The organism is Nicoletella semolina (assembly GCF_004345745.1).
Classification (GTDB): domain Bacteria; phylum Pseudomonadota; class Gammaproteobacteria; order Enterobacterales; family Pasteurellaceae; genus Nicoletella; species Nicoletella semolina.
The window spans coordinates 1-57,671 of sequence record NZ_SLXJ01000007.1; the positions used below are offsets into that span (position 1 = coordinate 1).

The following is a 57,671-nucleotide window of genomic DNA, read 5'->3' on the forward strand; positions in this document are numbered from 1 at the left end:
GGTACGGGTTATCGAGTGAATGAAGGTTTTTCTGCGAGGGCAGGTTTTGCGTTAAGCGGAGGCGATGTGAGTGGAGGAGCGGGGATAAACTACGAATGGTAGGGTGTTGCGTTTTTCACTTTTTAATCTGACCGCAAAAAGTTAGACAGCTATTTGAAGGATTGAGTACGGTATTGCAACTCAATCCTTTTAATTTTGGCGTATTTTAGGCGTTGGGCGGTCATCGGTTTTCGTCCTTAATAAACAACGCTTCTTCCTCTCATTAATCAAGAGAAGTGGTGTTGTGTTATTTATTGATGACTTCAAATATTAAGAGATAAAGATGAAAGCTCGTCTCTATCATTTTCATCATTTTTGTTTTACACTAAACTTGTTTTTTCTATCTATTCTAGGTAATAATCTAAATTCTAATTTGATGTAAATTATTTAAATAGACAGCTATTGTCGTGAGTATGAAGAGTAAACTTATCCAATTGCTGATACATTCTTATTTTAGAATAATGTCTTACAGGAAGTTTAGTATATTTATCTAGAGCGGTCTTATTTTCTATATAGAGTAATTTTGAATGAAAACAACTTCCGATATTCGCCAATCTTTTTTAGATTTTTTTGCTAGTAAGGGACATACTATTGTGCCTAGTAGTTCCCTTGTTCCTGATAATGATCCAACTTTACTTTTTACCAACGCAGGAATGAATCAGTTTAAAGACTGCTTTTTAGGATTAGATAAACGCAGTTATGTTAGAGCAACTAGTTCACAACGCTGTGTGCGAGCAGGGGGTAAACATAATGATTTAGAGAATGTCGGCTACACCGCTCGCCACCACACTTTTTTTGAGATGTTAGGTAATTTTAGTTTTGGAGACTATTTCAAAAATGAGGCTATTGCATTTGGCTGGGAATTTTTAACTTCGCCAAAATGGTTAGGGATACCAAAAGAGCGTTTGTATGTCACTGTTTATGAAACCGATGATGAGGCTTATAATATTTGGCACTCGCAAGTTGGAGTACCTACAGATCATATTATTCGTATTGGCGATAACAAAGGTGCACCTTATGCGTCAGATAATTTTTGGGCAATGGGTGATACAGGACCTTGTGGACCTTGTACTGAGATTTTCTACGATCACGGCGAGCAATATTGGGGCGGATTGCCTGGGACGCCTGAAGAAGATGGTGATCGTTTTATTGAGATTTGGAATATTGTATTTATGCAATTTAACCGCCTTGCTGACGGTACGCTCAATAGACTGCCGAAACCTTCTGTAGATACGGGTATGGGGCTAGAGCGAATTAGTGCGGTGATGCAACACGTTAATTCTAACTATGAAACCGATATTTTCCAAACATTGATTAAAGAAATTGCGTTATTACTTGATGTTAAAGATCTAAACAATAAATCGCTGCGAGTAGTGGCTGATCATATCCGTTCTTGTGCTTATTTGATTGCTGATGGCGTGATTCCGTCAAATGAAGGGCGTGGTTATGTATTGCGTCGTATTATTCGTCGAGCAGTACGCCACGGTAATATTTTAGGGGCTAAAGAAGCATTTTTCTATAAACTCGTGCCAACATTGGCTATGGTGATGGGCGAGGCGGGCAACATTTTAACTGAAAAACAACACCAAATTCAAAAAAGCCTTAAGACTGAAGAAGAACAATTTGCTCGCACTTTAGAAAGAGGCTTAGCTTTGCTTGAAGATGAATTAGCTAAATTAGAAGACCAACAACTTTCAGGCGAGGTGGCGTTTAAATTATATGATACTTATGGTTTCCCGCTGGATTTAACTGCAGATGTATGTCGTGAGCGTGATATTTGTATTGATGAAGATGGCTTTGAGCGAGAAATGGCGGTTCAACGTGAACGAGCGAAAGCGAGCAGTAATTTTGGCGTAGATTATAGTAACGTGATCAAAGTAGATGGAAAAACTGACTTCAAGGGATACGACTGTATGCAAGTGCCTGCCACTGTAGTGGGACTGTTTAGTCAGGGGCAACCTGTACAAACGATTAAATCAGGCGAAAATGCGGTTGTGATTTTGGATAAAACGCCATTTTACGGCGAGTCAGGCGGTCAAATAGGGGATAGCGGTCAGATTTCATCGGATCTTTGCAATTTCTGTGTTGAAGATACCCAAAAATATGCTCAAGTCTTCGGACACATTGGGGTGCTTAACTCAGGGGAATTATCGGTTGGTGATGTAATAAGTGCAAGGGTGAATGTTGCTCGTCGTGAAGCGATTATGGCTAACCACAGTGCAACGCATTTACTTCATTCGGCACTTCGTCAAGTGCTAGGTGTACACGTTGCACAGAAAGGTTCTCTTGTCTCTGAAAATGTATTGCGTTTTGATTTTTCTCAATCAGAAGCCATTACTAAAGCACAATTGGAAGAGATTGAGCGAATTGTCAATCGTAAAGTGCGTGAAAACTTACCTGTTGTCATTGAACAAATGGACATTGAGAGTGCGAAAGCAAAAGGGGCAATGGCATTATTTGGTGAGAAATATGGCGATATTGTGCGTGTCGTTGATATGACTGATTTTTCGATTGAGCTTTGTGGTGGTACACACGTTAAAAATACAGGTGAAATTGGCTTATTTAAAATTGTGTCAGAAGGGGCTGTTGCTGCAGGAATTCGTCGTATTGAGGCAGTAACTGCAGAAAATGCAATTAACTGGTTGCATCAACAGCAGCAAGTGATTGGAAAAAGTGCAGAACTATTAAAAGCAGACAGTGCCAGTTTGGTTGAAAAAATTCAGCAATTACAGGATAAAGCTAAGCGTTCGGATAAGGAACTTTCGCAATTAAAAGAGAAATTGGCTGCTCAAGTGGGCGGAGAATTAGTGAAGCAAGCGAAGCAAGTCAATGGCGTTAATGTGATTGTTGAAAAATTAGATAATGTTGATCCAAAAGCATTACGTTCATTAGTTGATGATCTAAAAAATCAATTAGGGACAGCTGTGATTGCATTTGCAACGGCAAGCGGTGATAAGGTGAATTTGATCGTGGGTGTAACAAAAGATGTAACCACAAAAGTTAATGCAGGAGAGTTAGTCGGGTTAATGGCTCAATCAGTGGGTGGAAAAGGTGGCGGTCGTCCTGATATGGCAATGGCTGGCGGCAACCAAGTTGAAAACATTGGTCAGGCTTTAGAGCAAGCTCGACATTGGCTTCAATCACGATTGTAATAATCTATCAGGTTTAACCTTTATAAAGGAGAGCATTATGCTGATACTCACTCGTAAAAGTGGAGAACGTTTACTAATTGGTGAGAATGTTGAGATTACCGTGTTAAGCGTAAGAGGGAACCAAGTAAAATTGGGGGTGAATGCACCAAAAGATATTGCTGTTTATCGTGAGGAAATCCGTCCCCAAATTCAGCATTCGGCAAGTGCTTCTTCTGAAAATGTTAGTCTTGAAGAAGATTAATGGTCTTTCGATTTTAGGATTTTTATCTAAGGATTATTGATGAAAGTGATTATTCCTGTTGCAGGGTTAGGTACTCGTATGTTGCCTGCAACTAAAGCTATTCCCAAAGAAATGCTGACCATTGCTGATAAGCCATTGATTCAATATATCGTGAATGAATGCGTAGCGGCAAATATTAAAGAAATTGTATTGGTTACGCATTCTTCAAAAAATGCGATCGAAAATCATTTTGATACTTCTTTTGAACTTGAAACGATGCTAGAAAAACGGGTAAAGCGTCAATTGCTTGACGAGGTTCGTTCAATTGTTCCAAAAGATGTAACGATTATGCACGTTCGACAAGGGCAAGCCAAAGGATTAGGGCATGCGGTGCTTTGTGGAAGAGCATTGGTGGGTGATGAACCTTTTGCCGTTGTGTTACCTGATGTGTTATTAGCGGATTTTTCGGCAGATCAGCGTACAGAGAACCTATCGGCTATGGTTAAACGTTTCAATGAAACAGGCAGAAGCCAAATTATGGTTGCACCAGTTGCCAAAGAAGAGGTGAGTAACTATGGCATAGCAGATTGTGCAGGCGTAGATATTTGTGCAGGGAATACTGCTAAGATTGTGCGAATGGTGGAAAAGCCGAATGTTGAGAATGCTCCGAGTAATCTTGCTGTTGTTGGACGTTATGTCTTTTCTTCAGATATTTGGGATCTGCTTGCCAGAACGCCTGTTGGGGTTGGCGATGAAATTCAATTGACTGATGCAATTGATATGTTGATTGAACAGCAAGATGTGGAAGCGTTTCACTTGACAGGAAAATCGTTTGATTGTGGCGATAAACTAGGCTACATGCAGGCATTTGTTGAGTATAGTTTGCACCACGGTAAAGTAGGGGCTGAATTTAAACACTATGTGCAACATTTGGCAAAGTCGTTACCATAATCCCCTTTAACTTGACCATAAAATGCGAAAGAAAATATTACAAGCGGTCTATTTGGGACTTTTTTCTGCAGGGCTAATTTTGTATGTTGCCCCATTAGTTCATTCTTCTTTTAATAGGAAGGACAATTCGGATATTGTTAGCTATCATCAGGCAGTACAAAAAGCCTCTCCTGCGGTGGTGAATGTTTATAATCAGGCATTTGATATCAATGATGCTGAGATGATGGTTAGCTTACAAGTGAACAATCTCGGCTCTGGCGTGATTATGACAAATGATGGTTATATTCTAACCAATGAACACGTTGTGCAAAATGCCGATCAAATTATTGTTGCACTACAATCAGGGAAATTATATCAAGCCTTGCTCGTTGGTTCAGATAACTTAACAGATTTGGCAGTATTAAAAATCCAAGCACAAAATTTGCCTACCATTCCTCAAAATACACGGCGTATGGCACAGGTTGGTGATGTGGTATTAGCGATTGGTAATCCGCTGAATTTAGGGCAAAGTATTACGCAAGGGATTATTAGTGCTACAGGGCGTAATGCTTTATCTGAAACAGGAAGACAAGATTTTATTCAAACAGATGCTTCTATCAATAAAGGAAATTCTGGCGGAGCATTAGTGAATTCAGTCGGTGAATTAATCGGTATTAATACATTAAGTTTAGGCAAAAATAGTGATGAATTTGCTGAAGGACTAAATTTTGCTATCCCAATTGCATTAGCAAATAAAATAATGAATAAACTTATCAAAGATGGGCGTGTTATTCGTGGCTATCTTGGCGTAAACAGTTCTCTATTTTATTCTGCAAGAGAATTAGGCGTTGGGGATAAAGGCGTTTTAATTACAGGGGTCAGTGAAAATGGTCCAGCAGATAAAGCTGGCATTAGACAAGGTGATCTCATTCTTAAAATTAATAATATTGAAGCAGAGAGTCCGAGTAAAATGATGGCGTTAATTGCAGATTTACCACCAAATACCTTAATTAATGTAGAGATTTTACGTCAAGATCAACTACTTAAATTAAATGTTGTGATTGGTGAATTCCCAACATTGTAAGCATTAGCAATTAGATCAGAATAGAGAAAGAGAGAAATAACCGTGCAAACTCAAAATATTGTTGCGACAAAAAATCAGAATATGGTTATTACCGTTGATGGACCCAGTGGTGCAGGAAAAGGAACACTTTGTAGTGCATTGGCTGAAAAATTAGGCTTTGAACTGCTTGATTCTGGTGCTATCTATCGTATTTTGGCACTGGCTGCAATCAAATCGGATATTTCCTTAGATGATGAAATTCAGCTTGCAGAATTAGCTCGTTCACTTGATGTTAAATTTACCTTAAAAGCGGGCGAGGTGAACGTTATTTTAAGTGGCGAAGATGTGGGGAGGCAAGTTCGTACTGCACAAGCGGGTCAAAATGCCTCAAAGATTGCAATATTTCCTAAAGTAAGAGAGGCATTACTACAACGCCAGCGTGATTTCAGCACATCTCGAGGGTTGGTTGCAGATGGGCGTGATATGGGGACAGTTGTGTTTCCAAATGCAAAAATAAAATTCTTTTTAGATGCAAGTCCTGAAGAAAGAACGAAAAGAAGAGTAAAACAGTTGCAAGAAAAGGGATTTAATGCTAATTTTGACGAGATTTTATCCGAGATAAAAGAGCGTGATTTACGAGATAGAAATCGTGCTATTGCACCACTTGTTCCTGCAGAAGATGCGATTATTTTAGATTCTACGCATTTAACGATTGATGACGTGATTACACGGGCCTTGGATTATATCAATCAATGTGTTAAGAGCACAATTTAGAAAAATATGTAGTTCCAAGAGAGCTAACTCGGAAATGATAGATTTATTTGCTTAGTAAAGGATGACTGAGTTTTTATTAGTAACCCCATTTAGATGGATATAGATGGACGTTTTTTATTTTTAAGAAGATTAATTATGACTGAATCTTTTGCTCAATTATTTGAAGAATCACTAAAAGGTCAAGAAACCCGTTTAGGTTCTATTGTTAAAGGTACTGTAGTTGCAATTCAAAAAGGCTATGTGCTTGTTGATGCTGGTTTAAAATCAGAATCTGCAATCCCTGCAGAAGAATTTTTCAATGCTCAAGGCGAGCTTGAAGTTCAGGTTGGAGATGTCGTTGATGTTGCACTTGATGCAGTAGAAGATGGTTTCGGTGAGACTAAACTTTCTCGTGAAAAAGCTAAACGCAATGAATCTTGGGCTGTATTAGAAAAAGCCTTTGAAGAACAAGAAACAGTTGTTGGTTTAGTAAACGGTAAAGTAAAAGGTGGCTTCACTGTTGAGTTAAATGGTGTTCGTGCATTCTTACCTGGTTCATTGGTGGATACTCGTCCTGTGCGTGATTCATTAAACCTTGAAGGTCAAACTCTTGAATTAAGAGTGATTAAATTAGACCAAAAACGTAATAATGTCGTTGTATCACGTCGTGCAGTGATTGAATCAAGCAGCAATCAAGATCGTGAAGAAGTGTTAGCGAACTTAGTTGAAGGCTCAGAAGTAAAAGGTACGGTGAAAAACTTAACTGATTACGGTGCATTCGTTGATTTAGGTGGTGTAGATGGTTTGCTTCACATCACTGATATGGCTTGGAAACGTGTTAAACACCCAAGTGAAGTTGTCAATGTTGGTGATGAAGTAACAGTTAAAGTATTGAAATTTGACAAAGAGAAAACTCGTGTATCTTTAGGCTTAAAACAGTTAGGTCAAGATCCTTGGGTTGCAATTGCACAAAACCACCCTGTAAACAGCAAATTAACGGGTAAAGTAACTAATTTAACTGACTACGGTTGCTTTATTGAGATTTTAGATGGAGTAGAAGGTTTAGTTCACGTTTCAGAAATGGATTGGACAAACAAAAATATTCACCCATCTAAAGTAGTGAATGTCGGTGATGTTGTTGAAGTAATGGTGCTTGAAGTTGATGAGGAGCGTCGTCGTATTTCTTTAGGTTTGAAACAATGTAAGCCAAACCCTTGGGAGCATTTCTCTGAAACTCATAACAAAAATGATAAAGTGAAAGGTAAAATTAAATCAATCACTGACTTCGGTATCTTTATCGGTCTTGAGGGCGGAATTGATGGTTTAGTTCACTTATCAGATATTTCTTGGAATGTATCAGGCGAAGAAGCAGTTCGTAACTATAAGAAAGGCGATGAGGTTGAAGCTGTTGTATTACAAGTTGATGCAGTCAAAGAGCGTATTTCTTTAGGTATCAAACAATTAGATTCTGATCCTTTTACAAATTTTGTTGATGCGACTAAAAAAGGTGCTATCGTTACAGGTAAAGTGGTTGAAGTTGATGCAAAAGGCGTAAAAGTTGAATTGTCTGATGGTGTTGAAGGTTATATTCGTGCCGCAGAAGCAACTCGTGATCGTATTGAAAACATTACTTCAGTGATTAGTGTTGGTGATGAGCTTGAAGCAAAATACACTGGTGTTGATCGTAAAGCTCGTGTGGTGAATCTTTCTGTGCGTGCTAAAGATGAAGCTGAAGAATCAGTTGCACTAGCACAAGTGAACAAGCAGGAAGAAGTTATTCCAAATGCGTTTGCTGAAGCATTCAGAGCAGCTAAAGGTGAATAATTAACCTTTAAGCGTTAATCAAGCGGATATGTACAACATGTCCGCTTCAGTTCATTGAAAGAGGATAAAATATGACTAAATCTGAACTTATCGAAAACTTAGTCGCTAAAAATCCTGCTATTCCAGTTTTTATTGTTGATAATAGTGTTAAAGAAATTTTAGAACAAATTACTCAAGCACTCGTTGCTGGGCAGCGTGTAGAGATTCGAGGGTTTGGTAGTTTCTCCTTGCATTATCGCCATTCTAGAATAGGACGTAATCCTAAAACAGGTGAAAACGTAAAATTAGGTTCAAAATATGTCCCTCATTTTCGAGCTGGAAAAGAGCTAAAAGAGCGTGTAAATATAATTAATGGCTAATGAATGTTCCAGTCATTGGATGATGGAGAAAATATGATTAAATATATATTTGGATTTATTATTATCGTTGCCATTATTATTGTAACAATTACGATTGGTGCAAATAATGATCAAATTATTAGTTTTAATTACCTTGTCGCAAAAAGTGAATTACGCTTATCCACATTTGTTGCGATATTATTCGGATTAGGACTAATTCTTGGCTGGTTGATTACAGGCTTTTTCTATTTAAAATTGAAACTAAAAAATATTACCTTACAACGTAGAGTTAGAATACAAGCACAGCAGATTAGTGAATTGAGCTTATCGAAGGCAGAATAATGCTTGAATTACTGTTCCTATTATTACCTATTGCCACGTTATATGGTTGGTATATGGGGCAACGTAATGCTAAAAAATCACAAGAACAAGTCAGTAATAAATTCTCTCGAGATTATATGACTGGCTTGAATTTTTTACTTTCTAATCAGCAAGAAAAAGCAGTTGATGTTTTCTTGTCAATGTTGCAGAAACAAGAGAGTGAAAATCAAATCAGTCTTCAGTCGCAATTTGAGGCAGAGCTAACATTAGGTAATTTGTTTCGGTCTCGTGGTGAGGTTGATAGAGCGTTACGCATTCATCAAAACCTTGAAAATAATCCTGATTATTCTTTTGAACAAAAATTATTAGCTAAACAGCAATTGGCTAAAGATTTTCTATCAGCAGGTTTTTATGACCGAGCTGAAAATTATTTCATTAGTTTAGTTGATGAACCTGAATTTGCTGTTAATGCTTTAACTCACTTAACTCTTATTTATCAGAAAATGAGAGAGTGGCAGAAAGCAATTAATACATCAGAAAAATTGTTAAAATTAGGCATTGATAACCATATTCCTCTATCTCATTATTATTGTGAATATGCACAATTATGTAAACATAATGAAAAACATTTTACCCTCTTATTAGAGAAATCTTTAAAATATTCACCTAATTCTCCAAGAGCGTTAATGTTGTTCGGTGAATATTACCTGAAACAATTAAATTATCAGCAAGCAATTTATTATTTTGAGACAATTATTGAGAGAGACCCTGACTATATTGGTGAGGTTCTTCAAAAAATTGAATATTGTTATCAACAGTTGAACCAAATAGATAATTTTGAATTGTTTTTAATTAGAGCTGCACAAGTTAAAAATAATAGCCGTATTGATATTGCATTAGCCGATCGAATTGCTCAAAAAGATGGCATTGAAGCTGCACAATTTAAGTTATATAAGCAAGTTAAACAGCACCCGAATCTATTTACGTTTCACCATTTTATTTACTATCAAATGAATTCCGCAAAAGAAGGACAAGGAAAAGAAAATTTAGCCTTGCTTCATCAAATGGTGGGTGATCGTATTCAAAAAGGATTTCAATATCGTTGTTTAAATTGTGGATATCAAAGTTATAAATTAATTTGGTATTGTCCTTCTTGTCGAGAGTGGGAGAGTATTAAACCGATTAGTAGTATTAATGATGTTATATAAACAAGGGAGTTGTGTTATGAATAATAAGGTGATTGTTGCGTTAGATTACGAAACAGAAAAAGAAGCGTTGAATTTTGTCGATCAAATTGATCCTTCACTTTGCCGTTTAAAAGTAGGGAAGGAGATGTTTACCACTTTAGGAACACATTTTGTGAAACAGCTTCATTCTCGTCAATTTGATATTTTTTTAGATTTAAAATATCACGATATTCCCAATACCGTTGCAAGAGCCGTACGTTCTGCGGCAGAACTTGGTGTTTGGATGGTCGATTTACACGCAAGCGGTGGATTGCGTATGATGGAAACGGCAAAACAAATTCTTGAGCCGTATGGGAAAGAAGCACCACTATTAATTGGTGTGACTGTATTAACCAGTATGGAAGATTTAGATTTATTGCAAATAGGCATTAATGCTTCGCCAATGGAGCAAGTTATCCGATTAGCACATTTATGCCAACGTGCAGGTTTAGATGGTGTAGTTTGTTCACCACACGAAGTGGAAACATTACGTACGCACTGTGGCGAAAGTTTTAAATTAATCACACCAGGTATTCGCCCTGAAGGAAGTGAGATGGGCGATCAACGCCGTGTTATGACACCTAAACAAGCGATTGAAACAGGTGCTGATTATCTTGTGATTGGCAGACCGATCACGCAATCACCTAACCCATTTGCAACACTCACCTCAATCAATCAGTCGATTGAAGAGTTGGCAAAAAATAATCAAAAATGAATATAAGCGGTGAGTTTTAATAGGAATTTTACAATGTCATTAGTATATTCTACGGAAACAGGACGTATATTACCGAACAAAACAGAGCCAACTCGCCTAAAAGGTGATGGAATAGTGAGGATTCAACGTCAAACCAGTGGTAGAAAAGGCAAAGGTGTCTCAATTATCACAGGATTAGATCTTGATGATAAAGCATTAATGTCAATTGCTTCGGAACTCAAACGCCGAATGGGGTGTGGCGGATCAGTTAAGGAAGGTGTTGTTGAAATTCAAGGTGATAATCGTGAGTTATTAAAACAAATTTTGGAACAAAAAGGTTTTAAAGTTAAATTAGCAGGCGGTTAATTAATAACAATGCTTAAATTTTCAATTCAGCATTGTTATTATGCTTTTTTATTTTATTGTTTAAAAGTCTAAGGATATTTAATGACTTCATTGAGCGTAGTTATTTTAGCGGCAGGTAAAGGCACACGAATGTATTCGGATTTACCTAAGGTATTACACCCAATTGCAGGCAAACCGATGGTAAAACACGTTCTTGATACCGTAAAACAGCTTAATCCACAACAAATACATTTAATTTATGGACACGGTGGCGAGTTGATGCAACAGGCATTAGCCAACGAAGTCGTAAATTGGGTATTACAGACCGAGCAGCTTGGAACGGGACACGCAATGCAGCAGGCTATGCCATGTTTTGCTGATGATGAGAATATTTTAGTGCTATATGGCGACGCACCGCTTATTTCTCCTGCAATGTTGGAAAAACTGATTTCTGCCAAACCAAATGAGGGGATTGCATTACTGACAGTTTGTCTTGAAAACCCAACAGGCTATGGTCGAATTTTGCGTGAAAATGGTTCAGTCATCGGTATTGTGGAACAAAAAGATGCTTCAGCAGAGCAACTTAACATCCAAGAAGTGAACACTGGTGTGATGGTTGCAAGCGGCTCTAGTTTCAAAAAATGGCTATCGCAACTGACTAATCACAATGCTCAAAAAGAATATTACCTCACTGATATTATTGCGATGGCAAATCAAGACGGTTTTTCGGTTGAGGCAGTACAAGCCCAAGATTTAATGGAAGTAGAAGGAGCAAATAATCGTTTACAACTTGCCGCACTTGAACGCTATTATCAAAAACAGCAAGCTGAAAAGCTAATGCTAGCAGGTGTATCTATTATTGATCCACAACGCTTTGATTTACGAGGAAATCTCTCACACGGTAAAGACGTAGAAATCGACGTAAATGTTATTTTAGAAGGCAAAATTGTGTTAGGAAATCGAGTTAAAATCGGTGCAGGGGCAATCTTAAAAAATTGTGAAATTGGCGATGATGTTGAAATTAAACCTTATTCGGTGATTGAAGACAGTGTAATCGGAAAACAAGCAAAAATTGGACCGTTTTCACGTCTTCGCCCTGGTACAACATTGGCAGAAGAAACGCATATCGGTAACTTTGTTGAAATCAAAAATGCACAAATTGCACAAGGCTCCAAAGTCAATCATTTAACGTATATTGGTGACAGCGAAATTGGGCAGCGTTGTAATATTGGTGCAGGCGTAATTACTTGCAACTATGATGGTGCGAATAAATTTAAAACCGTAATTGGTGACAATGTTTTTATCGGATCAGATTGTCAATTGGTCGCACCAGTCAAAATTGCAAGTGGATCGACGATTGGTGCGGGTACAACAGTAACAAAAGATATTGCAGAGCAAGAGCTAGTGATTTCTCGAGTACCACAACGCCATATCCAAGGCTGGCAACGCCCAACGAAGAAAAAGTAGCTTTTTCTCATTTGTCAATTGAGAATAAGCGGTCAGATTCTGCAACATTTTTGCAAAATCTGACCGCTTGACTGTTACCATTCATTTTTCCTATACGCTTTATCCATCGCCATAATCACTTCTCGCACGACCTTTTTCTGATCAGAAGGTAAGTTTAAAAAGAGCTTGATAACGGTTTGATCTTGATAACTTGCTGCCTCTTCCCAAATATACTTACTTGGCATTTTTTCTTTTTCTATTCGATCTATCTTGTTAGCCAATTCTTCTGAGACCAAATCGGTTACAGGCACATTTAGCCATTCAGACAATGTTTTTAATCTTGCCAATGTAGGTAATGTTTCCCCTCGCAACCAACTAGCAAAAGCGTGTAATCCAATCGGTTTGCCGTAATGTCGCAAATTAAATTCACGTTCTAGCACAGAAGCCATAGGTTTATAGCCCTTTTCAGTTAAAAGGGCTTTTAGTTTTTCTGCAAAAAGTTTTTTCTCGTTCATATTATCAAGTTAATTTTTAACTTAATTTTCAACGAAAGATTGATAAAAACTTACGCAATGTTTATCATAATTACGCTTTTACTTACGTTGATAATTAACTTAAAAATTACGTTATATATGACAACCCAAATCAAATCCAAACAACGTGTTGCCGATCACGGCGAAGTCTTTACTCGCCAAGAAGAAGTCAATGCGATGTTGGACTTGGTTAAAAATGAAACGTTGCGGATTGAGTCCCGATTTTTAGAGCCTGCTTGTGGCAATGGAAATTTTTTGATTGAAATTTTACGCCGCAAACTTGAAGTCGTTGAGAGGCAATATGCCAAATCTCAGCGTGAATATGAGTTTTATCTTGTAGTGGCAATTGGTGCGATTTATGGCATCGAGTTGCAGCAAGACAACGTACAAGCCTGCCGTGAGCGACTTTGCAAATTTGTGGAACAATCTTACCGCTTGTTATTTCCTGAAACGGTAAATGATGAAGTTATTGAGGTAATCCGTTTTATTTTGAGCCTGAATATCGTGCAGGGGAATGCGTTGAAAATGTGCTATGTGGACGATAACAATCAAGATCTTCCCCACAAAATGCTGCATTTTTCTGAATGGAGTACGGTCTCTTTTCCTCGTAAATGGTGCTTAAAACGCCACGATTTTGAATATCAGCATTTGGTGTTTGATGGTGCTGAACCTTATCAATCCTTCCAAGAGTATTTTGCCTGTTATTTTTTAGAGATCCAAAATGCAAAACCTATCGATTAATTACAACCCCGATGTGCTTTCTTGCTTGGCGAATTTATCGAATGACGAAGTGTTTACCTCGCCTGAACTGGCTAACCGAATGTTGGATTTATTACCGCAAGCACTGTTTTCTTCCAAAGAAACCACGTTTTTAGATCCCGCTACTAAATCAGGCGTGTTTTTGCGTGAAATAGCCAAGCGGTTAATTAAAGGGTTGGAAATGCAAATTCCTGATTTACAGGCACGTCTCAATCATATTTTTACCAAGCAACTTTTTGGCATTGGTATCACAGAATTAACCGCACTTTTGGCTCGCCGTAGTCTTTATTGCAGTCGCACTGCTAACCACGTTCATTCCATTTGTACCGAATTTAGCGATGAGCAAGGCAATGTGCGATATTCGCCAATTAAGCATACTTGGGTTGATGGGCGATGTAAGCATTGTAGTATAAATCAAAAAGGAAATGAGAGAGCAGAACATTTAGAAAGTCACGCTTATTCTTTTATTCATCAAGAATTAAATGAAATTAGTGAAAATTTACCTATGAAATTTGATGTTATTATTGGAAACCCACCTTATCAGTTAAATGTTGGAAATGAAGGCGGAAATAGTTCAAAAGCAAAAGCGATCTACCATTTATTCATTGAACAAGCGATTAACTTAAATCCTAGCTATTTAGTAATGATCACACCAAGTCGATGGATGACAAGAAGTGTTGAAGGCATTTCGCCAGAATGGATTGATACAATGCTAGTATCAAAGAATTTTAAAACAATTCACGATTTTGAAAGCTCTCAAGAATGTTTTCCTAATTTATCCCAACCGATTGAAGGTGGTGTGAACTATTTTTTATGGGAAAAAGATTATAGTGGGAAGTGTGGCTATTACTATCATTTAAGTAATGATGAAATTTTACATCGTTTCGATTATTTAGATGCAAGTTCCTCAGGGATTGTTATTCGTGATCCTAGAGTATTTAGCTTAATTAATAAAATAGTCGCTCAGCACGGTAATTATTTTTTAGAAGAGAAAAATAATTTTTCCAGTTTGGTTAGTCCTAAAGATTTCTTTACTAACAAACAGTATTTGACATCAAAATGGTCAGGTTATTCTAAAAAGCAAACTTTACAATCCGATGTTAAATACTATTTAAATAGAAATTTAGAAGAGTGTGGTTTTGGTTGGGTTAAAGCAGAACAAATTCCGAAAAATCTTTTATCTAAGAATTTGCATAAAGTTTATATTCCTGCTGCCAACGGTTCAAAGGATCTAGTATTAGGAAAACCTTTCTATGGAGAATCAAATAGTGTATGTTCACAAACTTATTTAGTTATTGGTTATAACCCTGAAATTCATTCTTTAACTAAAGAAGAATGTGAAAATATTATTTCTTACATACAAACTAAATTTTTCCGTTATTTGGTCAGTATTAAGAAAAAAACGCAAAATGGACCTAGAGGAGTTTATCAATTTGTGCCGTTACAAGACTTCTCAAAATCTTGGACAGACAAAGAACTCTACGAAAAATATAGTTTAACCGAAGATGAAATTCAGTATATCGAATCAATGATCCGCCCAATGGGAGCTGCCGAATGAGTGAATTTATTTCTGCATTACGCACGCCAAAAATTTATGTTTACACAGATAGCCGTTTTCCAAATTGCGTCAAAGTGGGCTACACCACCCGCAATGTGGAAGAGCGAGTAAAAGAGCAATACCCTGTAAAATTGCCGAACCAAAGCTACCAAATTTTGTTAAATGAACCTGCCATTCGTGATGATGGTTCACATTTTCGGGATAGCGATATTCACGCCATTTTGCAAAAACGTGGCGTGGAACGACTCGATGGCGAATGGTTTAAATGCGATTTAAACGAGATTAAATCCGCCTACTTGGAAGCGAAGACAGGACAAGCGGTCGAAAAAGCTCGAATTTTTGCATTTGGTATGCGCCCAGAACAGCAAGCTGCGGTAGAGAAAACCGCCGCGTATTTTCGATCTTTTGTGCAAGATGACAAAAACCGTGAAAAAACACCGCACTTTTTATGGAATGCGAAAATGCGTTTTGGTAAGACATTTGCGGCTTATCAACTTGCCAAAGAGATGGGGTGGAAAAAGATCTTAGTTTTAACCTTTAAACCCGCAGTGCAAAATGCGTGGCAGGAAGATTTGCAAAATCACTTTGATTTTCAGGGCTGGAAATTTGTTACCGAAGCGAATGCGTGGCAAAGTGCGGTGGATTTTCCGCAAGTTTGTTTTGGTTCATTCCAAGATTATCTAGGCAAAAACAAAGCTGGTGGTGTGAAGCTCAAAAATGAATGGGTGCATACGATAAACTGGGATTGCATTATTTTTGATGAATATCACTATGGTGCGTGGCGAGAAAAGTCCAAAGGTTTATTTGAAGCGGACGAAGCCAAATTCCAAAGTCAGTTGCAAGCTGAAGCTGCCGAGATGGAAATGGATTTGCCTGATTATTTCGATGAAGATACCCTGCCAATTACCAGCAATCACTTTTTGTATTTGTCTGGCACACCATTCCGTGCGTTAAATTCAGGTGAGTTTATCGAAGAGCAAGTTTACAACTGGACCTATTCAGACGAGCAAAAAGCGAAAAAAATGTGGCAAGGGGAAGATAACCCTTACTTGAGTTTGCCGAGAATGGTAATGCTGACCTATCAGTTGCCTGATGATATTCAAGAAGTGGCATTGAAAGGCGAGTTTAACGAGTTCGATTTAGGGCAATTTTTTGAAGCCAGTGGTACGGGCGATAAAGCAAAATTCAAATATGAAAATGAAGTACAAAAATGGCTAGATTTAATTCGTGGGGCATTACGTTCAACCACGATTGATAATTTGAAATTGGGTGCTGAGAAGCCTCCGATGCCATTTGCTGATGCTCGCTTATTGGGGAGTTTGTTGCATACTCTGTGGTTTTTACCAACCGTTGCGTCTTGCTATGCGATGCGAAATTTATTAGCACAAAAGCAAAATCAGTTTTATCACGATTATAAAGTGGTTGTGGCTGCGGGCAATGAGGCAGGAATGGGTGCTGATGCGATTATCCCTGTGAAAAAAGCGATGGGCGATCCGTTAAAGAATAAAACCATTACGCTTTCTTGCGGAAAATTAACCACTGGCGTGTCAGTTGCCCCTTGGACAGGCATTTTTATGCTGCGAAATCTCAATAGCCCAGAAACCTATTTCCAAGCCGCTTTCCGTGTGCAGACTCCTTGGGTGTTACGAGGGCATAATCCGAATGTTCCAAACAATGAATGTATTATTAAAGAGGATTGCTATGTGTTCGATTTTGCCCCTGATCGTGCCTTAAAGCAGCTGGCGGACTATTGCATTCGCTTAAATACGGAAGATAAAAACCCTGAACAGAAAGTGGCGGAATTTATCCAATTCTTACCCGTGCTAGCCTATGACGGCAGCACAATGCGATCGATTGATGCTGCAGGTATTTTGGATATGGCAATGAGCGGTACAACCGCTACATTACTTGCCCGCCGTTGGGAAAGTGCATTGTTAGTCAATGTAGATAATGAGACGTTGAAAAATCTACGCCAAAATGAAAAAGCAATGCAAGCCCTAATGAGCATTGAAGGTTTTCGTTCATTAAATCAAGATTTGGAAACCATCATCAATAAATCGGAAAGCGTGAAGAAAACCAAAAAAGAAGCAGGTGAATGTAATTTGACGAAAGAAGAAAAAAAGCAACTGACGGAAGATGAGAAAAAAGAGAAAAGCTTGCGTAAGCAGGTGCAGGAAAAGTTGATTAAATTTGCTACTCGTATTCCTGTATTTATGTATTTGAGTGATTACCGTGAATACACGCTACGAGATCTGATTACACAACTTGAACCTGAATTATTCCACAAAGTAACAGGGCTAACCCAACAGGATTTTAGCTTGTTGGTCAGTCTAAATTTATTCAATAGCGGAATGATGAATGATGCCGTATATAAATTTAAACGCTATGAAGATTCGAGCTTGAGATACGCAGGCATAATGAAATACGAAGAAGAGCAGATTGGATTATATGACACGACAATAAGTATAAAAGAATATACAGCTGTCTAGATATCTTCATCTACATATAACGAATGGTTTTTACCACAGCAGTGCTATTTAGATGAGATTGCAAAAAAATCACGAAATCTTACCGCTAGCAGTAAAATCCGCTAGATCATTACTGCAATTTTAGGTAGAATGCGGTCGCTTTTTGTGCTCGAATTATTTATCTAATATTTCAGCATAAAAGGCGTTTATTTATTCAAAATCACACACATACCATATACTGACTATCGGGGTGCTGAAAATTGTAATAAAAACAGTTTTTGGTCGATAGATTAGGGTATGTGGAGGCAAAACCCTTCGCTCTATAAATTAAAGAGCGAACAACACAAAAGGAAATTTTTTATGGCACAAGTATCTATGCGTGATATGCTAAATGCAGGCGTTCACTTCGGACACCAAACTCGTTACTGGAATCCAAAAATGAAACCATTCATCTTTGGTGCTCGTAATGGTGTTCATATCATCAACTTAGAGAAAACATTACCACTTTTCAATGAAGCATTAGCAGAATTAACCCGCATTGCAAGTAATAACGGTAAAATCCTTTTCGTTGGTACTAAACGTGCGGCATCTGATGCAGTGAAAGCAGCAGCAGTAGAGAGCCAACAGTTCTACGTTAATCACCGTTGGTTAGGTGGTATGCTGACTAACTGGAAGACAGTTCGTCAATCTATCAAGCGTTTGAAAGAGTTAGATGCACAAACCCAAGATGGGACTTTTGATAAAATCACTAAAAAAGAAGCATTAATGCGTACTCGTGAGCTTGAAAAATTAGAATTAAGCTTAGGGGGCATTAAAGATATGGCTGGTCTTCCTGATGCAATTTTTGTGATCGGTGCAGACTATGAACATATCGCAATCAAAGAAGCAAATAATTTAGGTATTCCTGTCTTTGCTATTGTGGATACTAACGCAACACCAGATGGCGTAGATTATATTATCCCAGGTAACGATGACGCAGCTCGTGCAATTCAGCTTTACTTAGACGCAGCAGTCGCAGCAGTAAAAGAAGGGCGTGGTCAGGAAGCGACTCCAGCAGAGTTTGTAGCTGAAGAAACTGCAGAGTAATTGTCTTAAGGCAAGCCCTTAAAACACATTTATAAATTGTGAAGCAGGGGCAAATAGTTTTCCCCTGCTTTTTTGTCTAATTAAGAGGAATTGAAAATGGCTGAAATCACAGCATCTTTAGTAAAAGAACTCCGTGAACGTACTGGTGCAGGTATGATGGAGTGTAAAAAAGCGTTAGTTGAAGCAAATGGCGATATCGAATTAGCGATTGATAATATGCGTAAATCAGGGCAAGCAAAAGCAGCGAAAAAAGCGGGAAATATCGCAGCAGAAGGTGTTATCTTAGCTCGTGTTGCAAATGGCTTTGGTGTATTGGTTGAAATGAACTGCCAAACAGACTTCGTTGCGAAAGATTCTGGCTTCTTAGAGTTAGCAAACGAGGTTGCTGATTATGCTGCTGCCAATAAAGGCATTGCGATTGAAGCATTGGCTGCACAATTTGAAGAAAAACGTGTTGCACTCGTCGCTAAGATTGGTGAAAATATGAACATTCGTCGTGTTCAATATTTAGATGGCAATGTAATTGCTCAATATTTACACGGTGCAAAAATTGGTGTATTAGTTGCAGGTGAAGGTTCAGCAGAAGAGTTGAAGAAGATTGCAATGCACGTTGCAGCATCTAAACCAGAATTTGTAAAACCAGAAGATGTGCCAGCAGAAGTCGTTGCGAAAGAACGTGAAATCCAAATTGCAATTGCAATGGAGTCAGGTAAACCACAAGAAATCGCTGAGAAAATGGTTGAAGGTCGTATGAAAAAATTCACAGGTGAAGTGTCATTGACTGGTCAGCCGTTTGTAATGGATCCATCTGTTTCTGTTGCAGATTATTTAAAATCGGTTGGTTCTTCTGTTTCTAACTTTATCCGCTTAGAAGTTGGTGAAGGCATTGAAAAAGTTGAAGAAGACTTTGCAGCGGAAGTAGCGAAAATTACGGGTGGAAACGCTTAATAAAAATAAGCGATTTATATAAAATATATAAAAAGGCGAGAATTTCTCGCCTTTGTTTTTTACATTAAATATAGAACATTCACTCTTCTATATAAATAGAATCTAAAAAATTCAAAAATAGACCATCTCTAATTCTACTCTTTAGATAATCTCACAGAATAAAATGGGGTATAACCAAATGGATTTTGTACAAAGCCTTGTACTCGTTTACTTAGCGGCACATAGTTAATTGCGTGTGCGAGCGGTATGATTGGAGTGTGTTGTTGGAAAATTTCCAGTGCTTGTTGATATTGTTTTGCTCGTTGCTTAGGATCTTTCTCTTGCACAGCAGAACTCAATAATTGTTCGAAATCCTCATTTGTCCAACGTGAATAATTCGTTCCTGGTATATTGTTTTTACTCAATAGTGGGAATAAGAAATTATCAGGATCACCGTTTCGGCTCGTCCAGCCATAGGTCCCAGCAGAAAACTCTCCCTCACGAGTACGCTTGTTAAAATCAGCCCATTCGTGCGTAACTAGTTTTGCTTTTACACCAATCTTTGCCCAATCGGCTTGAATAATTTCAGCTGTTCGGCGAGGATTTGGGTTAGAGGGTCTTACAACAGGTTGAACCCAAATTTCTGTTTCAAATCCATCAGGATAGCCTGCTTCTGCTAGTAGTGCTTTGGCTTTCTCAAGATTAAATTCGTATTGAGGCAACGTTGGGTGGTACCCTAATACCGCAGCAGGAAATGGATTATTGGCGATAGTGCCTGACGTTTGATACACTGCATTGACAATGGTTTTTTTATCGGTTGCGTGGTGTAACGCTTGGCGTACTTTTGGATTATTCAATATCGCTTTTTTTGTGTTCAGACCGAGATAAGCAAGGTTTAATCCTTCTCTTTCGAGTAGGTTAATTGCTGGATCTTGTTTCATTTTGGCGATATCTGCAATATTAGGGAAGTCAATGATATCGCATTCACCCGCTTTCAATTTTGCATAACGAGTGCTAGCATCGGGTGTGATACTGAAAATTAAACGTTCAATTTCGGCTTTACCTTTCCAGTAATGAGAGTTGGCAATATAGCGTACTGCGTGATCGGTTTGGTAAGTTTGAAAGATAAAAGGTCCTGTACCAATAGGCTGTTGATCTAGAAGCTCTGGCGTGCCTTTTGCTAACAATTGATCTGCATATTCTTTAGAATAAATGGATAGAAAATCCATCGCAACAAGACTAATAAAAGGACTATTAGGCTGATTGAGCGTAATTTTGACGGTGTAGTCATCAATTTTTTGAATAGATTTAAATATTTTAGGTAGATTTAACCAGTTAAAATAGAAATAGGTTGCACCAGACACATCGTGATAAGGGTGATTTTTGTCTGCTTGGCGTTGGAATGAAAATACAACATCATCTGCATTCAATGAACGAGTTGGGGTGAATTGTTTATTTTTATGGAATTGGACATTTTTTCTTAAATAAAATGTATAGGTTAAACCATCTTCACTGACTTCCCATCGTTCAGCAAGGCTCGGTTCAACTTCAATTTTACCTGCTTTAAATTCCAAAAGTCGGTTATAAATCTGCTGTGAGCTGGCATTAAAATCGTTTGCATCATTAGTAATTGCTGGACTCAATCTTGCTGGTGGAGTTGCGATGCAGTTTACTAATGTGTGTGCAGGTGCTGAAAGAACAGTATGAGTTGCCCCTAAAAGAGCTAAAGAAATAGTTAAAGTGGAAAGACGCATAAAACCTCACAAAATTAAAAATTATGCTGAGTTTACAAAGTAAATTTCTTGTTTATAAATAACTAAAAGCTCTAAATTATAATCAAAAGGTAGAAATTATCTGTAAGTTATAACATAATTAATCCATTTGTTTAGTCCTATAGCTTATTAGATTAATGACATATTGTATTGAATCGGACTTACTCAATTTTGATAGAGAGCATATTTGGCACCCTTATTCTGCTATACCTTCACACCAGCCAATTTATGCGGTAGAGCGGGCAGAAGGCGTAGTTATTTATCTTAAAAATGGGAAGGCATTAATTGATGGAATGTCCTCTTGGTGGGCTGCACTACACGGTTATAATCATCCACGTCTTAATCAGGCTGTGCAAAAGCAACTTGGTTATATGAGTCATATTATGTTTGGCGGTTTTACGCATCAGCCTGCAGTTGAATTGGCTAGCAAGTTAGTTGAGCTATTACCGAGTTCCTTGTGTAAAATTTTCTTCGCAGATAGTGGTTCTGTATCTGTTGAGGTTGCGATGAAAATGGCAGTGCAATATCAGCAGAGTATAGGGTATAGAAAACGAAGTAAATTTGCTACGATTCGATCAGGCTATCACGGAGACACTTGGCATGCTATGTCAGTGTGTGACCCTGAAACTGGTATGCATAGTTTATTTAGACATAGTTTACCTTGTCAGTATTTTTTACCTCAACCTAGTATAAAATTTGGAGAACCGTGGGAAGAAAAAGCAATTGAACCATTGGCTAATTTACTTTCCCAAAAACACGATGAAATTGCGGCATTAATTTTAGAGCCGATTGTGCAAGGTGCGGGGGGAATGTATTTCTATTCACCAACTTATTTAATTAGAGCAAAGCAGCTTTGTGAACGGTATAACATCTTGTTGATATTTGATGAGATTGCAACTGGTTTTGGTCGAACGGGAAAGATGTTTGCTTTTGAGTATGCAGGTGTTGTACCAGATATTATTTGCTTAGGAAAAGCATTAACTGGTGGCTATCTTACCTTGGCTGCTACGGTTACAACAGCAGAGGTGGCGAAGGGAATTTGTGCTGGCGAGGCGAAATGTTTTATGCATGGACCTACTTTTATGGCTAATCCGTTAGCCTGTGCTGTGGCGAGTGCATCTATTGAGTTGTTATTGGAGAATCCGTGGCAAAAGTGTGTGCAAAAAATAGAGCAACAATTATTGAGAGAATTACAACCAGCCAAAGCATTCCCTATTGTTAAAGAAGTAAGAGTATTGGGGGCAATTGGTGTGGTTGAGATGAACGTACCTGTTGAATTGAAGACGATCGTACCTAGATTTGTTGAAAAAGGTATTTGGGTTAGACCTTTTGGACGGTTAATCTATATTATGCCACCATTTATTATTACTCAAGATCAACTTACTCATCTCACAAATGGATTAATTGAGGTAATTAAGGAAGAATATGATCAGTAATCCACATTTAGATGATTTGCTTGTTGAGCAGACTAAGCTCAAACAGCAAGGGCAATTGCGTGCTATTCCTTCACTAAAACACCAAGGGCGATATGTGGTGCATTTAGGGAAAAATATGCTTAATTTATCCTCTAATGACTATTTAGGCTTGGCAAATTATAAGCCGTTCAGAGAGCAATTTTTGCAAAAATATGGCGAAAACTTACCGCTATTTACTTCGTCTTCATCACGATTGCTAACAGGATCATTCCCTGTTTGTGAAGACTTGGAAAGTCTTATTGCACAACGTTTTCAGCGAGAGTCGTGTTTGCTGGTTAATAGCGGTTATCATGCCAATATTGGTATTATTCCAGCACTTGCGGATAAGTATACGTTAGTTTTAGCAGATAAATTGGTGCATGCGAGTATTATTGATGGTATTCGTTTGAGTGGTTGTCGGTTTATGCGTTATCGCCATAATGACTATGAAAACTTATACCAATTGTTGGAAAAATATGCAGATAAGTTTAATAAGATAATCATAGTAACGGAAAGCGTGTTTAGTATGGACGGTGATACTGCGGACTTGGTTCAATTGGTTAAATTCAAGCAAGATTTTAAGCATATTTTACTTTATGTTGATGAAGCACACGCTGTAGGCTGTTATGGTGAGAATGGTTTGGGGCTTTCTGAACAATGTGATTGTATTCAGGATATTGATATTTTGGTCGGTACTTTTGGTAAAGCTCTAGCTTCAATGGGAGCTTATATCGTTTGTGATCAGATAATTAAAACGCATTTAGTAAATTTTATGCGTCCTCTTATTTATTCAACGGCACTTCCTCCTATCAATGTGGCTTGGAGCTATTTTTTATTTGAAAAATTACCAGCATTAAAGATAAGAAGACGTCATCTTCAGCAATTAAGTCGATATGTACATCAAAGGTTAGGTATTTTAAACGATAATAGCCAAAGCCATATTGTTCCCTATGTTATAGGTGATAACGATGCCACTGTGATTAAAGCTCGTTCTTTACAAGAAAGAGGGTTTTATTGTTTGCCTATTCGTCCTCCTACTGTGCCGAAAAATACATCAAGGATTCGTATTTCTCTTACTGCCGATATAAAACAGAGTGAACTTGATGATTTTCTGAACTGTCTGTTATCTGAATAATCAATTGAGATAATCAGAGACAACAAGAGAGAATGCTAATATGAATATACAATTTTTTTCTAATAATCAGCCTAACTTAATTGTATTTTTTGCTGGTTGGAGCGTATCGCCTAGTATTGTTACTCACTTAAAACTACCCAGTAATTATGATTTATTAATTTGTTATAACTATGCTGAGATGAATTTAGATTTTGATTTTTCAGTGTATGATGCAGTTCATCTTGTGGCTTGGTCAATGGGGGTTTGGGTCGCTGAAAGGGTGATGCAATCAATACCAATTAAAACAGCAACGGCAGTAAATGGAACAGGCTTTCCTATTGATGATAGATTTGGGATTCCTTGTGATATCTTTACGGGTACATTGGCAAATCTGGATAATATTACACGCTCCAAGTTTGAGTTTCGTATGTGTGGCAGTAAAGAGAATTTCAACCAGTATCAACGCTTAGTCAATCCTCGTACTTTAGCAGATATACGACAAGAACTTGCGATACTTTATGAAAGGATTAAATCAGATAGACGCACTGATCTAATAAATTGGTCTAATGCGATAATTAGTCGGCAAGATCGAATTTTCAATCCTTGTAATCAGCTGAACTATTGGAAACAGCGGAGTTCTGTTCAGTTGACTGATGGAGAACACTACCTATTTCCTCAATTTACCTCTTGGAAGCAATTATGGCAGTAGCAGATAAATCTCTTATTGCTAGGCGGTTTAATCGAGCATTTGTTAGTTATGATCAGCAAGCTCAAGTTCAACGAATAATGAATGATAAGTTAATTGATTTGTTAAGTCCGTTAGGGCAATTACGGTTTCAGCATATTTTAGAGGTTGGGTGCGGTACGGGATTGCTTACTCGACGTTTGCTTGCACATATTGAAGCTGAACGTTGGACAATTAATGATTTATGTAATATGGAAAAGTGGATTGCTAACCTATTTCCGATGGCTAATTATTGCTTTTGTTGTGGCGACGCTGAGGAAATTCGCTTTTCTGAAAAATTTGATTTAATTGCGTCTGGGGCAACGGTTCAATGGTTTGAACAGCCTGAGCGTTTTTTGAAAAAATGTGTAAAGTGCCTCACTGATAATGGTTTAATTTTGCTAAGTAGTTTTGCACCATCAACGTTGTATGAAATAAAATCAATAACGAATATAGGGCTTAACTATCCTATGTTAGAAGATTGGCGTAAGTGGTTAGATAGAGATTTTGATATTCTTCATTTAGATCAACAGCATATATGTATAAATTTTCAATCGCCTATTGCCGTGTTGAAACATTTGAAACAAACAGGTGTAACTGGGGTGCGGCAAGAATATTGGGGTAAGCATCAACTACAGCAATTTATCCAACAATATCAACAAAAATATACTACTCGCTATGGGGAAGTACATCTCACATACTCACCGATTTTCATTTTGGCAAGAAAAAGGACAATCTATGAAGGGTAAGGCAATTTTTGTGACTGGGATTGATACGGGAATAGGGAAATCAGTTGCGACGGGTATTTATGCAAAGGAGTTAATGAATCAAGGATATTCGGTTATTACGCAGAAAATGGTGGAAACAGGTGCGAAAAAATTTTCAGAGGATATTATTTTGCACCGAAAATTACAGGGGATTCCACTCACTGCAGAAGATTATGAGGGGATTACTTGTCCATTTGTGTATTCCTATCCTTGTTCCCCCCATTTAGCGGCTAGACTGGAAAATAGAAAAATTGACATTGATGTAGTTATAAGGAATACAGATATCCTTAGAAAAAAATATGACTATGTGTTAATTGAGGGAGCTGGTGGTCTTGCTGTCCCTTATAGTGAAGAATTGACTATCTTAGATTATATCCAGCAGCAAAATTTGCCTGTAATTTTAGTTACGTCAGGCAAATTAGGTAGTATTAACCACACGTTGTTAAGTTTATTTGCTTGCCAATATCATCAATTAAGGGTGCATTCCGTGGTGTATAATTTATATCCGAAAACTGATCCCATTATTTGTAATGAAACACAGTATTATTTATCTAATTATCTTTCTAAAGTATTTCCGAATGCGAATTTTGAAGTATTGAAATGTTACGATATTTAATCTTTGGGAGATATTTACTTATTAGGAGTACGTTGTTCATATATTAAAAAATAGGATCTTGTTTAATTTGTTGATAATGATGAGGAATTAATGAGCAGTCAAATAAATTATGAAGGCGTAGAGCAGATGCCGATTAAGCGTTTTACCGAGGACGCTTATTTGAATTATTCAATGTATGTGATTATGGATAGGGCGTTGCCGTTTATTGGTGATGGTCTAAAACCTGTGCAACGCCGTATTATTTATGCAATGTCAGAGCTTGGCTTGAATGCAACGGCAAAATATAAAAAATCTGCACGCACAGTGGGTGATGTGTTGGGGAAATTCCACCCACACGGCGACAGTGCGTGTTATGAAGCGATGGTGTTGATGGCTCAACCTTTCTCTTATCGCTATCCATTGATTGATGGGCAAGGAAACTGGGGAGCGCCCGATGATCCGAAGTCTTTTGCAGCAATGCGTTACACAGAATCAAAGTTGTCGAAAATTGCAGAAATGCTGTTGGGCGAATTGGGGCAAGGTACTGTTGATTACCAACCTAATTTTGATGGCTCGTTAGAAGAACCCAAATATTTACCTGCTCGTTTACCTCATATTTTACTCAACGGAACAACAGGGATTGCTGTTGGTATGGCAACGGATATTCCACCTCATAATATCAATGAGTTAGCTAATGCTTGTGTAAAATTATTGGACGAACCGACCGCTTGCTTGGCTGATTTATTAACCATCATTCAAGCGCCTGATTATCCTACTGAAGCTGAAATTATTACCCCAAAATCAGAGATCGCTAAAATTTATCAGCAAGGACGGGGTTCAATCAAAATGCGGGCAATTTGGCAGAAAGAGGAAGGGGATATTGTCATTACGGCGTTGCCACATCAGGCTTCTCCCTCCAAGATTATTGAGCAAATAGCTAGCCAAATGCGAAATAAAAAGCTACCAATGGTGGAGGATATTCGTGATGAATCTGACCATGAAAATCCAATTCGAATTGTGCTTGTGCCTCGTTCTAATCGAATTGATGTCGAAGCGTTAATGGATCATCTTTTTGCTACAACGGATCTAGAGAAAAGTTATCGTATCAATATGAATATGATTGGGCTAGATGGTAAGCCTGCGGTAAAAAACCTCCAAGCTATTCTAACGGAATGGCTTCAATTTCGCCGAAACACTGTAACGAAACGTTTAAATTATCGCCTAGATAAGATTTTAAGTCGGCTACACATTCTTGATGGTTTAATGACGGCGTTTTTAAACCTTGATGAGGTAATTGAAATTATTCGCAATGAAGATGAACCTAAAGGGGTCTTAATGGCTCGTTTTCATTTGAGTGATGTGCAAGCAGAAGCGATTTTAAACCTACGTTTGCGTCATTTAGCAAAATTGCAAGAACACGAACTGCAAGCAGAGCAGCAAAAATTAGCGGAAGAACGTTTGATATTAGAGGGAATATTAGGCTCAGAACAGCGTTTAAGCCAATTAATTAAACGAGAAATTCAAGCCGATGCCAAAGCGTTTGCCAGCCCTCGTCGTTCGCCGCTTGTAGAAAGAGCAGAAGCGAAAGCCATTTCAGACAATGAACTCACGCCAGCAGAAGCTATTACCGTGATTTTGTCTGAAAAAGGTTGGGTACGTTGTGCCAAAGGACACGAGATTGATGTGCAGGGCTTAAGTTATAAAGCAGGCGATCGTTATCTTGCTCACGCTTATGGCAGGAGTAATCAGCCTGTTGTATTTATTGATAGCACAGGGCGTAGTTATGCGTTAGACGCACAATCATTGCCTTCTGCACGTTCGCAAGGGGAGCCTATTACAGGTAAACTTACCTTGCCAGAGGGAGCAACTGTTGAGAGCGTACTGATTGCTGATGAGCAAGTGCCAGTATTGATGGCATCAAACTCTGGCTATGGTTTTATTTGTCAATTTGGCGATCTTGTTTCTCGTAATAAGGCAGGGAAAGCGGTTATTTCTTTGCCTGATAATGCAAAAATATTATCACCGCAGTTATTTGAGCAATCCACTGAAAATTTATTGGTCGCAATGAGTAATGTGGGGAGAATGCTGGTTTTCCCAGTTGCGGATTTACCTGTATTATCAAAAGGGAAAGGCAACAAGATTATCAATATCAGCAAAAATAGCGAAGAATTTTTAGCCAGATTATTGGTGATTCGCCCAACCAGTTCGTTAATTTTCCTATCAGGTAAACGAAAAATTACGCTGAAACCGAGCGATATTGAACATTATCGTGGTGAGAGAGCCAGAAAAGGCTCGCCACTCGTGCGAGGTTTAAATGTGAATACAGAAATTGAAATTGTGGATTAAAAATTTTAAGACTGTAGGGAAATGAATTCAATTAGAGGTGAATCTATATATTCACCTCTAAGGCATAAAATTATAATACTTTCACAATTGCATCGCACAAAGCGTTAATATTCGCTTCCGTAATCCCTGCTACATTGATTCGACCAGAACGAACTGCATAAATAGCAAATTCATCACGCAGACGATCAACTTGCTCTGGCGTTAAGCCACTAAAGGAGAACATACCATTTTGCTCAATGATGAAATCAAAATTTTGCGTCGCTCCTTTTTGTTTCAATAATTCAACAAATTTTGCTCTCATTTGTTTAATTCGGTTACGCATTTCAGCCAGTTCAGCAATCCAGTTTGCTTTTAATTCGTTATCAGCCAATACCGTTGCGACTGCACTTGCTCCGTGTGATGATGGATTAGAGTAGAGGACTCGGATAATGGATTTGACTTGGCTAAAGGCATTATTGGCAACATTTTCATTTTCTGCCACTAGTGTAAATGCTCCCACTCGTTCGTTATACAGCCCAAAATTTTTCGAGAATGAGCTGGCAACGAGTAGTTCTGTGTGGTTTTTAGCAAAAGTGCGTAACCCAAAAGCATCTTCTTCTAAACCATTAGCAAAACCTTGATAAGCAAAGTCGAAAAGTGGTAGCCAGCCTTTTTCTGCGGACATTTTCGCTAAAGTTTCCCATTGTTCTGGCGTTGGATCTATCCCTGTCGGATTATGGCAGCAACCGTGAAGCAACACAACATCGCCTTTTTCTGCGTGAGCTAAATCAGCGATTAAGTTATTCCAATCTAACGATTTAGTTTCTTTATTATAGTAACGATATTCTTTAATCGTAATACCTACAGCATTAAAAATCGCATTATGGTTAGGCCACGTTGGGGTTGAAATCCAGACATTTTGAGCAGTTGTGTGGCGTTTGATGAATTCAGCCGCTATGCGTAACGCTCCTGTTCCCCCTAAACTTTGGGCGGTTTTAGCACGCTTTTGTGTAATCACCTGTGCATTCTCACCAAAAAGCAGTGCTTGTGTATGTATGTTAAATTCAGAAATACCATCAATCGTTAAATAGTTTTTAGTATTTTCTTTTGCCAGTAAGCGTTTTTCGGCTTCTTTTACTGCTTGTACAATAGGGGTTTGTCCATTCGCATCTTTATAAACGCCAATCCCTAAATTGATTTTTTCAGGACGGAGTTCGGCTTTGAAGGCTTCGCCCAATCCTAGAATAGGATCGGCTGGGGCGGCTTGGATATGATTAAATAATGACATAGATTCCTCTAACGTATTGAAGTGAATAGTAGCGAATTTATACGACTTATTCGCATATTTCGCAAGGGAAAGCGGTTTTTTTTATAAAAAATTTTGCAATGATTCCCCTTCTTGTTAGAGTTGCGAGATTTTTTCTTTCATTGCGTACCAAAATTAACGATTTTATGCTTTAATAAGAAAAATTTTTCCATATAAAAATAGGGTAAAAAATGAGTTGGATTGAAAAAATTCTTGGTAGAACCTCATCGTCTTCAGTGAATAAATCAAAAATTCCAGAAGGAATTTGGACAAAATGTACAGGCTGTGAGCAGGTTTTATACAGTGAAGAAGTGAAACGTAATTTACACGTTTGCCCAAAATGTAATCATCATATGCGTATTGACGCTCGTGAGCGTTTATTAAGCTTGCTGGATAAAGATGGCGTAGAAGAATTAGCTTCCGAATTAGAGCCGCAAGATGTGCTGAAATTTAGGGATCTGAAAAAGTATAAAGATCGTCTAACGGCTGCTCAAAAGCAAACGGGCGAAAAGGATTCATTTATTGTAATGTATGGCAAATTGTATGATATGCCGATTGTCGTAGCGTCATTTAATTTTGATTTTATGGGCGGATCGATGGGATCGGTTGTTGGTGCAAAATTTGTGCGTGCTGCGGAGCGAGCATTGAGCGAAAACATTCCTTTTGTCTGTTTTTCGGCCTCTGGTGGTGCGAGAATGCAAGAGGCATTATTTTCCTTAATGCAGATGGCAAAAACGAGTGCAATTTTGGCAAAAATGCGAGAAAAAGGTGTGCCGTTTATTTCAGTTTTAACTGATCCAACACTTGGTGGTGTATCCGCAAGCCTCGCAATGCTAGGCGATATCAATATTGCAGAACCGAAAGCGTTAATCGGTTTTGCAGGTCCTCGAGTGATTGAGCAGACGGTGCGTGAAAAATTACCTGAAGGTTTTCAGCGTAGTGAATTTTTATTAGAAAAAGGGGCGATTGATATGATCGTGCATCGTAAAGATATGCGGGAGACACTTGCTCGACTATTAGCAAAAATAACTCACTTTGCAACACCGTTTAATGTAGCAACTGCTGTTGAAAAGCAAGAAAGAGTAAAGGAAAAAGCAGAATAATGTCTATTATTTCTACCCCTAAAGCCACGGATTCACTGGAAGCGTGGCTTTCCTATTTGGAGCAGTCGCATAGCAAACCTATTGATATGGGACTTGAACGTATTCGTTGTGTTGCTCAAAAAATGGAACTGCTTAAATCTGCACCGTATGTTATCACAGTCGCTGGCACAAATGGCAAAGGTTCAACTTGTAAGTTTATTGAAGCAGCGTTATTAGCGTCTGGTATCCGAGTGGGTGTGTACTCTTCTCCCCATTTGATTCATTATAATGAGAGAGTACGCATTCAAGGCAAAAATGTCAGTGATTCAGCATTAGTTAATGTGTTTGCAGATATTGAGGCAAATAAATCACATTCTTTAACTTATTTTGAAGTGGGAACACTCGCAGCACTTGCATTGTTTAAGCAACAAAAAGTCGATGTTGCAATTCTTGAGGTTGGGCTAGGCGGACGTTTAGATGCAACCAACATTGTAGACACCGATTTTGCGGTGATCACATCAATTGATATTGATCACGTTGAGTTTTTAGGCGATAACCGAGAGCAAATTGGGCGAGAAAAAGCAGGGATTTTTCGCCAAAATTGCCCTGTAGTGATTGGTGAGCCAGATTGCCCACAAAGCATAATAGACTACGCTAAGCATCTTAATTGTCAATTATTCCAACATGGCGAACATTGGAATTATTCTGAACAATCTGACCGATTGTTGTGGCAATCTGAAGGTAAATCGTATGAAATGCCGTTGCCTAATATTCCTACGCCAAATGCCGCAACGGCATTAGCAGTATTGGATAAATTGCCTTTTTCAATAAATGAAAATAGCATTCGACAAGCGTTTGTTGAAGTAAAAATGACGGGACGTTTTCAGAAACTCTCGGTAGCCGATTTTGCAAAATTTTCAGGAAATCTACCGCTAGCACAGGTGATTATTGATGTGGGGCATAACCCACATGCAGCTCGTTATTTAGCATCTCAACTAGAAAAATATAGTTCGCCAAATAGACGTATGTATGCGTTATTTAGTGCATTAGTGGATAAAGATTTATCAGGGATTGTTCGCCCACTCGAAGCACTTATTACAGAATGGCATTGTATTGGTTTAGAAGGCTATCGAGGGCAATCAGGGCAAGCTGTGCTAGATAAATTACATTATGTGCTCCCCAATGCGACTGCAGTGGCATATTCTACCATTGAATCAGCGGTTGATACATTATTCCAGCAAGCACAAGAACAAGATATGATCATGGTATTTGGCTCATTCTATACGGTGGCAAATTTCTTACAATTTATTCAACAATAAAATATGCGATTTCAATTTTGGAGCGAATCGAATTTTCCCATATTTTATTGTATTTGTTATTAATTACTAGGGAGATCATTTAAAGCATTCGGATTTTTAGTAATAAACATTGCGTCCCCATAGCTAAAGAAACGGTATTTTTTTTCTACTGCGTGTTGGTATGCTTGCATACAGTGATTGTAGCCTGCAAATGCAGAAACAAGCATAATTAACGTTGATTCAGGAAGGTGAAAATTCGTAATTAAAACATCAACGACACGGAATATTTTACTTGGATAGAGAAAAATGGTTGTATCTGCATTAAAAGGCACGATTAATTCACCTATTTCTTCTGCTTTTTGTGCAGCACTTTCGATTGTTCGAACAGAGGTTGTTCCCACACAAATAACACGCTTTCCTTGTGCTTTGGTTGCTAAAATTTTATCTACAACCTCTTGACTGACTTCGGCATATTCAGCGTGCATTTTATGTTCCTCAAGTGTGGTTACTCTCACAGGCTGGAAAGTACCCGCTCCAACGTGTAGCGTTACAAACGCTGTTTCAATACCTTTATTTTTTAATTTTTTTAGTGTTGCTTCGTCAAAATGTAATCCTGCAGTTGGGGCGGCTACTGCTCCTAAAATTTGGCTATAGACTGTTTGATAACGCTCTTGGTCAGCTTTTTCATCTGGGCGATCGATGTAGGGTGGAAGCGGTATATGTCCAGCTTGCTGCAGGAGTTCAAAAAGTGGAGTTTCGCTGCAAAAATGAAGCTCAAATAGACTGTCGTGTCGTGCGACCATTTTAACTTCTAAACCATTTCCATCACCTAATTTATCTTCACCAAGTATGAGAATTGCTTCTTCTTTAGGAGCTTTTGAGGCTCTAATGTGAGCAAGACAACGGTGATTATCTAGCACTCTTTCAATCAATACTTCTAATTTGCCTCCGCTCAATTTACGTCCGTATAGTCGAGCAGGGATAACACGAGTATTATTAAAAATAAGTAAATCACCTGTATTGAGGTGGGAAAGTAGATCGGTAAATTGTTGATCTTGATAATTGCCTGTTTCCCCATTTAAATAAAGTAAACGGCTTGCGGTACGTTCTTCGGTTGGGTAGCGTGCAATTAAATCATCAGGAAGGTCAAAATGGAAATCGGAGACTTGCAAAAAATATCCTTTAATACTATTAACTTATCAAAACGCAAAGCATAGCATATAAAGTGAAAAAGGCTGCAATTTTTTGCTGGAATTGTACCGCTTGCAGCCTAAAAAATGCTTATTGTACTAGTTTTTGCAATACCCAATCTAGCCCAGAGTGGTAATCTTCGGTTAAATATGCACGAAGTTGCTGTAATGATTGTTGTAATCTTGAGGGATCTGAATGACATAAATTAATGTGTCCTAATTTTCTTCCTTCTCGTACTTCTTTGCCATACCAGTGCAATTGAGTAAATGGCACATTTAGCCAAGTTTTATTTAGAGGAATGCCAATTAAATTTACCATTACGCTAAGACCTTGAGTTTCAAGCGGTGGGGTAGGTAAGTCTAATAACGCTCTGAGATGCAGTTCAAATTGACTAGTTGCACACCCTAGTTGTGTCCAATGTCCACTATTATGAACCCGAGGGGCAAGTTCATTAATCAATAGTTGATCGCCTACGATAAAACACTCCATTGCCATTACGCCAATGTAATCAAGTTTTTGCAAGATTGCATTTAACATTTTTTCTGCTTGCTGTTGAAAAATAGCTTGCTTTGGCAACTGGTTATTCATCACACTGTAACGTAAAATGCCACCTTGTTGTAGGTTGTGCGTAATTGGGTAGAAACGAGTTTGCCCATCACGAAATCTTGCTCCCACAATGGAAATTTCGCCATCAAATGGAATAAATTTTTCAGCAATAATTTCACTGAATAATACTGCTGGAATTTGCTCTATATTTTCTGGTGTAACTATCCATTGACCACGTCCATCGTAGCCTCCAGTTCGTTTTTTGACAACTATTTTTTCACCGAGCTGCTGGAATATTTTCTGCCATTGTTCTGGTGATTCCATGAGTTGCCAAGGTGAAGTTTTAAGTTCAAGTTGATCGAGTAATTGCTTTTGGGTAAAGCGATCGGCTAAACGCCCAAAAATATTTAAATTAACAAAATTTTTATGCTGACTTAATTGCCTCGTCAGTGGTGTTTTTTCCCAACGTTCTATTTCTGCGGTAATTAAACCGTTTTGTGCAAGCTCAAATGTTGGATCATTAAACCCTAGCGGCTTAACTTCAATATCAAGAGGGGCACCTGCATAGCGTAGCATTCTGCCTAGCTGACCGTTACCTAACACATAAATTGGGGGATAAATGGCACTTTTTTGCATAATCGCTTTCGTCCTTGATTATAGTCGGGGATCAGGATTTTCTAACACAGTATCGGTTTGATCTTGGCGGAACTGATGTAATTGCTGTGCTAACTTGGGATTGAACATTGCCAAAATTTGTGAAGCTAATAAAGCAGCATTTGCTGCACCTGCAGGACCAATCGCTAAGGTGCCAACAGGAATGCCCTTTGGCATTTGCACGATAGAATATAAGCTATCCACGCCGCTTAGCATTGAGCTTTTTACTGGTACGCCAAGTACAGGCACAATTGTTTTAGCGGCAAGCATTCCAGGTAAATGTGCTGCTCCGCCAGCACCAGCAATAATCACTTTATAACCTGCCTTTTCAGCATTTTCGGCGAATTCAAATAATTTATCTGGCGTACGATGTGCAGAAACAATTTCGATATGATAGGAAAGTTGGAATAAATCAAGTATTTTTGCAGCTTCAGACATCGTTGCCCAATCACTTTGAGAACCCATCACAATAGCAATCTCAGCACGCTGAGTGGCTTGTTTTTTAAGCAGTTGTGTAGATATAGGTTGAGACATAAAAACCCCCTAGATTATCCATAATTCTTCAGGTTGTGTAGAATATCACAATAAGCAAACGGTTGCGTTAATTTTTATTTTTAATATTCATTTGTTTAATCCTGTATTGATTTATTACTTGCGAAAATAGACAAAATTATCTGATTTTGTTATTGTGTGTCAAAATTTATCTACAAATTTTAAACAAAAAATATAAAGTCTGTTTTTTTGTTTAAAATCAGATAGATAACGATAGAATTGTAAATAAAACTAACATTATTATTTAACGTGCTGATATAAGCGGTCTGAATTTTAGTTATTTTTGCAATGTATTGTCGTGCAATATTTAATCAAACAACAAGGTTTGTTAGGACTTTGTTATTCTGTTCACTCATCAAAAAAGGAAAAAAACTATGTCAGAGATGTTACGTTCGGACGTAGATCCAATCGAAACACAAGATTGGTTACAATCACTTGATTCATTAATTCGTGAAGAAGGCGTGGAAAGAGCACAGTTTATTATTGAACAAGTTATTGGGCAAGCTCGCAGTGGCGGTGTATCCCTGCCAACAGGCATAACAACCGAATATGTTAATACCATTCCTGTTTCACAACAACCTGCCTACCCAGGTGATCATAAAATTGAGCGTCGTATTCGTTCGGCTGTTCGTTGGAATGCAATTGCAATGGTATTGCGTAGTCAGAAAAAAGATTTGGATTTAGGCGGACATATTTCAACCTTCCAATCCGCTGCAACAATGTATGAAGTGGGCTATAACCATTTTTTTAAAGCGGCAACAGATAAAAATGGCGGTGATTTAGTCTTTTCGCAAGGACACGCTGCACCAGGGATTTATGCTCGTGCTTTCTTAGAAGGACGTTTAACCGAAGATCAGTTAGATAACTTCCGCCAAGAAGCCTTCACTGACGGATTATCTTCTTACCCACACCCTAAATTAATGCCAGAATTTTGGCAATTTTCTACCGTTTCAATGGGATTAGGTCCAGTTAATGCGATTTATCAAGCTCGCTTTTTAAAATACCTTGAGCATCGTGGATTAAAAGATACATCCGATCAAAAAGTGTATGCTTTCCTTGGCGATGGCGAAATGGACGAAATTGAGTCTAAAGGGGCATTAACTTTTGCAGCTCGTGAAAAATTAAATAACCTTATTTTTGTTATCAGTTGTAATTTACAACGTTTAGATGGACCCGTTAATGGTAACGGTAAGATCGTACAAGAATTTGAAGGTTTGTTTACTGGTTCTGGCTGGGAAGTGATCAAAGTGTTGTGGGGCAGCGAATGGGATAAACTCTTTGCAAAAGACACGACAGGTAAACTTTCTCAATTGATGATGGAAGTACTTGATGGCGATTACCTCACCTTTAAATCAAAAGATGGGGCTTATATTCGTGAACATTTCTTCGGGCGTTATCCAGAAACGGCAGCATTAGTTGCAGATATGACTGATGAAGAAATTTGGGCGTTACGCCGTGGTGCTCACGATTCTGAGAAAATGTATGCGGCATTTGCTAAAGCACAAAAATCAGATAAACCTGTTGTTATCTTAGCTCATCAAGTAAAAGGCTATAAAATCCCTGAAGCAGAAAGTAAAAATACCGCTCACCAGTCGAAAAAAATGTCGCTTGAGAGCTTAAAAGGTTTCCGTGATTATTTTGAATTGCCATTGACTGATGAACAAGTTGAAAACCTTGAATACATTAAATTCGAAGAAGGCTCAGAAGAGTATAATTACATTCATAATCACCGTAAAGCGTTGAATGGTTATGTGCCTGCACGCCGTCCAAAATTTGATGTGGCGTTCCCTGTACCAGAGTTATCAGAATTCCAAGCGTTGCTTGATGAGCAACCTCGTGGTATTTCAACCACAATGGCATTCAGCCGTGTGCTTAATACCTTATTAAAAGATAAAAATATTGGCAAAAATATTGTCCCTATTATTGCAGATGAAGCTCGTACTTTTGGTATGGAGGGGTTATTCCGTCAAATTGGTATCTATAACCCTCACGGTCAAAATTATGTTCCGTCAGATCGTGAGCTAGTGGCTTACTATCGTGAGGCGAAAGATGGTCAAGTTTTACAAGAAGGGATTAACGAATTAGGTGCAACAGCTTCTTGGGTTGCGGCTGCAACATCATATTCTGTCAGTAATGTGCCAATGATTCCATTCTTCATTTACTACTCAATGTTCGGTTTCCAACGTGTGGGTGATATGATGTGGTTAGCAGGCGACCAACTTGCTCGTGGCTTTATGATTGGTGGTACATCTGGGCGTACAACTTTAAATGGCGAAGGTTTACAACACGAAGATGGACATAGCCATATCCAAGCAGGTGTTATTCCAAATTGCGTTACTTACGATCCAGCTTTTGCGTTTGAAGTAGCGGTCATTGTACAAGATGGTATCCGCCGTATGTATGGTGAAAACCAAGAAGATGTTTACTACTATATCACGACCTTAAATGAAATTTATGATCAACCTGCAATGCCTGCTGGTGCAGAAGAGGGGATTCGTAAAGGTTTATATAAATTTGAAACTGTTGAAGGTAAAGGAAAAGGTCAAGTTCAGTTACTTGGTTCTGGTTCAATTTTACGCCACGTTCGTGAAGCGGCTCAAATTTTAGCAAGTGATTATGGTGTAACCGCTGATGTGTTTTCTGCACCATCATTCAATGAATTGGGTCGTGAAGGGGCTGATGTAGCTCGTTGGAATTTATTACACCCAACAGAAACGGCGAAAGTACCTTACGTTTCACAAGTGTTAGCAGATAAACCAACTGTTGCGGCAACAGACTATATGAAACTTTATGCAGAGCAAATTCGTGCCTATGTACCAACTAAGCACTATCACGTTTTAGGAACAGATGGTTTCGGTCGTTCAGATAGCCGTGCTAACTTGCGTGAGCATTTTGAAGTTGATGCACGTTATATCGTGGTGGCTGCACTTTCACAACTTGCTAAAGAAGGTACAGTAGAAGCTACAGTTGTTGCAGAAGCGATTGCGAAATTTGGGTTGAACGTAGATCGTATCAATCCGCTATATGCATAATAAATGTTAAAAAATTGTATAGACGCCCTGTGTGCCTATTACGATTACACAAAAAGAGCGGTCAGATTTGTAAAAATTTTTGCAAAATTGACCGCTAGTTAAAAAAGGATTACAAAATGTCAAAACAAATTCAAATCCCAGATATCGGTGGTGATGAAGTTACGGTAACCGAAGTGATGGTGAATGTGGGCGATACGGTGGCGATTGACCAATCAGTTATCAGCGTTGAAGGCGACAAGGCGTCTATGGAAGTGCCAGCCCCTGAAGCAGGCGTAGTTAAAGAAGTATTAGTAAAAGTGGGTGATAAAGTTTCAACAGGTACACCAATGCTCGTGTTAGAAGCCGCTGGTGCTGCGGAAGCTGCTCCACAAGAAGCTGCAGCACAGCCTACTGAACAAACTGCCACAGTGGCAACTGCAAGCTCAGTGGTTGAAGTGCATGTGCCAGATATCGGTGGCGATGAAGTAAATGTTACCGAAATTATGGTAAAAGTGGGCGATAAAGTTGAGGTTGAACAATCTATCATCAGTGTTGAAGGCGATAAAGCCTCAATGGAAGTACCTGCACCGATTGACGGCGTGGTGAAAGAAATTTTGATTAGCTTAGGTGATAAAGTTTCGACTGGCTCTCTTATTATGAAATTTGAAGTAGTTGGGGCTTCTGCTTCAGCTGATACTGCTCAAGTAGCTACGCCAGCAGCACAAGCTTCACAGGCAGAAGCTGCTCCAGCACCAACAAGCTCAGCAGACAACGCTAATCAATCAGGATTGAGCCAAGAGCAAGTGACTGCGACAGCAGGCTATGCTCATGCCACCCCAGTCATTCGCCGTTTGGCTCGTGAATTTGGTATTAACTTAGATAAAGTGAAAGGGTCGGGGCGTAAAGGACGTATTGTCAAAGAAGATGTTCAAGCCTATGTGAAAAATGCAGTTCAAGTCTTTGAAAAACAAAGCGGAAATGTACAAGCAGGTAGTGGTGTGGCAAATGGTGCTGGTTTAGGCTTGTTACCTTGGCCAAAAGTGGATTTCAGCAAATTTGGTGAAATTGAAGAGGTTGAATTAAGCCGTATCAATAAGATTTCAGGGGCGAATTTACACCGTAACTGGGTAATGATTCCACACGTTACGCATTTTGACCGTACAGACATTACCGAGCTTGAGGCGTTCCGTAAAGAACAAAACGTGCTTGCTGAAAAGCAAAAACTTGATGTAAAAATTACCCCTGTTGTATTTATTATGAAAGCGGCTGCGAAAGCATTAGAGGCTTTCCCTCGCTTTAATAGTTCTATCTCTGAAGATGGTCAAAAATTAACGCTTAAAAAATACATTAATATTGGTGTTGCAGTGGATACACCAAACGGTCTTGTTGTACCTGTATTTAAAAATGTTGATAAAAAAGGCATCATTGAATTGTCTCGTGAGCTAATGGAAGTGTCTAAGAAAGCACGTGATGGCAAGTTATCGGGTTCAGATATGCAAGGCGGTTGCTTTACAATTTCTAGCCTCGGCGGTATTGGAACAACACATTTCACCCCGATTGTGAATGCACCAGAAGTCGCCATTTTAGGCGTATCAAAATCAGAAATGATGCCAGTTTGGAATGGCAAAGAATTCCAACCACGCTTAATGCTGCCTGTTTCCTTGTCTTTTGATCATCGTGTTATTGATGGTGCAGACGGTGCGAGATTTTTAAGCTATCTCAACGGTGTATTAGCAGATATTCGTCGTTTAGTGATGTAATTAGTTAAGCGGTTGAATTTGCAGAATTTTTTGCAAACTTGACCACTTGTTGTACCGTAGGGACACACTGTGTGTCCAAGGACGCAAGCATTGCGTCTCTACAAAAAGGATAAAATATGAGCAAAGAAATTAAAACACAAGTTGTGGTACTTGGTGCAGGTCCTGCTGGTTATTCTGCAGCATTTCGTTGTGCAGATTTAGGGTTGGAAACGGTGATTGTTGAGCGTTACTCAACTTTGGGTGGCGTTTGTTTAAATGTAGGGTGTATTCCATCAAAAGCATTACTTCACGTTGCGAAGGTTATTGAAGAAGCAAAACACGCCGATAAGAATGGTGTATTTTTTAGTGAGCCAACGATTGATTTAGATAAAGTACGTGCGGGTAAAGAAGCTGTTGTATCAAAATTAACAGGTGGTCTAGCGGGTATGGCGAAAGCGCGTAAGGTAACTGTTGTTGAAGGATTAGCGGCATTTACTGATCCTAATACATTAGTGGCTCGTGATCGTGATGGTAATCCAACGACAATTAAATTTGATAATGCGATTATTGCTGCGGGTTCTCGTCCAATTCAATTGCCTTTCATTCCACACGAAGATCCACGCATTTGGGATTCAACAGATGCACTCAAATTGAAAGAAATACCTAAGAAACTCCTCGTTATGGGCGGTGGTATCATTGGTTTGGAAATGGGAACCGTGTATAACGCATTAGGTTCAGAAGTAGAAGTGGTTGAAATGTTTGACCAAGTGATCCCTGCTGCAGATAAAGATGTTGTTGCGATTTATACTAAGCAAGTTGAGAAAAAATTCAAATTAATGCTGGAAACAAAAGTCACAGCTGTTGAAGCGAAAGATGACGGTATTTATGTTTCGATGGAAGGCAAAGCCTGCAATGACACTAAACGTTATGATGCCGTTTTAGTGGCAATCGGTCGTGTGCCAAATGGTAAACTCATTGATGCAGGCAAAGCTGGTGTAAATGTTGATGAACGTGGCTTTATTGCAGTGGATAAACAAATGCGTACCAATGTACCACATATTTTTGCGATTGGTGATATTGTTGGACAGCCGATGTTAGCTCATAAAGGTGTACACGAAGGACACGTTGCTGCTGAAGTGATCGCAGGACAAAAACACTACTTTGATCCAAAAGTGATTCCATCAATTGCTTATACAGAACCTGAAGTGGCGTGGGTAGGTAAAACTGAGAAAGAGTGTAAACAGCTTGGTTTAAACTATGAAGTGGCGAAATTCCCTTGGGCAGCATCAGGTCGTGCAATTGCATCAGAATGTTCGGAAGGTATGACGAAACTTATCTTCGATAAAGATACGCATCGTGTTTTAGGCGGGGCTATCGTGGGTAGCAACGGTGGTGAGTTATTAGGCGAAATTGGTTTGGCAATCGAAATGGGCTGTGATGCGGAAGATATTGCACTGACCATTCACGCACACCCAACATTGCACGAGTCTGTAGGTTTAGCCGCTGAGATATTTGAAGGTTCGATCACAGATTTACCAAATCCAAAAGCGAAAAAACGTTAATTTTTAAAGATATTACCGATATCAAAGGGCTACAGAGAAATTTGTAGCCCTTAATTTTTTTTAGCTTGTACAATGTATACATTGTTATATGTTCTTGACAGAGCATATAAATAATATTGATTAACAATTTGGAGTTTTTATGCGAACAAAAATATTAGCAATTAGTTTTACTGCATTATTATTAGCAAGTTGTACACATCGTGTTGGCGGTTATACCATAATGAGTTCAAAAAATATCAATGTAAATAGCGGGAAATTACAAGTTACTACTGAGAGGGTGAAAGGAATACACTCTGCACAACTTGCTCGTTTTGATGAAGCAACGGATAGGGCGATTCAAAACAATAAATGTGCCGTGGCATTATCAGATGTTGCAACCTATGTAAAACAGAATTTTTTCACTGTCTCTGCAATCGTTGAAGGTAATATTGTAATTGACCAGAACTTACCTGGTTGTGCTAAATAAATATGATGTATATCGGTGAGATTTGCAAAATTTTTGTAAATACTCACCGCTTTTTTTAGATTTTCACTAATAGTGCAACAGCCTCACAAGCAATCCCTTCGCCTCTGCCAGTAAATCCTAATTTTTCAGTGGTTGTCGCTTTGACATTAACTTGGTTTATATTGCAGTCAAGATCTTCTGCAATGGCTTGACGCATTTGATCGATATAAGGTCGCATTTTTGGAGCTTGTGCCATAATCGTTACATCAACATTCCCTACTTTATAACCAGTTTTTTGAACCTGACGATAGGCTTCAATTAATAATTCACGGCTATTTGCTCCTTTGTATTGCATATCCGTATCGGGAAACAGTTTGCCAATATCACCTAATGCAACAGCACCAAGTAAAGCGTCAGTTAAGGCGTGAAGTGCCACATCGCCATCAGAATGAGCAAGGAAACCTTTTTCATAAGGGATTGTAATGCCACCAATTCGTAATGGTCCTTGTTCACTAAAGGCGTGAACATCAAATCCGTGTCCAATTCTAATCATCGTTGTTCTCCTGATGGGTAAGATAAAATTCAGCTAAAGCAAGATCTTCTGGGCGTGTTATTTTTAAATTATCGCTGCGTCCTAACACTAATTGAGGCGAATAGCCTGCAAGCTCCATTGCAGATGCTTCATCAGTGATCGCGATACCTTGATTAAGTGCAGATTCAATAGCTTGCTTAAGCGTTAAAACGGGGAAAAATTGTGGTGTTAAAGCGTGCCAAAGTGTAGAGCGGTCTTCGGTATGTGCAATATGTTTGCCATCGCAGCTGCGTTTAAGCGTATCAATTGCAGGGGTGGCGAGGATTGCCCCTTGATTGATTTCATTATCATCAAATTGGATTTGCAAAAGTTTATCTAAATCTGACCGCTTAAGGCAAGGGCGAGCGGCATCGTGAACTAACGCCCAAGCATTTTCATCGGCGTGTATGAGTGCGTTTAACACCGAGTGAGAACGTGTTTCTCCCCCAAATACAATCTGTATTTTAGGGTGTTTCAAGCACGACAATGTTGCAAAATAGGAATCCGTTTCAGAGACGGCAACAATGATTTGTATAATATTAGGGTGAGAGAGAAATGGACTTAATGAATGCTCCAAAACCGTTTTTCCGTCTAATTGTAAATATTGTTTGGGAATATTTGCTTGCATTCGACTGCCAACGCCTGATGCTGGAATAATAGCGATGATCTTAGGTTGAATGTTATTCATTATATTCACCTCTCATATTTTTCTAATGGCGTGGGACAATACGATAGAAAGTTTCATCACTTTTCACCATTTCTCTCTCAAGTCTCGCTCGTTCTTCTAAAGCATTAACGCCCGTTTTCAAATCATAAATTTCTGCCATAATTAATTGGTTTCGAGAGTGTAATTTTGCATTATGTACTTCCAATTCCACTACATTTTCTCTAACTACTTCGTAATCTAGCCAACCGTTTTTCCCTAGCCAAAAACTATATTGAAAATAACATAATAAAGTAAACAAAATAGCGGTTAATATACGCATTTCTATTATCCTAAAAATAAATAGTTATCGTTTTATCATAAATGATTAATTTTAATTCGTTCTAAAACATCTAAAATGTAGAATACATTCTATCAAAGCTGCATTTGTATTGGCGATTTTTTTTGAAATTTTCAAAAGTGTGAAGTAGATCAAATTATTTTTTTATAAAAATGTTTATAATCTCGCCACATTTATTTAGCTATTGAGGTCTGTATGTTTAATCAAATTGTTACCCAACTTGAACATCTTGGTATAACCAATATGAAAGCTATTGTCTATAATCCAAGCTATTCGCAACTTTTTGAAGAAGAAACGCAGTCTGAATTAGCGGGATTTGAGAAAGGTTATCTTACGACTTCAGGTGCAGTTGCGGTGGATACAGGGATTTTTACAGGACGTTCACCTAAAGATAAATATATTGTATTGGATAAAACCACACAAGATACGGTGTGGTGGACTTCTGAACAGATTAAAAATGATAATAAACCCATGACACAATCAACGTGGCAAGCTCTAAAAAATCTCGTTACTCAGCAGCTATCAAACAAGCGGATATTTGTGGTTGATGCGTTTTGTGGAGCGAATAGAGATAGTCGTGTAGCAGTACGCATCATTACGGAAGTCGCTTGGCAGGCACACTTTGTCAAAAATATGTTTATTCGTCCAACAGAAGAGGAGTTAGTTGATTTCCAGCCTGAATTTGTAGTGATGAATGGTTCAAAAGTGACCAATCCGAATTGGAAAGAGCAAGGCTTAAATTCTGAAAATTTTGTTGCGTTTAATCTCACTGAAAACATTCAACTGATTGGTGGAACGTGGTACGGCGGTGAAATGAAAAAAGGGCTATTTTCACTGATGAATTATTGGCTGCCACTCAAGGGGATTGCTTCAATGCATTGTTCTGCGAATGTTGGCGAAGCGGGTGATGTTGCTATTTTCTTTGGTTTATCAGGCACAGGAAAAACAACGCTTTCAACCGATCCGAAGCGTAAGCTTATCGGTGATGACGAACATGGCTGGGACGATAATGGTGTGTTTAATTACGAAGGTGGCTGTTATGCAAAAACGATTAATCTTTCCGAGGAAAATGAACCTGACATTTATCGAGCTATTCGCCGAGATGCCTTGTTGGAAAATGTGGTAGTTAAAGAGAATGGCGAGGTAGATTTTGCTGATGGTTCTAAAACTGAAAATACTCGTGTTTCCTATCCTATCTATCATATTGATAACATTGTTGAACCCATTTCCAAAGCAGGCCACGCTAAAAAGGTAATTTTCCTGACCGCAGATGCATTTGGCGTGTTGCCGCCTGTATCAAAACTTACGGCAGAACAAACCAAATACTACTTTCTATCAGGTTTTACTGCTAAATTGGCTGGAACGGAAAGAGGAATTACCGAACCGACTCCAACATTTTCAGCTTGTTTTGGTGCGGCATTCCTGTCTCTCCACCCAACAAAATACGCAGAAGTATTATTAAAACGTATGGAAGCAGTTGGTGCAGAGGCTTATTTGGTCAATACGGGCTGGAATGGCACGAATAAACGGATTTCACTAAAAAATACTCGAGCGATTATTGATGCGATATTAGATGGTACTATTGAGAATGCTCAAACAACGCAATTGCCGATTTTTAATTTAGCTATTCCAGCAAGCCTGCCAAATGTAGATAGCGCAATTTTAGATCCTCGTCATACTTATGAAAACGAAGCTGATTGGTATAAAAAGGCTGAAGATCTAGCACTCCGTTTTACTCAAAATTTTGCAAAATATATATCAACGAAAGAGGGAGAGAAATTGGTGGCTGCAGGACCTCAAATTTTATAGGTACATTAATCATTTGATAGCACAGTGGGTAAGGACATAGGCTGTCCTTACTCACATAAAAAACGACCAAATTCTATTTTTGCGATCTCGATCGCAAAATCAGATTTAACTTTTCCGATTTATTCATAAATCCAGCATACTTGGCTTGAGATAGCTAGGGAGCTGAAAGAAGTATGGATCGCTTGGTCATTGGGTTTGTTGTGTTAATGCTACCAATTACGGTATTACCCCAATCCTTTTTTCCTTTGATTATCAACATATTCGCACTAGCTTGTATCGTGGCATTGTGGTTTAGAACATCGCTTGTCATATTATTCGCATTACTTTTGATAAATTATAGCTATATTGACAGTGTTGCGAAAAAATCAATAACAGAGGCTGATTTTGCCGACACACAAACGATTCAAATTGTACAAATTTTAAAGCAACAAGACTACCAAACAGCAATAGGTGAAACACATACTGGAAAGCGGTTATATCTGCATTGGCAGAGTGAAATTCCCTTAATCCTTTCTGCTTATTACCAAATTAAACTCGTACCAAGACCCATTTCTGCAAGACTAAATAAAGGCAATTTTGATCGCCAACGCTGGTATGTTGCACAACATATTGACGCCATTGCAACCGTAAAAAAAGCACAATTAATTGAAAATAAAGCATTATCTTTTCGAGCAAGCTGGTTATACCGCATAAAAAAACAACTGACTGATCTATCCAGTGAAGGAATACTATTAGCATTAACACTTGGTGAAAGAGCGTGGCTAAAAGCCTCGGATTGGGCAATTTTCCAACATACGACCACTGCACATTTAATCGCTATTTCTGGGTTACATATTGGGCTGGCAATGGGATTTGGCTTTTGGCTTGCAAAGGTTATGCAATGGCTTATATTAAAATATGGAAGAAATTTTAATTTTATTGGACTCGGCTTTTCCTTTCTTTTTCCTCGCATTATAGGGCTGATTTTTGCGCTAAGTTATAGTTCCCTCGCAGGCTTTTCTATTCCAACACTGCGAGCATTATTAGCAATCGTCTTTGTTTTTCTTTGTCAGTTAAAACGCAGATGTTATACGCCTTGGCAGTATTGGTGGCGAGTTATCGCTTTGTTATTATTATGTGATCCATTGACACTACTGTCTGATAGCTTTTGGTTATCCATTTTAGCTGTAGGCAGTCTAATTATTTGGTATCGCTATTTTCCTCTTAAACAATTTCCGTGGTGTGAAAATTGCAAAAAATTTCATTTATTCAACCGCTTGTTATTGTCATTAGCTCATTTACAACTTGGGATATGGCTGGTTTTTTCGCCTGTGCAGCTCTTCTTTTTTGAAGGGACATCTCCTTTCGCTTTTTTAGCCAATATGCTTATTGTGCCGATGTATAGTTTTTTGCTCGTACCGCTTATTTTTATAAGTTTAATGACAGACAATATTCTTCAGACTTGGCAGCTAGCAGACTGGCTAGTGCAAATAAGTATGTACTTGATTGAGCCATTAAGTCATTATTGGTTTAATTTAAGCACAGAATCACAATGGCAGCTGTTAAGTATAAATTTATTATTTTTGGTGATTTTATGGGCAATTATTCAACGCACTTCAAAATTCATTATGAGTATCTTATTTATTTTGCTTATCCTATTTAATCGTAGCTATGCTTTTTTTGAATGGCTATTTCCTTTCCCTTTAGTACAGTGGGTGCATTTTGATGTCGGGCAAGGATTAGCTATGGGGTTGATTTATAAAGAAAAGGGGGAGAAAAAAGCGATTTTATACGATACAGGGGCGAAATGGGCTGGCGGTTCAATGGCTCAATTAGAGATTATTCCTTATTTAATCAGACAGGGGATTGATGTTGAAGCACTGTTTGTGAGCCACGATGATAACGATCATTCAGGCGGGGTAAAACCATTATTAAAGCGTTACCCTAAAGCAAAATTAGTGGTTTCTGGACAAAATAATTATGGACATCATAAAGTTGAGCATTGTCAGCTTGGCACATATTGGCAATTTGGTGATTACATCAATATCAAAGCGGTCTATCCTCACTCAATTATTGCAAATAAAAAAGCGAGAGCAAGAAATGAAGATTCTTGTGTATTACAGGTTGAAATCAAAGTGGGTGAGTATGATAAAAAAATCAAAGAATATCGGCTATTATTGACGGGAGATAGTGGAGTAGAGCAAGAGCGTATTTTTTCTCCCCTAGTCGGAAAAATTAATTTTTTGCAAGTGGGACATCACGGTAGTAAAACGAGTACCAGTCATACATTACTAGCAACAACACAGCCTGAATGGGCAATTATTTCGTCGGGGAGATGGAATCCGTGGAAGTTGCCTCATCAAAGTATTTTAGCCAATTTACAACAGCATAAAATCTCTGTTTTAAATACCGCAGAAACAGGTATGATCACGGTTAGTTTTTATGAGAGCCATTATGAAATACAATCTACTAGAACAGTATTCAGTCCGTGGTATCAACAGCTTTTTCATTAATGCTGATTTTTCTAATCTAGAATTTAGTGATAATATGTCTCAAGACTATTGTACTAGTGTATTAATGTTACTTACACTGAAATGAGTACGATTAAGAGGGAATATGAAGAAAAAATTGTTTCAAGCTATTTTTTTTAGTGCTACGACATTGTCTAGCTTTGCTTTTGCTGATGTGCATTCCGTTGCAGAATTACAGAGACGTTTAGAAAATGCCAATCAATATAATGCAGATTTTGAGCAGATTGTGCGTTCAAATAAAGGCGTTGAGATACAAAAAGGTGACGGAAAATTTTTTGTTAAACGCCCAAATTTATTCCGAATGGAGACTAACACGCCACAAGAAAATACCATTATTTCTGACGGTAAGGCTTTGTGGTTTTATGATCCTTTTGTTGAACAGGTAACAGTGAATGGGCTGGAAGAGTCAGTGAGTAGTACACCATTCGTTTTACTGACTAGTAATGATAAATCGCATTGGGAAAAATATGATGTTACACAAAATTCGGATACTTTTACTTTAAAACCGAAATCAAAGAGCACAATTAAACAGTTTGATTTGCGAATTGATGATAAAGGGGTACTGAAAGGGTTTAGTGTTATTGAACAAGATGGACAGAGTAATTTATATATATTGCGTAATATTTCAACTGCAACGCAGCCAAGTTCACTTTTTCAATTTTCTGCTCCTAAAGGAACAGAGATTGATGATCAACGTACTAAAAAATAACACAACGGCTACGTTTGCATAATTTAAAAAGGATCTAACCTCTTGTACTTTATCATCTGTTGTATTAGATGTATTGATGTTTAAATGGATAAAATAAAATGAAAAATATTTATCAATCTCGTGATCCACAGGAATGGCAGCAATTTTTAATCCTGTTACAAAATGCAATTAAAGAAGATAAATTGGATTTGTTACTTTCTATTTTTTTAACTATTGATGAACGTAATGCTTTGGGATTACGTGTGCAAATTGTGCGTGAATTGCTGAGCAATACGCTTTCGCAACGAGAAATTCAGCAGCAACTCAATACGAGTGCCGCTACAATTACAAGAGGGTCGAATATGCTCAAGACAGTTGATCCTGATATACTAGATTGGATCAATCATCAGCTAAACCATAAATAATGCATAATTATATCGAGAAGCATTTAAATGATTGGGAGAGCATTTCATCGTCTATTAAGAAAAATAGCGGTTACGATTGGCAAAATTTTAGCGGTATTGGCTGGATTTTATATTATCCTTACACTGCTTTTTATGGTCGTGCCTGTGCCATTTTCGTCTTATATGGCTCAGAGAAAAATAGAAAGTTGGTTACAAAGAAAAGATTATTCCATTGAATATGATTGGGTCAATTTAAAACAAATTTCTTGGCAAATGCAGATGGCGGTTATTGCCGCAGAGGATCAGAAATTTGAGCAGCATTTTGGGTTTGATTTTCAATCAATTGAAAAAGCGTTACAACGCAATGAAAAAAGCAAGAGAAAACCGAGAGGAGCTTCAACGATTTCTCAACAAACAGTTAAAAATCTCTACCTTTGGCATGAGGCAAGCTGGACGAGAAAGGTCATTGAAGTGCCGCTAACGCTGTTGGTTGAAAATATTTGGGATAAATCTCGTATTTTAGAAGTTTATTTGAATATTGCTGAATTTGGATACGGTATTTTTGGCGTAGAAGCAGCAGCTCAATATTATTTTCATAAATCCGCAAATCTTTTAACCTTGCAGGAGGCATCGCTTTTAGCTGCTTCATTACCTAACCCTCATATTTTTAAAGTGAAATCTCCAAACGCAGCAATGCGTACTCGCCAACACTGGATTATGCGACAGGTTCAGAATTTAGGCGGTGCAGCCTATTTAGATAAATTATAAATTTGCCAGCCTATTGGACTTAGATGAAAGAATATGAAATGAAATTATTAATGCTTTGCCGAGAACCTCGTTTATATAGTTGTCAGCGTTTAGCCGAGGCAGCAAAAGGATTTGGTATTGATCTTGATATCCTTGATCCTAATCGTTTTCATATTAAATTAGCACCTTCAGGCACTGAACTTCATTATCAACGAGGCAAGCATTTCGATAAGAAAAGCGTAAATGAACCAATCGTTTGCTTAGACCTTATGAACGAATATCAAGGCGTCTTACCTCGCTTTGGCACATTGAGTACAGAAATGGGGTGTAATGTATTACGTCAATTTGAGCTAGCAGGCATTGTAACATTAAATAGTTCCGCCGCTTTTCGACTAGCACGAGATAAGTGGCAATCGCTACAACTGTTGCACGCTCAAGGTATTCCTATTCCGATCACCGTATTTAGTGGTGATCTTTTTAACAATAGGGATAGTGTAGCTCAATTTTCCTTTCCTGCTGTCATTAAGACATTGTCAGGCTCACAAGGTGTTGGAGTAATGTTAGCAGAAAATCGTAGCAGTGGAGTAAGTATGCTTGATACCTTGCGAGCTGCCAATATTCCTACTTTATTACAACAGTTTATTGCAGAATCAAGTGGGCGAGATATTCGAGCATTTGTGATTGGGGATAACGTTGTTGCAGCAATGCAACGAGAAAGCTCAACGGGTGAATTTCGAGCCAATATTCATCAAGGTGGGCAAGCAAAAGTATTAAACTTAACAAAAGAGGATCAAGATTTAGCCGTCCAAGCCACTAAAGCATTAGGACTTGATGTGGCTGGCGTGGATTTAATTGAAACCCACTCTGGCTTGCAAGTTCTAGAAGTGAATGCGAGCCCAGGGTTAGAAATGATTGAATCTGTGAGCCAAATAGATATTGCAAATCTAATCATTCGTCATCTTTTGCAAAAAATAGAGGAAAATTAACCGCTAGTCAAAAACGAGTTATTAACAAAGATTGAGATGTGTGAATTACTAATAGCTCAATCTAAAATGGTGTAATAATGGTCCTGGTGATTGTATAAAATCCGTAAGATCTTTTTTATCCGCTTGCCCAATATAAGGGATTTGCCCTAATAGTGGTGCGTTAATCCGTTGGCTAAGTAATTCAATGAGTTCTGCATAATGGCGTAAACCAGGGTTAATGCGATTTGCTACCCAGCCTAATAATTTTACGCCTTGTTGTTGCATTACTGATGCGGTGAGTAAGGCGTGATTGACGCAGCCTTCTTTAATTCCAACAACTAAGATAGTGGGAATTTGGTGCTGATTGACCCAGTCGGCAAAAGTAATATCTTTATTAATTGGTGTTAGCCAGCCGTAAGTTCCTTCAACCAAAACGTGTTGATATTTTTGTTCTAATCGTGCCAAGTCCCTATCAAGTTTTTCTTTGCTAATATGACGAACGGCATCAAGAGCTGCAAAGACTGGCGTGCTAGAATGGATAAAAGAGTAGCTATTGATCTCTCGATACTGCACTGAAATTGGGCAGCTTTTTTGTAATAATAGAACATCACTATTATTTTGGCAGGCATAATCGTCCATATTGGGTTCAGTCGGAAGAGAGTCATCGCCACCACAAGCGATAGGTTTATAACCTACGCTGGTAATCTCATATTTTGCCAATAATTGTATCAGTGTGCGAGTAACGATGGTTTTCCCAACATCGGTATCGGATCCTGTAATAAAAAGTGTTGCCATAATTTTGCTTATATAATTTTGTAATAAATAGCCTGTAATGAACCGTGAAAAATAAAGACAATGCGTAGTTTAACGAAAAATTTACAATAAAATAATGTTCTTGATCAAAGTTTTATGTATTTGTCTATTCTTTGATAGGGACTTCATTATGCATTTATTGCCACTATGTTTACATAAAGCATTATTTAATCAGCATTGTTGCCCTAAAAAGAATGAAATCGGCTAAAATGCTCAGAGGTAAAAATCTTTGATATTAACCGCTTAATTTAGCAACTTATGCAATAATTTAACTACGTTATAACCGAAAGAGAAAAAATGTCTGCACAAATTGATTATATTTGGGTTGATACCCAGTCAAAATTGTTAGAATGCTGCACGCAAGCGAGCCAAAAATCTGTTGTGGCTTTAGATACTGAGTTTGTTCGAATTCGGTCTTACTATCCTCAATTAGGCTTGATTCAATTATTTGATGGCAATAATGTCTATTTGATTGACCCACAAGGGATTAATGATTTTAGTTGCTTTAAAGCACTGCTAGCGAATACTCAAATTATCAAGGTGTTACACGCCTGTAGCGAGGATTTAGAAGTATTTTTATATCATATTCAACAAATGCCAACGCCTATGTTAGATACTCAAATTATGGCGGCGTTTTTGGGGGAAGGGGCTTCTCTAGGATTTGCTAAATTGGTTGAATTGTATTTAGGCATTACACTAGACAAAGGTGAATCCCGCACGGATTGGCTTGCTCGTCCATTAAGTGAGAAGCAGTGTCAATATGCAGCCGCAGATGTATTTTACCTTTTGCCGATTTATCACCAGCTTGTAGAAAAACTGAACCAAACAGGCTGGCAAACCGCCGCTCAACAGGAATGTGAGACACTATTGGTTAAACGCCAACAACTATCTGATTCCCTCAAGGCTTATCAAGATATTGGCAATGCGTGGCAATTAACTTCTCAGCAGCTTGCCGTATTGAGAATATTAGCGAAATGGCGACTAGAAGAAGCTCAAAAACGGAATCGAGCATTAAATTTTATCGTCAAAGAGCAAAGTTTATGGCAAATTGCAAAAATTCAACCAAAACATACCGCTACGTTATTGGAATTTATGCACCCAAATGAAGTGCGAGCTTATGGAAAAAAATTATTATGGTTAGTTGAACAAAGTAGAGCAATCTCTGAAAAAGACTATCCCCCTCCGATCACTCGTTTAGTTGATGATCCAGATTACAAAGCGACATTGAAAGGATTACAACAGCAGATAGCACGAATTATACCAGCGGATTTACCAAGCGAATTATTTGCAAGTAAGAGACAATTAAATCAGCTATTTAAATGGCATAAAATGGGACAAGATCCGCAGCATTTGCCTGAATTGCTGCAAGGCTGGCGGCGGAGTTATGGTGAACAACTTTATCAAGCCGTCTTTGGCGGCTAAGGCACAATTTATAATTATCATTTAAGGTACTTATGCTATTTACAACAAAAGAAATGTTACAACAACAGGAACAGCAGCTTCGCTTAGCGGTTGAGCAAGCAATTGAGCTTGCTGAAAAAGCTGGGGCGGTAGCCGAGGTTGCAACAACAAAAGTTACAGGACTTTCGGTGTCTACTCGCTTAGAAAATACTGAAAATATTGAATTTAATAATGATGGCTCGCTAGGGATTTCAGTTTATCTTGGCAAACGTAAAGGTAATGCTTCCACTTCCGATTTACAGCCTCAATCTATTCAACGAGCGGTCGAATCTGCTCTAGCGATTGCAAAATATACCTCTGAAGATGAGTGTGCTGGCTTGGCAGATAAAGAAATGATGGCGTTTAATCCGCCTGATTTAGACTTATTTCATCAAGCCGATATGAGCGTAGAGGAAGCGATTGAACTTGCAACAGAAACTGAGCATTTTGCTTTAAGTAAAGATGAGCGTATCGTTAATAGTGATGGGGCAACTTTTAATTCACATTGTGGCATTCGTATCTACGGCAATAGCCACGGAATGCTACAAAGTTATCTTTCTAGCCGTTATTCTCTTTCTTGTAGCGTGATTTCTGCTTATCAAGATGCCCTTGAAAGGGATTATGAATATACCATTTCACGAGAATTTGACAAATTAGCCTCGCCCAAATGGGTAGGGGAACAGGCTGCCATTAAAGCAGTTGAACGCTTAAATCCACAGAAATTACCCACTTGTGAAGCTCCAGTGATTTTTTATAACGATGTGGCAACAGGGCTAATTGGACATTTGGCTGGGGCGATTAGTGGTGGAGCACTTTACCGTAAAGCCAGCTTTTTACAAGATAAATTAGGCGAACAAATTCTGCCTTCTTGGTTTCAATTAGAGGAAAAACCTCATTTATTAAGGCAGCTTGCTTCATCACCTTTTGATAGCGAAGGCGTGATAACAAAAGATCAGCAAATTATTCAAGATGGCGTGCTACAAACCTATTTATTAACCTCATACAGTGGGCGTAAATTAGGGCGACAAACCACAGGACACGCAGGGGGGATTCATAACTGGCTTGTACAACCTAATTGTACTGGTGGATTAGATGCGTTACTAAACGAGATGGGAACAGGGCTACTGGTAACAGAAATGCTTGGGAGTGCGATTAATGGGGTAACGGGAGAATATTCTCGTGGTGCAGCAGGTTTTTGGGTTGAGAACGGTGAAATTCAATATCCTGTGGCTGAAATTACGATTGCGGGAAGATTACAAGATATGTTTAGAAATATGGTTGCGGTAAGCGATGATATTGAACAGCGTTCAAATATTCAAACAGGTTCAATATTATTAGACAAATTGCGTATTTCTGGTGAATAATACCGACTGTAAACAAAATTTTACTGATAATAAAAATAGACTTCCATTAATTTTGATTGATGAAATTTGAAAATATGATGCCCAAAATTAACTTCCATCACCAACCGCCTCGTGAGTTTGCTGCCATTGATTTAGGATCGAATAGCTTTCATATGATTGTTGCTCGAATTGTAAATGGTTCAATTCAGGTACTATCACGGATTAAACGTCGTGTGCGTTTAGCAGAAGGGTTAGATGAACATCGAGTGCTTAATCAAGAAGCGATTGAGCGTGGAGTGGCTTGTTTGGCTTTATTTGCCAAGCGACTACAAGGGTTCTCAATTGAAAATGTTAAAGTAGTCGGAACTTATACGCTTCGCAGGGCGGTAAACAATCAGGCGTTTTTACAGCAAGCCCAACGTGTTTTTCCTTTCCCAATTGATATTATTTCAGGACAAGAAGAAGCTCGCCTAATTTATTTAGGCGTTTGCCATACTCAGCCTGAAAAAGGGCGAAAACTTGTGGTGGATATTGGTGGCGGTTCGACAGAAATGAGTATTGGAGATGAGTTTGCCCCATTACGAGCGGAAAGCCGACATATGGGGTGTGTGAGTTTTGCTAAACGTTTTTTTCCAGAGGGAAAATTAACTAAAGAAAGGTTTGAACACGCCTATCAGGTTGCGGTAGAAAAAATCGAAGATTTAAGCTGGGAGTACCGCCAGCTTGGTTGGCAACACGTTTTAGGATCATCAGGGACAATTAAAACTGTCAGTAAAATTTTAATTGCCAATGGTTATCGGGATGGCTTGATTACTGAGCGGCGTTTAAAGCGTGTTATTCAGACCTGTTTAGAATTTAATTCTCTTCACCAAATAAAGTTGCAAGGCTTGACTGAAGAGCGTGCAGATGTGCTTGTTCCCGGTCTTGCTATCTTATTAGCGTTATTCCATACGTTTCACATTCAATCAATGCGCTATTCTAATGGAGCATTACGAGAAGGGGTGATGTATGGATTGGAAAAATATTTTCAAGTAGGTAACATTCGACAACGTACGCTCGAATCCTTAGTTGAACAATTCGATATTGATCGACCTCAAGCTGAACGTGTAAAAAATACCGCACTTAATCTATTTGCACAGGTGCAATGTTGGCAGCATCCGAAGCAAGCCAAACAATTAGGTTCTATTTTGAAATGGGCGAGTTTATTGCACGAAATTGGAATCTGTATCAATCATAATGGTGTCAATCGTCATTCTGCCTATATCATTGCAAATCTAGATCTGCCAGGGTTTGATGAAGAACAAAAGAAATTATTGGCAATATTGGTACGTTTTCATTTAAACAGTGTTAATTATAGTGATATTCGCTCTATGAATCGTTTCAATAATCGTGATGTGATCACCATTTTATGTCTACTGCGTTTAGCCGTATTACTGAATCGTGCTCGCCAAGCGACAATTTCGCCTCAATATTTGCAGTTTCTGATCGAGAGTGGGCATTGGATATTAACTTTTGAACCAAATTTTCTTATTCAAAATCCATTAATACATAATGATTTAGCAGAAGAAAAAAAACTACTTAAGGCACTCCATATTGATTTCACCTACAGATAAGATAATAGTCGGTCGCTGCTGCTAATTTTCAGCAGCTTTACCATTAAATTTTGATCTATTTATCATTTTTTAAGTTTTCCTCTTGTTATTTATTCAATAACACTTTACTCTATGGAGTATATCTTCCTTTTAATTTTTATTATGGAGTGAATGCTTCATAAATGGCATATTTGCAAGAGGAGTTTGCTATGCTTTTAGGTGATTTATCTCGTGATGATTTTGCTCTTTCTTTACCGCCTGTTTTTGCTCGTTTATGTGCTAAATTAAAACAACTTGATTTAGCACATCTGCCTTTAGGTTGGCAAGAACTTGAAGAGGGAGTTCAAATGAATGTAATGGAGTTTGAAACCTCATCTCCAGCTGGTAAGAAAGCAGAAATGCACCGTAAATTTATTGATATTCAAGTGGTTATTTCTGGCGAGGAAATGATTGAGTATGGTTTGTCACAGCCTGACTTATCTCGTTTTGATGAGTACCGAGATGAAGATGATTACCAGCTTACTGATGAAATTGAGCATAAAAATGAGCTTGTTTTACAGCCGAATATGTTTGCGATCTTTCTTGCTTATGAGCCACATAAACCAGGGAATTCAGTAGGGGGAAACCATCGACTATTGCGTAAACTCGTGGTGAAAGTACCAACAGCACTTTTAGAGCAATAAGATGTCTTCTCAAGGAAAAATTTTAGATACTATTGGGGCATTAGAAAATAGTTTAACGAAAACAGAAAAGAAAATTGCAAATGCAATTTTGTCTCGCCCCAACTTGTTAGGTCAATGTTCATTATCAGAAGTTGCAAGTCAAATTGGTGTGGGTGAAGCGACGTTCATTCGCTTTTGCCGAACGCTAGGTTTTAAAGGGTATGCTGATTTTAAGTTGGATTTAGCAATTGAATTAGCGACACAACAAAAAGAAAGTGGTGAATTGCTTGATACAGATGTATCAGAAACTGACTCACCGAATGAAATTGCAATGAAGTTGCAAACAATGCTGATGAATGTCATCACAGAAACGATTAATTTATTGGATTTTGATGAGCTTGAGAAGGTTGTTGAGCAATTATGTCAAGCAAAACGGATCTTTCTCTTTGGTGTAGGATCGTCAGGGCTAACTGCAGAAGAGGTAAAGCATAAATTGATGCGTATTGGGCTACAGGCAGATGCTGTAACGAATAATCATTTTATGTATATGCAGGCAGCATTATTGCAAGCAGGGGACGTCGTTATGGGGATTAGTCATTCAGGTTATTCTGAAGAAACAACAAAAGCATTAGGCATTGCGAAAAAGAGTGGTGCGACGACTATTGCTATTACACATAATTTACGTTCCCCAATTACAGAAGTAGCTGATTATGTTTTAATCAACGGCAATCGTCAAGGCTATATGCAAGGTGACTCAATTGGCACAAAGATGGCACAGCTTTTTGTTCTTGATCTGATTTACACCTTGCTAGTCAAGGCTGAGCCAGAGAAAGCTGTACAACAGAAACAGAAAACGCTTAATGTAATTTTAGAACAGCGTATGAAATAAGTTTTTGTAGGGTAATACATATTTGTAGAGACAGTTGTATTAAAGATACATGTTGTTTCTCTTAGGGTATAAGCGGTGAGTTTATGTGGATTTTTTGCAAAAAGTTACCGCTATTTTTAAAATTTCTCTTTAATTAAGGAACTTCAAATGAAAAATCTTAAAGGTATTTTCAGTGCATTATTAGTCTCATTCAATGAAGATGGGACGATCAATGAAAAAGGCTTACGCCAAATTATCCGCCATAATATCGACAAAATGAAAGTTGATGGCTTGTATGTTGGTGGTTCTACAGGTGAAAATTTTATGCTCTCCACCGAAGAAAAAAAGGAAATTTTCCGTATTGCAAAAGATGAAGCAAAAGATCAGATTGCTTTGATTGCACAGGTTGGTAGTGTGAACTTAAAAGAAGCAGTAG

The 57,671-nt window shown here is 38.3% G+C and carries 52 protein-coding genes (1 of these 52 running past the window's edge); 42 read left to right on the forward strand and 10 right to left on the reverse strand.

The annotated features are described in order from the left end of the window. From EV693_RS09760 to glmU, 13 genes are all read left to right on the forward strand, one after another. A partial coding sequence (locus tag EV693_RS09760; protein ID WP_165904883.1) for a YadA-like family protein occupies positions 1 to 102 on the forward strand: 102 nt, incomplete at its 5' end. A 464-nt stretch (positions 103 to 566) separates the two neighbouring features. Beyond that, entirely contained in the window at positions 567 to 3,191 is a 2,625-nt protein-coding gene (gene alaS, locus EV693_RS05475) for an alanine--tRNA ligase (protein WP_132501366.1), read from the forward strand. A 37-nt stretch (positions 3,192 to 3,228) separates the two neighbouring features. Further along, positions 3,229 to 3,432, forward strand: coding sequence for a carbon storage regulator CsrA (csrA, locus tag EV693_RS05480; protein ID WP_132501367.1), 204 nt, complete (start codon positions 3,229 to 3,231; stop codon positions 3,430 to 3,432). A gap of 39 nt (positions 3,433 to 3,471) precedes the next feature. Further along, positions 3,472 to 4,362, forward strand: coding sequence for a UTP--glucose-1-phosphate uridylyltransferase GalU (gene galU, locus EV693_RS05485; RefSeq protein ID WP_132501368.1), 891 nt, complete (start codon positions 3,472 to 3,474; stop codon positions 4,360 to 4,362). 22 nt (positions 4,363 to 4,384) lie between these two features. Further along, positions 4,385 to 5,425, forward strand: coding sequence for an outer membrane-stress sensor serine endopeptidase DegS (gene degS / locus EV693_RS05490; protein WP_132501369.1), 1,041 nt, complete (start codon positions 4,385 to 4,387; stop codon positions 5,423 to 5,425). Positions 5,426 to 5,506: 81 nt separating this feature from the next. Further along, a complete protein-coding gene (gene cmk, locus EV693_RS05495) occupies positions 5,507 to 6,178 on the forward strand; it encodes a (d)CMP kinase (RefSeq protein ID WP_132501455.1) in 672 nt (223 codons plus the stop codon). Positions 6,179 to 6,313: 135 nt separating this feature from the next. Further along, positions 6,314 to 7,981 (forward strand): 30S ribosomal protein S1, encoded by a 1,668-nt coding sequence (gene rpsA / locus EV693_RS05500; RefSeq protein WP_132501370.1) that lies wholly within the window; start codon positions 6,314 to 6,316, stop codon positions 7,979 to 7,981. A 71-nt stretch (positions 7,982 to 8,052) separates the two neighbouring features. Then, entirely contained in the window at positions 8,053 to 8,340 is a 288-nt protein-coding gene (locus EV693_RS05505; protein WP_132501371.1) for an integration host factor subunit beta, read from the forward strand. Between the two features lie 33 nt (positions 8,341 to 8,373). After that, positions 8,374 to 8,661, forward strand: coding sequence for a LapA family protein (locus tag EV693_RS05510; RefSeq protein ID WP_132501372.1), 288 nt, complete (start codon positions 8,374 to 8,376; stop codon positions 8,659 to 8,661). Next, positions 8,661 to 9,848: a lipopolysaccharide assembly protein LapB gene (lapB, locus tag EV693_RS05515; protein WP_132501373.1), complete on the forward strand. Its 1,188-nt coding sequence runs from the start codon at positions 8,661 to 8,663 to the stop codon at positions 9,846 to 9,848. The genes EV693_RS05510 and lapB overlap by 1 nt, the downstream gene beginning before the upstream one ends. 16 nt (positions 9,849 to 9,864) lie before the next feature. Then, entirely contained in the window at positions 9,865 to 10,581 is a 717-nt protein-coding gene (pyrF, locus tag EV693_RS05520) for an orotidine-5'-phosphate decarboxylase (RefSeq protein ID WP_132501374.1), read from the forward strand. A 33-nt stretch (positions 10,582 to 10,614) separates the two neighbouring features. Beyond that, a complete protein-coding gene (yciH, locus tag EV693_RS05525) occupies positions 10,615 to 10,926 on the forward strand; it encodes a stress response translation initiation inhibitor YciH (protein ID WP_132501375.1) in 312 nt (103 codons plus the stop codon). A gap of 81 nt (positions 10,927 to 11,007) precedes the next feature. Continuing rightward, entirely contained in the window at positions 11,008 to 12,372 is a 1,365-nt protein-coding gene (gene glmU, locus EV693_RS05530; RefSeq protein WP_132501376.1) for a bifunctional UDP-N-acetylglucosamine diphosphorylase/glucosamine-1-phosphate N-acetyltransferase GlmU, read from the forward strand. A gap of 74 nt (positions 12,373 to 12,446) precedes the next feature. Here the strand turns inward: glmU and EV693_RS05535 are convergent, their stop codons facing one another. Next, the gene (locus tag EV693_RS05535; protein WP_132501377.1) at positions 12,447 to 12,866 is read right to left on the reverse strand and encodes a hypothetical protein; all 420 of its coding nucleotides are present in this window, start codon (positions 12,864 to 12,866) and stop codon (positions 12,447 to 12,449) included. A 117-nt stretch (positions 12,867 to 12,983) separates the two neighbouring features. On the opposite strand from EV693_RS05535, the gene EV693_RS05540 reads away from it, so the two are divergent. The 5 genes from EV693_RS05540 (at position 12,984) to tsf (ending at position 19,703) form a co-directional block, all read left to right on the forward strand. Next, positions 12,984 to 13,625: a DNA methyltransferase gene (locus EV693_RS05540; protein ID WP_132501378.1), complete on the forward strand. Its 642-nt coding sequence runs from the start codon at positions 12,984 to 12,986 to the stop codon at positions 13,623 to 13,625. Then, positions 13,606 to 15,201 carry an Eco57I restriction-modification methylase domain-containing protein gene (locus tag EV693_RS05545; RefSeq protein WP_132501379.1) on the forward strand — a complete coding sequence of 532 codons (1,596 nt, stop codon included), beginning with the start codon at positions 13,606 to 13,608 and terminating at the stop codon, positions 15,199 to 15,201. The genes EV693_RS05540 and EV693_RS05545 overlap by 20 nt, the downstream gene beginning before the upstream one ends. Beyond that, a complete protein-coding gene (locus EV693_RS05550) occupies positions 15,198 to 17,690 on the forward strand; it encodes a DEAD/DEAH box helicase (RefSeq protein WP_132501380.1) in 2,493 nt (830 codons plus the stop codon). The genes EV693_RS05545 and EV693_RS05550 overlap by 4 nt, the downstream gene beginning before the upstream one ends. 339 nt (positions 17,691 to 18,029) lie before the next feature. Next, positions 18,030 to 18,755, forward strand: coding sequence for a 30S ribosomal protein S2 (gene rpsB / locus EV693_RS05555; protein ID WP_132501381.1), 726 nt, complete (start codon positions 18,030 to 18,032; stop codon positions 18,753 to 18,755). A gap of 96 nt (positions 18,756 to 18,851) precedes the next feature. Continuing rightward, complete coding sequence (gene tsf, locus EV693_RS05560) at positions 18,852 to 19,703, forward strand: translation elongation factor Ts (protein WP_132501382.1); 852 nt, start codon at positions 18,852 to 18,854, stop codon at positions 19,701 to 19,703. A gap of 134 nt (positions 19,704 to 19,837) precedes the next feature. Here tsf and EV693_RS05565 read toward each other — a convergent pair whose 3' ends face one another. Next, complete coding sequence (locus EV693_RS05565; protein ID WP_132501383.1) at positions 19,838 to 21,436, reverse strand: ABC transporter substrate-binding protein; 1,599 nt, start codon at positions 21,434 to 21,436, stop codon at positions 19,838 to 19,840. A gap of 155 nt (positions 21,437 to 21,591) precedes the next feature. Here EV693_RS05565 and bioA point away from each other — a divergent pair, with 155 nt between their 5' ends. The 6 genes from bioA to parC all read left to right on the forward strand — a co-directional run bounded on the left by bioA (position 21,592) and on the right by parC (position 28,454). Beyond that, positions 21,592 to 22,890, forward strand: coding sequence for an adenosylmethionine--8-amino-7-oxononanoate transaminase (bioA, locus tag EV693_RS05570; RefSeq protein ID WP_132501384.1), 1,299 nt, complete (start codon positions 21,592 to 21,594; stop codon positions 22,888 to 22,890). Further along, on the forward strand, positions 22,880 to 24,043 hold the full coding sequence (locus EV693_RS05575) for an 8-amino-7-oxononanoate synthase (RefSeq protein ID WP_132501385.1): 1,164 nt from the start codon (positions 22,880 to 22,882) through the stop codon (positions 24,041 to 24,043). The genes bioA and EV693_RS05575 overlap by 11 nt, the downstream gene beginning before the upstream one ends. 40 nt (positions 24,044 to 24,083) lie before the next feature. Beyond that, a complete protein-coding gene (locus EV693_RS05580; RefSeq protein WP_132501386.1) occupies positions 24,084 to 24,731 on the forward strand; it encodes a pimeloyl-ACP methyl esterase BioG family protein in 648 nt (215 codons plus the stop codon). After that, positions 24,722 to 25,495 (forward strand): malonyl-ACP O-methyltransferase BioC, encoded by a 774-nt coding sequence (gene bioC, locus EV693_RS05585; RefSeq protein ID WP_132501387.1) that lies wholly within the window; start codon positions 24,722 to 24,724, stop codon positions 25,493 to 25,495. Before EV693_RS05580 ends, bioC begins: the two co-directional genes overlap by 10 nt. Beyond that, positions 25,485 to 26,129 carry a dethiobiotin synthase gene (gene bioD, locus EV693_RS05590; protein ID WP_132501388.1) on the forward strand — a complete coding sequence of 215 codons (645 nt, stop codon included), beginning with the start codon at positions 25,485 to 25,487 and terminating at the stop codon, positions 26,127 to 26,129. The genes bioC and bioD (EV693_RS05590) overlap by 11 nt, the downstream gene beginning before the upstream one ends. Positions 26,130 to 26,219: 90 nt before the next feature. Beyond that, a complete protein-coding gene (parC, locus tag EV693_RS05595) occupies positions 26,220 to 28,454 on the forward strand; it encodes a DNA topoisomerase IV subunit A (protein WP_132501389.1) in 2,235 nt (744 codons plus the stop codon). A 70-nt stretch (positions 28,455 to 28,524) separates the two neighbouring features. Here parC and EV693_RS05600 read toward each other — a convergent pair whose 3' ends face one another. Beyond that, on the reverse strand, positions 28,525 to 29,721 hold the full coding sequence (locus tag EV693_RS05600; protein WP_132501390.1) for an amino acid aminotransferase: 1,197 nt from the start codon (positions 29,719 to 29,721) through the stop codon (positions 28,525 to 28,527). Between the two features lie 209 nt (positions 29,722 to 29,930). Here EV693_RS05600 and accD point away from each other — a divergent pair, with 209 nt between their 5' ends. Together accD and folC are read left to right on the forward strand one after the other, a co-directional pair. Beyond that, a complete protein-coding gene (gene accD / locus EV693_RS05605; protein ID WP_132501391.1) occupies positions 29,931 to 30,842 on the forward strand; it encodes an acetyl-CoA carboxylase, carboxyltransferase subunit beta in 912 nt (303 codons plus the stop codon). Continuing rightward, positions 30,842 to 32,140 carry a bifunctional tetrahydrofolate synthase/dihydrofolate synthase gene (gene folC, locus EV693_RS05610; RefSeq protein ID WP_132501392.1) on the forward strand — a complete coding sequence of 433 codons (1,299 nt, stop codon included), beginning with the start codon at positions 30,842 to 30,844 and terminating at the stop codon, positions 32,138 to 32,140. Before accD ends, folC begins: the two co-directional genes overlap by 1 nt. A gap of 59 nt (positions 32,141 to 32,199) precedes the next feature. On the opposite strand, the gene queA is transcribed toward folC, so the two are convergent. From queA to purE, 3 genes are all read right to left on the reverse strand, one after another. Then, entirely contained in the window at positions 32,200 to 33,291 is a 1,092-nt protein-coding gene (gene queA, locus EV693_RS05615; protein ID WP_132501393.1) for a tRNA preQ1(34) S-adenosylmethionine ribosyltransferase-isomerase QueA, read from the reverse strand. A 109-nt stretch (positions 33,292 to 33,400) separates the two neighbouring features. Further along, complete coding sequence (gene purK / locus EV693_RS05620) at positions 33,401 to 34,492, reverse strand: 5-(carboxyamino)imidazole ribonucleotide synthase (RefSeq protein ID WP_132501394.1); 1,092 nt, start codon at positions 34,490 to 34,492, stop codon at positions 33,401 to 33,403. Between the two features lie 18 nt (positions 34,493 to 34,510). After that, positions 34,511 to 35,044: a 5-(carboxyamino)imidazole ribonucleotide mutase gene (gene purE / locus EV693_RS05625; protein WP_132501395.1), complete on the reverse strand. Its 534-nt coding sequence runs from the start codon at positions 35,042 to 35,044 to the stop codon at positions 34,511 to 34,513. A gap of 392 nt (positions 35,045 to 35,436) precedes the next feature. On the opposite strand from purE, the gene aceE reads away from it, so the two are divergent. From aceE to EV693_RS05645, 4 genes are all read left to right on the forward strand, one after another. Continuing rightward, complete coding sequence (gene aceE / locus EV693_RS05630) at positions 35,437 to 38,094, forward strand: pyruvate dehydrogenase (acetyl-transferring), homodimeric type (protein ID WP_132501396.1); 2,658 nt, start codon at positions 35,437 to 35,439, stop codon at positions 38,092 to 38,094. A 116-nt stretch (positions 38,095 to 38,210) separates the two neighbouring features. Next, positions 38,211 to 39,833, forward strand: coding sequence for a pyruvate dehydrogenase complex dihydrolipoyllysine-residue acetyltransferase (gene aceF, locus EV693_RS05635; RefSeq protein ID WP_132501397.1), 1,623 nt, complete (start codon positions 38,211 to 38,213; stop codon positions 39,831 to 39,833). 116 nt (positions 39,834 to 39,949) lie between these two features. After that, complete coding sequence (gene lpdA, locus EV693_RS05640; RefSeq protein WP_132501398.1) at positions 39,950 to 41,374, forward strand: dihydrolipoyl dehydrogenase; 1,425 nt, start codon at positions 39,950 to 39,952, stop codon at positions 41,372 to 41,374. 139 nt (positions 41,375 to 41,513) lie between these two features. Then, entirely contained in the window at positions 41,514 to 41,840 is a 327-nt protein-coding gene (locus EV693_RS05645) for a hypothetical protein (protein WP_132501399.1), read from the forward strand. 55 nt (positions 41,841 to 41,895) lie between these two features. On the opposite strand, the gene ispF is transcribed toward EV693_RS05645, so the two are convergent. Genes ispF through ftsB form a run of 3 tightly spaced genes read right to left on the reverse strand, consistent with a single transcriptional unit; the run spans position 41,896 to position 43,376 of the window. Then, positions 41,896 to 42,372 carry a 2-C-methyl-D-erythritol 2,4-cyclodiphosphate synthase gene (gene ispF / locus EV693_RS05650; RefSeq protein ID WP_132501400.1) on the reverse strand — a complete coding sequence of 159 codons (477 nt, stop codon included), beginning with the start codon at positions 42,370 to 42,372 and terminating at the stop codon, positions 41,896 to 41,898. Then, the gene (gene ispD, locus EV693_RS05655; RefSeq protein WP_132501456.1) at positions 42,365 to 43,069 is read right to left on the reverse strand and encodes a 2-C-methyl-D-erythritol 4-phosphate cytidylyltransferase; all 705 of its coding nucleotides are present in this window, start codon (positions 43,067 to 43,069) and stop codon (positions 42,365 to 42,367) included. Before ispD ends, ispF begins: the two co-directional genes overlap by 8 nt. 31 nt (positions 43,070 to 43,100) lie before the next feature. Further along, on the reverse strand, positions 43,101 to 43,376 hold the full coding sequence (gene ftsB / locus EV693_RS05660; RefSeq protein ID WP_132501401.1) for a cell division protein FtsB: 276 nt from the start codon (positions 43,374 to 43,376) through the stop codon (positions 43,101 to 43,103). A 213-nt stretch (positions 43,377 to 43,589) separates the two neighbouring features. On the opposite strand from ftsB, the gene pckA reads away from it, so the two are divergent. The 6 genes from pckA (at position 43,590) to EV693_RS05690 (ending at position 50,538) form a co-directional block, all read left to right on the forward strand. Continuing rightward, positions 43,590 to 45,203: a phosphoenolpyruvate carboxykinase (ATP) gene (pckA, locus tag EV693_RS05665; protein ID WP_132501402.1), complete on the forward strand. Its 1,614-nt coding sequence runs from the start codon at positions 43,590 to 43,592 to the stop codon at positions 45,201 to 45,203. Between the two features lie 173 nt (positions 45,204 to 45,376). Further along, positions 45,377 to 47,695, forward strand: coding sequence for a DNA internalization-related competence protein ComEC/Rec2 (locus tag EV693_RS05670; RefSeq protein WP_132501403.1), 2,319 nt, complete (start codon positions 45,377 to 45,379; stop codon positions 47,693 to 47,695). Positions 47,696 to 47,798: 103 nt separating this feature from the next. Beyond that, the gene (gene lolA / locus EV693_RS05675) at positions 47,799 to 48,422 is read left to right on the forward strand and encodes an outer membrane lipoprotein periplasmic chaperone LolA (protein WP_132501404.1); all 624 of its coding nucleotides are present in this window, start codon (positions 47,799 to 47,801) and stop codon (positions 48,420 to 48,422) included. A gap of 98 nt (positions 48,423 to 48,520) precedes the next feature. After that, positions 48,521 to 48,826, forward strand: a complete 306-nt coding sequence (gene trpR / locus EV693_RS05680; RefSeq protein ID WP_132501405.1) for a trp operon repressor — start codon at positions 48,521 to 48,523, stop codon at positions 48,824 to 48,826. A gap of 27 nt (positions 48,827 to 48,853) precedes the next feature. After that, positions 48,854 to 49,573 (forward strand): monofunctional biosynthetic peptidoglycan transglycosylase, encoded by a 720-nt coding sequence (gene mtgA / locus EV693_RS05685; RefSeq protein ID WP_132501406.1) that lies wholly within the window; start codon positions 48,854 to 48,856, stop codon positions 49,571 to 49,573. A 38-nt stretch (positions 49,574 to 49,611) separates the two neighbouring features. Further along, positions 49,612 to 50,538: an ATP-grasp domain-containing protein gene (locus tag EV693_RS05690; RefSeq protein ID WP_132501407.1), complete on the forward strand. Its 927-nt coding sequence runs from the start codon at positions 49,612 to 49,614 to the stop codon at positions 50,536 to 50,538. A gap of 48 nt (positions 50,539 to 50,586) precedes the next feature. Here EV693_RS05690 and bioD (EV693_RS05695) read toward each other — a convergent pair whose 3' ends face one another. Beyond that, positions 50,587 to 51,312 (reverse strand): dethiobiotin synthase, encoded by a 726-nt coding sequence (gene bioD / locus EV693_RS05695; protein WP_132501408.1) that lies wholly within the window; start codon positions 51,310 to 51,312, stop codon positions 50,587 to 50,589. Between the two features lie 315 nt (positions 51,313 to 51,627). On the opposite strand from bioD (EV693_RS05695), the gene rnd reads away from it, so the two are divergent. The 6 genes from rnd to nanA form a co-directional block, all read left to right on the forward strand. Further along, positions 51,628 to 52,752 carry a ribonuclease D gene (rnd, locus tag EV693_RS05700; RefSeq protein WP_132501409.1) on the forward strand — a complete coding sequence of 375 codons (1,125 nt, stop codon included), beginning with the start codon at positions 51,628 to 51,630 and terminating at the stop codon, positions 52,750 to 52,752. 32 nt (positions 52,753 to 52,784) lie between these two features. Then, positions 52,785 to 54,134 carry a metalloprotease PmbA gene (pmbA, locus tag EV693_RS05705; RefSeq protein ID WP_132501410.1) on the forward strand — a complete coding sequence of 450 codons (1,350 nt, stop codon included), beginning with the start codon at positions 52,785 to 52,787 and terminating at the stop codon, positions 54,132 to 54,134. A 77-nt stretch (positions 54,135 to 54,211) separates the two neighbouring features. Beyond that, positions 54,212 to 55,726, forward strand: a complete 1,515-nt coding sequence (gene ppx / locus EV693_RS05710; RefSeq protein ID WP_132501457.1) for an exopolyphosphatase — start codon at positions 54,212 to 54,214, stop codon at positions 55,724 to 55,726. A gap of 188 nt (positions 55,727 to 55,914) precedes the next feature. After that, positions 55,915 to 56,388 carry an N-acetylneuraminate anomerase gene (gene nanQ, locus EV693_RS05715; RefSeq protein WP_132501411.1) on the forward strand — a complete coding sequence of 158 codons (474 nt, stop codon included), beginning with the start codon at positions 55,915 to 55,917 and terminating at the stop codon, positions 56,386 to 56,388. Position 56,389: 1 nt separating this feature from the next. Continuing rightward, entirely contained in the window at positions 56,390 to 57,256 is an 867-nt protein-coding gene (locus EV693_RS05720; protein ID WP_132501412.1) for a MurR/RpiR family transcriptional regulator, read from the forward strand. Positions 57,257 to 57,403: 147 nt separating this feature from the next. Beyond that, on the forward strand, positions 57,404 to 57,671 hold the beginning of the coding sequence (gene nanA, locus EV693_RS05725; RefSeq protein WP_132501413.1) for an N-acetylneuraminate lyase. The gene runs 614 nt beyond the window's last position; the window shows 268 of its 882 coding nt (coding positions 1-268); the start codon lies at positions 57,404 to 57,406; the stop codon falls past the right edge of the window.

Excerpts from the sequence above, each read along its gene's own strand:
- parC (WP_132501389.1), top strand. The coding sequence starts at position 26,220 with ATGAGCAGTCAAATAAATTATGAAGGCGTAGAGCAGATGCCGATTAAG.
- alaS (WP_132501366.1), top strand. The coding sequence starts at position 567 with ATGAAAACAACTTCCGATATTCGCCAATCTTTTTTAGATTTTTTTGCT.
- lpdA (WP_132501398.1), top strand. The coding sequence starts at position 39,950 with ATGAGCAAAGAAATTAAAACACAAGTTGTGGTACTTGGTGCAGGTCCT.
- rpsB (WP_132501381.1), top strand. The coding sequence starts at position 18,030 with ATGGCACAAGTATCTATGCGTGATATGCTAAATGCAGGCGTTCACTTC.
- lolA (WP_132501404.1), top strand. The coding sequence starts at position 47,799 with ATGAAGAAAAAATTGTTTCAAGCTATTTTTTTTAGTGCTACGACATTG.
- folC (WP_132501392.1), top strand. The coding sequence starts at position 30,842 with ATGTCTATTATTTCTACCCCTAAAGCCACGGATTCACTGGAAGCGTGG.
- tsf (WP_132501382.1), top strand. The coding sequence starts at position 18,852 with ATGGCTGAAATCACAGCATCTTTAGTAAAAGAACTCCGTGAACGTACT.
- nanQ (WP_132501411.1), top strand. The coding sequence starts at position 55,915 with ATGCTTTTAGGTGATTTATCTCGTGATGATTTTGCTCTTTCTTTACCG.
- EV693_RS05510 (WP_132501372.1), top strand. The coding sequence starts at position 8,374 with ATGATTAAATATATATTTGGATTTATTATTATCGTTGCCATTATTATT.
- galU (WP_132501368.1), top strand. The coding sequence starts at position 3,472 with ATGAAAGTGATTATTCCTGTTGCAGGGTTAGGTACTCGTATGTTGCCT.
- yciH (WP_132501375.1), top strand. The coding sequence starts at position 10,615 with ATGTCATTAGTATATTCTACGGAAACAGGACGTATATTACCGAACAAA.
- bioC (WP_132501387.1), top strand. The coding sequence starts at position 24,722 with ATGGCAGTAGCAGATAAATCTCTTATTGCTAGGCGGTTTAATCGAGCA.
- EV693_RS05645 (WP_132501399.1), top strand. The coding sequence starts at position 41,514 with ATGCGAACAAAAATATTAGCAATTAGTTTTACTGCATTATTATTAGCA.
- EV693_RS05550 (WP_132501380.1), top strand. The coding sequence starts at position 15,198 with ATGAGTGAATTTATTTCTGCATTACGCACGCCAAAAATTTATGTTTAC.
- cmk (WP_132501455.1), top strand. The coding sequence starts at position 5,507 with ATGGTTATTACCGTTGATGGACCCAGTGGTGCAGGAAAAGGAACACTT.
- aceF (WP_132501397.1), top strand. The coding sequence starts at position 38,211 with ATGTCAAAACAAATTCAAATCCCAGATATCGGTGGTGATGAAGTTACG.
- EV693_RS05505 (WP_132501371.1), top strand. The coding sequence starts at position 8,053 with ATGACTAAATCTGAACTTATCGAAAACTTAGTCGCTAAAAATCCTGCT.
- trpR (WP_132501405.1), top strand. The coding sequence starts at position 48,521 with ATGAAAAATATTTATCAATCTCGTGATCCACAGGAATGGCAGCAATTT.
- purK (WP_132501394.1), bottom strand. The coding sequence starts at position 34,492 with ATGCAAAAAAGTGCCATTTATCCCCCAATTTATGTGTTAGGTAACGGT.
- EV693_RS05575 (WP_132501385.1), top strand. The coding sequence starts at position 22,880 with ATGATCAGTAATCCACATTTAGATGATTTGCTTGTTGAGCAGACTAAG.
- EV693_RS05600 (WP_132501390.1), bottom strand. The coding sequence starts at position 29,721 with ATGTCATTATTTAATCATATCCAAGCCGCCCCAGCCGATCCTATTCTA.
- bioD (WP_132501408.1), bottom strand. The coding sequence starts at position 51,312 with ATGGCAACACTTTTTATTACAGGATCCGATACCGATGTTGGGAAAACC.
- accD (WP_132501391.1), top strand. The coding sequence starts at position 29,931 with ATGAGTTGGATTGAAAAAATTCTTGGTAGAACCTCATCGTCTTCAGTG.
- bioD (WP_132501388.1), top strand. The coding sequence starts at position 25,485 with ATGAAGGGTAAGGCAATTTTTGTGACTGGGATTGATACGGGAATAGGG.
- csrA (WP_132501367.1), top strand. The coding sequence starts at position 3,229 with ATGCTGATACTCACTCGTAAAAGTGGAGAACGTTTACTAATTGGTGAG.
- rpsA (WP_132501370.1), top strand. The coding sequence starts at position 6,314 with ATGACTGAATCTTTTGCTCAATTATTTGAAGAATCACTAAAAGGTCAA.
- pyrF (WP_132501374.1), top strand. The coding sequence starts at position 9,865 with ATGAATAATAAGGTGATTGTTGCGTTAGATTACGAAACAGAAAAAGAA.
- EV693_RS05545 (WP_132501379.1), top strand. The coding sequence starts at position 13,606 with ATGCAAAACCTATCGATTAATTACAACCCCGATGTGCTTTCTTGCTTG.
- pmbA (WP_132501410.1), top strand. The coding sequence starts at position 52,785 with ATGCTATTTACAACAAAAGAAATGTTACAACAACAGGAACAGCAGCTT.
- ftsB (WP_132501401.1), bottom strand. The coding sequence starts at position 43,376 with ATGCGTATATTAACCGCTATTTTGTTTACTTTATTATGTTATTTTCAA.
- ppx (WP_132501457.1), top strand. The coding sequence starts at position 54,212 with ATGCCCAAAATTAACTTCCATCACCAACCGCCTCGTGAGTTTGCTGCC.
- mtgA (WP_132501406.1), top strand. The coding sequence starts at position 48,854 with ATGATTGGGAGAGCATTTCATCGTCTATTAAGAAAAATAGCGGTTACG.
- lapB (WP_132501373.1), top strand. The coding sequence starts at position 8,661 with ATGCTTGAATTACTGTTCCTATTATTACCTATTGCCACGTTATATGGT.
- EV693_RS05670 (WP_132501403.1), top strand. The coding sequence starts at position 45,377 with ATGGATCGCTTGGTCATTGGGTTTGTTGTGTTAATGCTACCAATTACG.
- EV693_RS05720 (WP_132501412.1), top strand. The coding sequence starts at position 56,390 with ATGTCTTCTCAAGGAAAAATTTTAGATACTATTGGGGCATTAGAAAAT.
- EV693_RS05690 (WP_132501407.1), top strand. The coding sequence starts at position 49,612 with ATGAAATTATTAATGCTTTGCCGAGAACCTCGTTTATATAGTTGTCAG.
- EV693_RS05580 (WP_132501386.1), top strand. The coding sequence starts at position 24,084 with ATGAATATACAATTTTTTTCTAATAATCAGCCTAACTTAATTGTATTT.
- EV693_RS05540 (WP_132501378.1), top strand. The coding sequence starts at position 12,984 with ATGACAACCCAAATCAAATCCAAACAACGTGTTGCCGATCACGGCGAA.
- pckA (WP_132501402.1), top strand. The coding sequence starts at position 43,590 with ATGTTTAATCAAATTGTTACCCAACTTGAACATCTTGGTATAACCAAT.
- rnd (WP_132501409.1), top strand. The coding sequence starts at position 51,628 with ATGTCTGCACAAATTGATTATATTTGGGTTGATACCCAGTCAAAATTG.
- glmU (WP_132501376.1), top strand. The coding sequence starts at position 11,008 with ATGACTTCATTGAGCGTAGTTATTTTAGCGGCAGGTAAAGGCACACGA.
- degS (WP_132501369.1), top strand. The coding sequence starts at position 4,385 with ATGCGAAAGAAAATATTACAAGCGGTCTATTTGGGACTTTTTTCTGCA.
- ispF (WP_132501400.1), bottom strand. The coding sequence starts at position 42,372 with ATGATTAGAATTGGACACGGATTTGATGTTCACGCCTTTAGTGAACAA.
- EV693_RS05565 (WP_132501383.1), bottom strand. The coding sequence starts at position 21,436 with ATGCGTCTTTCCACTTTAACTATTTCTTTAGCTCTTTTAGGGGCAACT.
- aceE (WP_132501396.1), top strand. The coding sequence starts at position 35,437 with ATGTCAGAGATGTTACGTTCGGACGTAGATCCAATCGAAACACAAGAT.
- EV693_RS05535 (WP_132501377.1), bottom strand. The coding sequence starts at position 12,866 with ATGAACGAGAAAAAACTTTTTGCAGAAAAACTAAAAGCCCTTTTAACT.
- purE (WP_132501395.1), bottom strand. The coding sequence starts at position 35,044 with ATGTCTCAACCTATATCTACACAACTGCTTAAAAAACAAGCCACTCAG.
- bioA (WP_132501384.1), top strand. The coding sequence starts at position 21,592 with ATGACATATTGTATTGAATCGGACTTACTCAATTTTGATAGAGAGCAT.